This is a genomic window from Paracoccus marinus (assembly GCF_007018965.1).
GTDB lineage: Bacteria > Pseudomonadota > Alphaproteobacteria > Rhodobacterales > Rhodobacteraceae > Paracoccus > Paracoccus marinus.
Window position 1 is genome coordinate 1 of sequence record NZ_VJYZ01000033.1, and the last position, 54,224, is coordinate 54,224.

Annotated in this window: 54 protein-coding genes, 1 tRNA gene, 1 other RNA gene and 2 pseudogenes (1 of these 58 running past the window's edge); 23 read left to right on the forward strand and 35 right to left on the reverse strand. The window is 69.9% G+C overall.

The window, feature by feature from the left end:
• Window positions 1-39 precede the first annotated feature (39 nt).
• On the reverse strand, window positions 40-261 hold the full coding sequence (locus FNF32_RS15350) for a hypothetical protein (RefSeq protein WP_185961955.1): 222 nt from the start codon (window positions 259-261) through the stop codon (window positions 40-42).
• Between FNF32_RS15350 and FNF32_RS12175 the strand changes: the two genes are divergently transcribed.
• From FNF32_RS12175 to FNF32_RS12185, 3 genes and pseudogenes are all read left to right on the forward strand, one after another.
• Window positions 260-1,195 carry a TniQ family protein gene (locus FNF32_RS12175; RefSeq protein WP_131674871.1) on the forward strand — a complete coding sequence of 312 codons (936 nt, stop codon included), beginning with the start codon at window positions 260-262 and terminating at the stop codon, window positions 1,193-1,195. The genes FNF32_RS15350 and FNF32_RS12175 overlap by 2 nt on opposite strands.
• 87 nt (window positions 1,196-1,282) lie before the next feature.
• Window positions 1,283-1,792: a hypothetical protein gene (locus tag FNF32_RS12180; protein ID WP_131674872.1), complete on the forward strand. Its 510-nt coding sequence runs from the start codon at window positions 1,283-1,285 to the stop codon at window positions 1,790-1,792.
• A 130-nt stretch (window positions 1,793-1,922) separates the two neighbouring features.
• Window positions 1,923-2,120: pseudogene (locus FNF32_RS12185) on the forward strand (IS5/IS1182 family transposase); the annotation flags it as partial.
• Window positions 2,121-2,166: 46 nt separating this feature from the next.
• On the opposite strand, the gene FNF32_RS12190 reads toward FNF32_RS12185, so the two are convergent.
• The 3 genes from FNF32_RS12190 to leuB all read right to left on the reverse strand — a co-directional run bounded on the left by FNF32_RS12190 (window position 2,167) and on the right by leuB (window position 4,497).
• Window positions 2,167-2,243, reverse strand: a tRNA-Pro gene (locus FNF32_RS12190).
• A 48-nt stretch (window positions 2,244-2,291) separates the two neighbouring features.
• A complete protein-coding gene (locus FNF32_RS12195) occupies window positions 2,292-3,332 on the reverse strand; it encodes a DMT family transporter (RefSeq protein WP_246087823.1) in 1,041 nt (346 codons plus the stop codon).
• A gap of 37 nt (window positions 3,333-3,369) precedes the next feature.
• On the reverse strand, window positions 3,370-4,497 hold the full coding sequence (leuB, locus tag FNF32_RS12200) for a 3-isopropylmalate dehydrogenase (protein ID WP_131674874.1): 1,128 nt from the start codon (window positions 4,495-4,497) through the stop codon (window positions 3,370-3,372).
• Window positions 4,498-4,656: 159 nt separating this feature from the next.
• On the opposite strand from leuB, the gene FNF32_RS12205 reads away from it, so the two are divergent.
• Window positions 4,657-5,109: a hypothetical protein gene (locus FNF32_RS12205; protein WP_246087824.1), complete on the forward strand. Its 453-nt coding sequence runs from the start codon at window positions 4,657-4,659 to the stop codon at window positions 5,107-5,109.
• 40 nt (window positions 5,110-5,149) lie between these two features.
• Here the strand turns inward: FNF32_RS12205 and FNF32_RS12210 are convergent, their stop codons facing one another.
• The 3 genes from FNF32_RS12210 to leuD form a co-directional block, all read right to left on the reverse strand.
• A complete protein-coding gene (locus FNF32_RS12210) occupies window positions 5,150-7,276 on the reverse strand; it encodes a calcium-binding protein (protein WP_143796669.1) in 2,127 nt (708 codons plus the stop codon).
• Between the two features lie 140 nt (window positions 7,277-7,416).
• Window positions 7,417-8,490, reverse strand: a complete 1,074-nt coding sequence (locus FNF32_RS12215; RefSeq protein ID WP_131674895.1) for an endonuclease/exonuclease/phosphatase family protein — start codon at window positions 8,488-8,490, stop codon at window positions 7,417-7,419.
• On the reverse strand, window positions 8,490-9,095 hold the full coding sequence (leuD, locus tag FNF32_RS12220; protein WP_131674876.1) for a 3-isopropylmalate dehydratase small subunit: 606 nt from the start codon (window positions 9,093-9,095) through the stop codon (window positions 8,490-8,492). Before leuD ends, FNF32_RS12215 begins: the two co-directional genes overlap by 1 nt.
• 92 nt (window positions 9,096-9,187) lie before the next feature.
• On the opposite strand from leuD, the gene FNF32_RS12225 reads away from it, so the two are divergent.
• Entirely contained in the window at window positions 9,188-9,769 is a 582-nt protein-coding gene (locus FNF32_RS12225; RefSeq protein WP_246087825.1) for a hypothetical protein, read from the forward strand.
• Between the two features lie 44 nt (window positions 9,770-9,813).
• On the opposite strand, the gene leuC is transcribed toward FNF32_RS12225, so the two are convergent.
• Window positions 9,814-11,256, reverse strand: coding sequence for a 3-isopropylmalate dehydratase large subunit (gene leuC / locus FNF32_RS12230; protein WP_131674878.1), 1,443 nt, complete (start codon window positions 11,254-11,256; stop codon window positions 9,814-9,816).
• Window positions 11,257-11,701: 445 nt separating this feature from the next.
• Here leuC and rsfS point away from each other — a divergent pair, with 445 nt between their 5' ends.
• Window positions 11,702-12,109, forward strand: a complete 408-nt coding sequence (gene rsfS, locus FNF32_RS12235; protein WP_131674879.1) for a ribosome silencing factor — start codon at window positions 11,702-11,704, stop codon at window positions 12,107-12,109.
• A 34-nt stretch (window positions 12,110-12,143) separates the two neighbouring features.
• Window positions 12,144-12,629, forward strand: a complete 486-nt coding sequence (gene rlmH, locus FNF32_RS12240; RefSeq protein ID WP_131674896.1) for a 23S rRNA (pseudouridine(1915)-N(3))-methyltransferase RlmH — start codon at window positions 12,144-12,146, stop codon at window positions 12,627-12,629.
• An 18-nt stretch (window positions 12,630-12,647) separates the two neighbouring features.
• Here rlmH and FNF32_RS12245 read toward each other — a convergent pair whose 3' ends face one another.
• A complete protein-coding gene (locus tag FNF32_RS12245) occupies window positions 12,648-13,487 on the reverse strand; it encodes an LOG family protein (protein WP_131674897.1) in 840 nt (279 codons plus the stop codon).
• A 105-nt stretch (window positions 13,488-13,592) separates the two neighbouring features.
• Here FNF32_RS12245 and dapD point away from each other — a divergent pair, with 105 nt between their 5' ends.
• The gene (gene dapD, locus FNF32_RS12250) at window positions 13,593-14,417 is read left to right on the forward strand and encodes a 2,3,4,5-tetrahydropyridine-2,6-dicarboxylate N-succinyltransferase (protein ID WP_131674880.1); all 825 of its coding nucleotides are present in this window, start codon (window positions 13,593-13,595) and stop codon (window positions 14,415-14,417) included.
• Window positions 14,418-14,540: 123 nt separating this feature from the next.
• Entirely contained in the window at window positions 14,541-14,795 is a 255-nt protein-coding gene (locus tag FNF32_RS12255; RefSeq protein ID WP_131674881.1) for a GlsB/YeaQ/YmgE family stress response membrane protein, read from the forward strand.
• Window positions 14,796-14,917: 122 nt separating this feature from the next.
• Here the strand turns inward: FNF32_RS12255 and FNF32_RS12260 are convergent, their stop codons facing one another.
• From FNF32_RS12260 to FNF32_RS12280, 5 genes are all read right to left on the reverse strand, one after another.
• The gene (locus FNF32_RS12260; protein WP_131674882.1) at window positions 14,918-15,301 is read right to left on the reverse strand and encodes a hypothetical protein; all 384 of its coding nucleotides are present in this window, start codon (window positions 15,299-15,301) and stop codon (window positions 14,918-14,920) included.
• Window positions 15,302-15,428: 127 nt separating this feature from the next.
• A complete protein-coding gene (locus tag FNF32_RS12265; protein WP_131674883.1) occupies window positions 15,429-16,685 on the reverse strand; it encodes a lytic murein transglycosylase in 1,257 nt (418 codons plus the stop codon).
• A 128-nt stretch (window positions 16,686-16,813) separates the two neighbouring features.
• Complete coding sequence (locus FNF32_RS12270; protein ID WP_131674884.1) at window positions 16,814-17,398, reverse strand: hypothetical protein; 585 nt, start codon at window positions 17,396-17,398, stop codon at window positions 16,814-16,816.
• A gap of 27 nt (window positions 17,399-17,425) precedes the next feature.
• Window positions 17,426-18,736 carry a hypothetical protein gene (locus FNF32_RS12275; RefSeq protein WP_131674885.1) on the reverse strand — a complete coding sequence of 437 codons (1,311 nt, stop codon included), beginning with the start codon at window positions 18,734-18,736 and terminating at the stop codon, window positions 17,426-17,428.
• Window positions 18,737-18,888: 152 nt separating this feature from the next.
• A complete protein-coding gene (locus FNF32_RS12280) occupies window positions 18,889-19,203 on the reverse strand; it encodes a hypothetical protein (RefSeq protein ID WP_131674886.1) in 315 nt (104 codons plus the stop codon).
• A 44-nt stretch (window positions 19,204-19,247) separates the two neighbouring features.
• Between FNF32_RS12280 and FNF32_RS12285 the strand changes: the two genes are divergently transcribed.
• Window positions 19,248-19,715, forward strand: a complete 468-nt coding sequence (locus FNF32_RS12285) for a YbaK/EbsC family protein (protein ID WP_131674887.1) — start codon at window positions 19,248-19,250, stop codon at window positions 19,713-19,715.
• Window positions 19,716-19,757: 42 nt separating this feature from the next.
• Here the strand turns inward: FNF32_RS12285 and FNF32_RS12290 are convergent, their stop codons facing one another.
• The 5 genes and pseudogenes from FNF32_RS12290 to gpmI form a co-directional block, all read right to left on the reverse strand.
• Window positions 19,758-20,489, reverse strand: a complete 732-nt coding sequence (locus FNF32_RS12290) for a DUF421 domain-containing protein (protein WP_131674888.1) — start codon at window positions 20,487-20,489, stop codon at window positions 19,758-19,760.
• Window positions 20,490-20,582: 93 nt separating this feature from the next.
• Complete coding sequence (locus FNF32_RS12295) at window positions 20,583-21,104, reverse strand: RNA pyrophosphohydrolase (protein WP_185961978.1); 522 nt, start codon at window positions 21,102-21,104, stop codon at window positions 20,583-20,585.
• A 254-nt stretch (window positions 21,105-21,358) separates the two neighbouring features.
• Window positions 21,359-22,705: pseudogene (locus FNF32_RS12300) on the reverse strand (S41 family peptidase); the annotation flags it as partial.
• Entirely contained in the window at window positions 22,702-23,967 is a 1,266-nt protein-coding gene (locus tag FNF32_RS12305; protein WP_143796670.1) for a murein hydrolase activator EnvC family protein, read from the reverse strand. The pseudogene FNF32_RS12300 and the gene FNF32_RS12305, both read right to left, overlap by 4 nt.
• Window positions 23,964-25,487, reverse strand: coding sequence for a 2,3-bisphosphoglycerate-independent phosphoglycerate mutase (gene gpmI, locus FNF32_RS12310; RefSeq protein WP_131674891.1), 1,524 nt, complete (start codon window positions 25,485-25,487; stop codon window positions 23,964-23,966). The genes FNF32_RS12305 and gpmI overlap by 4 nt, the downstream gene beginning before the upstream one ends.
• A 165-nt stretch (window positions 25,488-25,652) precedes the next feature.
• Here gpmI and FNF32_RS12315 point away from each other — a divergent pair, with 165 nt between their 5' ends.
• The gene (locus FNF32_RS12315) at window positions 25,653-26,471 is read left to right on the forward strand and encodes a TIGR00282 family metallophosphoesterase (protein WP_131674892.1); all 819 of its coding nucleotides are present in this window, start codon (window positions 25,653-25,655) and stop codon (window positions 26,469-26,471) included.
• Between the two features lie 145 nt (window positions 26,472-26,616).
• The gene (locus FNF32_RS12320; protein ID WP_143796671.1) at window positions 26,617-28,395 is read left to right on the forward strand and encodes an SLC13 family permease; all 1,779 of its coding nucleotides are present in this window, start codon (window positions 26,617-26,619) and stop codon (window positions 28,393-28,395) included.
• A gap of 4 nt (window positions 28,396-28,399) precedes the next feature.
• Here FNF32_RS12320 and olsA read toward each other — a convergent pair whose 3' ends face one another.
• From olsA to FNF32_RS12335, 3 genes are all read right to left on the reverse strand, one after another.
• Window positions 28,400-29,311 carry a lyso-ornithine lipid O-acyltransferase gene (gene olsA / locus FNF32_RS12325; RefSeq protein WP_143796672.1) on the reverse strand — a complete coding sequence of 304 codons (912 nt, stop codon included), beginning with the start codon at window positions 29,309-29,311 and terminating at the stop codon, window positions 28,400-28,402.
• Window positions 29,308-30,090, reverse strand: coding sequence for an L-ornithine N(alpha)-acyltransferase (gene olsB / locus FNF32_RS12330; RefSeq protein ID WP_143796673.1), 783 nt, complete (start codon window positions 30,088-30,090; stop codon window positions 29,308-29,310). Before olsB ends, olsA begins: the two co-directional genes overlap by 4 nt.
• Window positions 30,091-30,265: 175 nt before the next feature.
• Window positions 30,266-30,490, reverse strand: coding sequence for a DUF3553 domain-containing protein (locus FNF32_RS12335; RefSeq protein ID WP_143796674.1), 225 nt, complete (start codon window positions 30,488-30,490; stop codon window positions 30,266-30,268).
• Window positions 30,491-30,592: 102 nt separating this feature from the next.
• Between FNF32_RS12335 and FNF32_RS12340 the strand changes: the two genes are divergently transcribed.
• Window positions 30,593-31,192: a histidine phosphotransferase family protein gene (locus FNF32_RS12340; RefSeq protein WP_246087826.1), complete on the forward strand. Its 600-nt coding sequence runs from the start codon at window positions 30,593-30,595 to the stop codon at window positions 31,190-31,192.
• 22 nt (window positions 31,193-31,214) lie between these two features.
• On the opposite strand, the gene FNF32_RS12345 is transcribed toward FNF32_RS12340, so the two are convergent.
• The gene (locus FNF32_RS12345; RefSeq protein WP_131674027.1) at window positions 31,215-32,486 is read right to left on the reverse strand and encodes a glutamate-5-semialdehyde dehydrogenase; all 1,272 of its coding nucleotides are present in this window, start codon (window positions 32,484-32,486) and stop codon (window positions 31,215-31,217) included.
• 92 nt (window positions 32,487-32,578) lie between these two features.
• Between FNF32_RS12345 and FNF32_RS12350 the strand changes: the two genes are divergently transcribed.
• Entirely contained in the window at window positions 32,579-33,040 is a 462-nt protein-coding gene (locus FNF32_RS12350) for a DUF1203 domain-containing protein (protein WP_131674026.1), read from the forward strand.
• Here FNF32_RS12350 and FNF32_RS12355 read toward each other — a convergent pair.
• Together FNF32_RS12355 and ssrA are read right to left on the reverse strand one after the other, a co-directional pair.
• Window positions 33,037-33,699, reverse strand: a complete 663-nt coding sequence (locus FNF32_RS12355) for a glutathione S-transferase (protein WP_131674025.1) — start codon at window positions 33,697-33,699, stop codon at window positions 33,037-33,039. The genes FNF32_RS12350 and FNF32_RS12355 overlap by 4 nt on opposite strands.
• An 89-nt stretch (window positions 33,700-33,788) precedes the next feature.
• Window positions 33,789-34,143: a transfer-messenger RNA gene (ssrA, locus tag FNF32_RS12360) on the reverse strand.
• Window positions 34,144-34,212: 69 nt separating this feature from the next.
• On the opposite strand from ssrA, the gene FNF32_RS12365 reads away from it, so the two are divergent.
• Window positions 34,213-34,560 carry an ethanolamine utilization protein gene (locus FNF32_RS12365; protein ID WP_131674023.1) on the forward strand — a complete coding sequence of 116 codons (348 nt, stop codon included), beginning with the start codon at window positions 34,213-34,215 and terminating at the stop codon, window positions 34,558-34,560.
• A 34-nt stretch (window positions 34,561-34,594) separates the two neighbouring features.
• Here the strand turns inward: FNF32_RS12365 and FNF32_RS12370 are convergent, their stop codons facing one another.
• The 3 genes from FNF32_RS12370 to FNF32_RS12380 all read right to left on the reverse strand — a co-directional run bounded on the left by FNF32_RS12370 (window position 34,595) and on the right by FNF32_RS12380 (window position 37,782).
• Complete coding sequence (locus FNF32_RS12370) at window positions 34,595-35,467, reverse strand: class I SAM-dependent methyltransferase (protein WP_131674022.1); 873 nt, start codon at window positions 35,465-35,467, stop codon at window positions 34,595-34,597.
• A 28-nt stretch (window positions 35,468-35,495) separates the two neighbouring features.
• A complete protein-coding gene (locus tag FNF32_RS12375; RefSeq protein WP_131674021.1) occupies window positions 35,496-36,608 on the reverse strand; it encodes a TRAP transporter substrate-binding protein in 1,113 nt (370 codons plus the stop codon).
• Between the two features lie 109 nt (window positions 36,609-36,717).
• A complete protein-coding gene (locus FNF32_RS12380; RefSeq protein ID WP_131674020.1) occupies window positions 36,718-37,782 on the reverse strand; it encodes an ABC transporter substrate-binding protein in 1,065 nt (354 codons plus the stop codon).
• Window positions 37,783-38,157: 375 nt separating this feature from the next.
• Between FNF32_RS12380 and FNF32_RS12385 the strand changes: the two genes are divergently transcribed.
• On the forward strand, window positions 38,158-38,667 hold the full coding sequence (locus tag FNF32_RS12385; protein WP_131674019.1) for a CarD family transcriptional regulator: 510 nt from the start codon (window positions 38,158-38,160) through the stop codon (window positions 38,665-38,667).
• Window positions 38,668-38,721: 54 nt separating this feature from the next.
• Here the strand turns inward: FNF32_RS12385 and FNF32_RS12390 are convergent, their stop codons facing one another.
• Window positions 38,722-39,966, reverse strand: a complete 1,245-nt coding sequence (locus FNF32_RS12390) for an MFS transporter (protein WP_246087827.1) — start codon at window positions 39,964-39,966, stop codon at window positions 38,722-38,724.
• A 90-nt stretch (window positions 39,967-40,056) separates the two neighbouring features.
• Window positions 40,057-41,442, reverse strand: a complete 1,386-nt coding sequence (locus FNF32_RS12395; RefSeq protein ID WP_131674018.1) for a dipeptidase — start codon at window positions 41,440-41,442, stop codon at window positions 40,057-40,059.
• A 161-nt stretch (window positions 41,443-41,603) separates the two neighbouring features.
• Here FNF32_RS12395 and hemA point away from each other — a divergent pair, with 161 nt between their 5' ends.
• The 3 genes from hemA to ispG all read left to right on the forward strand — a co-directional run bounded on the left by hemA (window position 41,604) and on the right by ispG (window position 45,615).
• Window positions 41,604-42,833: a 5-aminolevulinate synthase gene (gene hemA / locus FNF32_RS12400; RefSeq protein WP_131674017.1), complete on the forward strand. Its 1,230-nt coding sequence runs from the start codon at window positions 41,604-41,606 to the stop codon at window positions 42,831-42,833.
• 113 nt (window positions 42,834-42,946) lie between these two features.
• The gene (locus FNF32_RS12405; protein WP_131674033.1) at window positions 42,947-44,311 is read left to right on the forward strand and encodes a helix-turn-helix domain-containing protein; all 1,365 of its coding nucleotides are present in this window, start codon (window positions 42,947-42,949) and stop codon (window positions 44,309-44,311) included.
• 128 nt (window positions 44,312-44,439) lie between these two features.
• A complete protein-coding gene (gene ispG / locus FNF32_RS12410; RefSeq protein WP_131674016.1) occupies window positions 44,440-45,615 on the forward strand; it encodes a flavodoxin-dependent (E)-4-hydroxy-3-methylbut-2-enyl-diphosphate synthase in 1,176 nt (391 codons plus the stop codon).
• Here ispG and rarD read toward each other — a convergent pair.
• Both rarD and FNF32_RS12420 read right to left on the reverse strand, forming a co-directional pair.
• Window positions 45,556-46,476 (reverse strand): EamA family transporter RarD, encoded by a 921-nt coding sequence (gene rarD / locus FNF32_RS12415; RefSeq protein WP_131674015.1) that lies wholly within the window; start codon window positions 46,474-46,476, stop codon window positions 45,556-45,558. The genes ispG and rarD overlap by 60 nt on opposite strands.
• Before the next feature lie 143 nt (window positions 46,477-46,619).
• Window positions 46,620-47,219: a superoxide dismutase gene (locus FNF32_RS12420; protein WP_131674014.1), complete on the reverse strand. Its 600-nt coding sequence runs from the start codon at window positions 47,217-47,219 to the stop codon at window positions 46,620-46,622.
• 203 nt (window positions 47,220-47,422) lie between these two features.
• Here FNF32_RS12420 and FNF32_RS12425 point away from each other — a divergent pair, with 203 nt between their 5' ends.
• The 3 genes from FNF32_RS12425 to der all read left to right on the forward strand — a co-directional run bounded on the left by FNF32_RS12425 (window position 47,423) and on the right by der (window position 51,129).
• Window positions 47,423-48,232 (forward strand): tetratricopeptide repeat protein, encoded by an 810-nt coding sequence (locus FNF32_RS12425; protein WP_131674013.1) that lies wholly within the window; start codon window positions 47,423-47,425, stop codon window positions 48,230-48,232.
• 86 nt (window positions 48,233-48,318) lie between these two features.
• Window positions 48,319-49,641: an outer membrane protein assembly factor BamB family protein gene (locus FNF32_RS12430; RefSeq protein WP_131674012.1), complete on the forward strand. Its 1,323-nt coding sequence runs from the start codon at window positions 48,319-48,321 to the stop codon at window positions 49,639-49,641.
• Between the two features lie 6 nt (window positions 49,642-49,647).
• Window positions 49,648-51,129: a ribosome biogenesis GTPase Der gene (der, locus tag FNF32_RS12435; protein ID WP_131674011.1), complete on the forward strand. Its 1,482-nt coding sequence runs from the start codon at window positions 49,648-49,650 to the stop codon at window positions 51,127-51,129.
• Window positions 51,130-51,162: 33 nt separating this feature from the next.
• Here the strand turns inward: der and FNF32_RS12440 are convergent, their stop codons facing one another.
• From FNF32_RS12440 to FNF32_RS12450, 3 genes are all read right to left on the reverse strand, one after another.
• Window positions 51,163-51,918, reverse strand: coding sequence for a hypothetical protein (locus FNF32_RS12440; RefSeq protein WP_143796675.1), 756 nt, complete (start codon window positions 51,916-51,918; stop codon window positions 51,163-51,165).
• Window positions 51,919-51,975: 57 nt separating this feature from the next.
• Window positions 51,976-53,271: a serine--tRNA ligase gene (gene serS / locus FNF32_RS12445; protein ID WP_131674009.1), complete on the reverse strand. Its 1,296-nt coding sequence runs from the start codon at window positions 53,269-53,271 to the stop codon at window positions 51,976-51,978.
• Between the two features lie 64 nt (window positions 53,272-53,335).
• Window positions 53,336-53,686, reverse strand: a complete 351-nt coding sequence (locus FNF32_RS12450) for a thioredoxin fold domain-containing protein (RefSeq protein WP_131674008.1) — start codon at window positions 53,684-53,686, stop codon at window positions 53,336-53,338.
• Window positions 53,687-53,795: 109 nt separating this feature from the next.
• Here FNF32_RS12450 and meaB point away from each other — a divergent pair, with 109 nt between their 5' ends.
• On the forward strand, window positions 53,796-54,224 hold the start of the coding sequence (meaB, locus tag FNF32_RS12455; protein WP_131674007.1) for a methylmalonyl Co-A mutase-associated GTPase MeaB. 543 nt of this gene lie beyond the right edge of the window; the window shows 429 of its 972 coding nt (coding positions 1-429); it begins with the start codon at window positions 53,796-53,798; its stop codon lies off the right edge, out of view.

Below are 54,224 nucleotides of genomic sequence, written 5' to 3' on the forward strand. Positions count from 1 at the left end.
CGGCCTGTTCCCGTTTCCCATAGAACACCTCCTGGTTCCTCAGTTGGTGCTCTCCACATTTTCCGGGCAAGTCCAGAGATCGGAGATTTCACCGGGATGTTCCGGCGCAGATCCGGTTGCATCGATGGTCTCAACCCCTTCGTGGTCGATGATTTCGAGCGCATCGAGCCGCGACGGCTTTTGGCCGGCCTGACCGGGGGAGACGTCAGATGACCATGCCCGGAGTCGTTGCGGCAAAACAGAACGACGCAGGTGCTGCATGAAACGCCTCGCCCTCACTGTCGCGCCCACTGCCTGCGAGGCCCCCACCAGCTTTCTGTCCCGGCTCGCCGCCCGAAACCTCAGTCCCGACATCGTCACCTTCGCAAAGGATGTCGGGCTGGACATCGGCGCCATCATTTGCGGGGATGACCGGGAAATCCACTCGCTCTGCCGGGTTGCAGGCTGCTCTCCGCTCAGCTTCAAACGGACCACGGTCGTCAGGACTTCTGCGAGGCGATACAGCATTGGCAATGAGGAGATCTATTCCGAAGTCATCTCCCGCAGCACGATCCGGTACTGCCCGTCCTGCCTTCGCGAAGAACTGCAGCGGGCGAGTAATGTCTGGGAAATCGTTCAACCGCTGCACTGGCAATTTCTCCCTGTCCGATACTGCACACGACATGGGGCGAGACTGCTGAGCCACTCGTTTCCCGTTGGTGGACGATCCGCTTACGACTTCACGGAATTCGTCCGGGACCGCCGCGCCGAACTTGCGTCATTCCAGTTTCAAAGCGATGGAATGGCGGACCGTTTTGATAATTACCTGACTGACCGCGCCTATGGCCGGCAAGCAGCCAACTGGTGCGACCGTTTGTCGATCTCGCCGCTCGTCAAGGCCTGTGAGGCATTCGGGGTTCTTATGCAGTACGGTCCCAAAGTGCGCCGGTTCAACCTGTCCGCTGAACAGCGTCGCGATGCGATGGAGGTCGGCTTCACGGCACTGGAGGGTGGGTCCGAGGGGATCATCGCAACGCTGGACCGCTTCAGAATGTCACAACGGACGCCGGGCGGCCGGCAGCCACATCCCCAGCTAGGAACGGTTCAGGCCTTGCTTGGATCGGATCGAAAGAACCGGCCGGACCTCGACCCCGTCCGCAATGTTGTGCGACAGCATTTACTGGACAACTACCCCTTCAAGGCAGCTCGATGGTGATGGGCGTCGTTCTGGACAAGCTGAGAATTTATTCGCTCTCCGCCGCCACAAAAGAGTTCGGCACCCGTCTCGCTACGTTAAAAAAGGATGCTGCTCCTGCGCGGTCTGGCGCACCGGGATATGCGGAACCAGTTCTACCTGGACACCCTGATCACGGCCGACCTGCTGGAAGACCTCCGTCGTGACCTCCGGGACTTTGTCGGCAAGGGGGAGGCAGCGCAGTTGCTTGGTTGCTCGGACATCATGTTCCGTTCGCTCCTGGCCAGGGGGCTTCCGCAGGGGTGGATCCAGGGCCTGAAACGCGGAAAGCTGTTTCGGCGCAGCGACCTCACCCGTCTGCTCGAACGGATCGGCAGCCTTGGCCGCACGGTCGAAGACACCCGCCTCCACGTCACCTTGCATAAGGCGGCGATCATCCTCGGCAGTTCCAGTCCGGCCGTGCTTAGCCTGATCCTCGAGCAGGAGCTGCCGGTCGCGGTCCGGCCCGGGGAACCTCTCCGGCTGGATTCTCTTCTCGTAGACAGGCGCGACGTGGCGGCGCTGCAGCGGGCGGGGCGGAGCCAGGAATTGTCCCGCCCGTCGCCGAGTCAAACTTGATGACTCGCCAGTAGTACCGACGCTCTCAACCCGGGCTTCGCTGCCCTGCTGGTTTAATGGAGATCGTGACCCGATCGCCTCAACCTTCGGCATCCGATCGCGTGCTGCATAGGCACACAGAGGCTCACAAAACCAGATCCTCGCCGATGAGGAGATCGGCGGCGTGACCGCCGACGGCGCCTGTGACAGCCGCCGCTGCCACACCGCGATCCTCGAACGGCAGGCAACCGCGATCATCCCGATCCACAGGAACGGCCGCCCATGGAGGGGGAACTGCCCCGCTGCCTCCGCGCGGAGTATCACGCATCGACGGGGTAGAAAGGCAGGATAGTGTCCAAAAAGGACAACTATCGTGGCAATCCACAGGAAAATACTGGTCGGAGCGAGAGGATTCGAACCTCCGACCCCCTGCTCCCGAAGCAGGTGCGCTACCAGGCTGCGCTACGCTCCGACCGTAGGTGGGGCAGGTAGCGCGGGGCGGGGGGGAATGCAAGGGGGATCAGGGGTGGTCGGGTGATTTGACGGCCGCGCCCGGCTCGGCGGGAAAGACGCGGGCGCCGAAGGTCGTGCGGGGGGAGATCTGGGCGTCGCCCGCCGCCTCGGACGTGGTGACGGGGGTCGAGCGGCTGCCGCCCCGGGTCTCGCGCCACAGGATGTAGATGCCAGACGCGGCGATCACGGCAAGGCCCAGCAGGGTGGCGCGGTCAGGGACCTCTCCGAACAGGGCCCAGCCGTAAAGCGCGGCCCAGGCGATCTGGCTGTACTGCATCGGCGCCACCACCGCCGCCTCGGCCGTGCGGTAGGACCAGACGTTGAGCGCGCCGGCGGTCAGGGCCAGCAGCGCCACCGCGCCGGCAAGCGCCAGGTCGGCGCCCGCCATCGGCCGATAGACGAAGGGCAGCGCCGCCCCCGTCACCACAACGTTCAGGACGATCGGCCACAGCACCAGGACGATCGCCTTTTCGCCCGAACCGACCCTGCGGGCGATCACGGCGGCAAGCGCCCCGCCCGCCGCCCCGGCAAGCGCCGCCGCATGGCCCCAGGACAAGGCCTCGCCACCCGGGCGCAGCACGATCAGGACGCCGGCGAGGCCCGCGGCGATGGCGGTCCAGCGGTGCGGGCCCACCCGCTCGCCCAGCAGCGGGATCGCGATGACGGTGATCATCAGCGGCATGGTGAACAGCATTGCATAGACCTGCGCCAGCGGCAGGACCGCGAAGGCGGCGGTGCAGGCGACGGCGTTGAGGCACAGCGCGGCGCTGCGAAGCGCGACCCAGCCGGGGCTCGCGGGGCGCAGCGAGCCCGCGTCGCGGCGCGCGAGCAGAAGGATCGTCGCGGGCGGAAACGACATCACCGCCGCGAAGAACAGGATCTGGAACGGGGAATAGCCGCCGCCGAGCAGCTTCAGGATCGCGTCGTGCCCGGCATAGATCGCCATGCACAACAGGCCCAGACCCGCGCCGCGCAGGTTGCGGGCGCCCCGCGCGCTACCCGGCCCCGGCGCGCCGCCCGACCCCCGCGTGGCGCCTGTCCCGCGCAAGGGTCGCACCGCGCGTGGGCCGGGACGCGCCACGGCCTCAGCCCAGCTGGTCCAGCGCCGCCACGATGTGGTCGCCCATCTCGGACGTGCCGACCGGCGTTCCGCCATCGGCGGCCATCAGGTCGGCGGTGCGGACGCCGTCGGCCAGCACCTTTTCCACCGCGCGTTCCAGCAGGTCCGCGTCCTCGCCCCGGTCGAACGAATAGCGCAGCGCCATCGCGAACGACAGGATGCAGGCGATCGGGTTGGCGCGGCCCTGGCCCGCGATGTCGGGGGCCGAGCCGTGGACCGGCTCGTACAGCGCCTTGGGCCGCCCGTTCGCCATCGGCGCGCCCAGGCTGGCCGAGGGCAGCATGCCCAGGCTGCCGGTCAGCATCGCCGCCGCGTCGGACAGGATGTCGCCGAACAGGTTGTCGGTCACGATCACGTCGAACTGCGACGGCCGGCGCACCAGCTGCATCGCGCCGTTGTCGGCATACATGTGGGACAGCTCGACATCCGGGTATTCGTTGTCGTGGACCCACTGCACTTCCTCGCGCCACAGGATGCCCGATTCCATCACGTTGGCCTTTTCCATCGAGCAGACGCGGTTCTTGCGCTTCCTGGCCAGCTCGAAGGCCGAGCGCGCCACGCGCCGGATCTCTCCGCTCGTGTAGCGCTGGGTGTTGATGCCGACGCGGCCGCCTTCGTTGTCGGGGTTGTTGTCGTCGGAATGGATCCCGCGCGGCTCGCCGAAATAGATGCCCGAAGTCAGTTCGCGCACGATCAGGATGTCGAGTCCGGCCACCACCTCGCGCTTGAGGGACGAGAAATCGGCCAGCGCGTCGAAGCACTGGGCCGGTCGCAGGTTGGCGTACAGGTCCATTTCCTTGCGCAGACGCAGAAGCCCGCGTTCCGGTTTTACCGCGAAATCGAGGTTGTCGTAGGCCGGCCCGCCCACCGCGCCCAGCAGCACGGCGTCGACCGACTGCGCCCTGGCCATGGTCGCGTCCGACAGCGGCGTTCCGTGCGCGTCGTAGGCCGCGCCGCCGACCAGATCCTCGTCCACGTCGAACAGAAGCCCGCGGCGCTTGCCGAACCAGGCGATGACCTTGCGGACCTCGGCCATCACCTCGGGGCCGATGCCGTCGCCGGGCAGGATCAGAAGGGAGAAACGGTCGCTCATACTTGTCCCTTTCGTGCTGTCCCGACCCGCCTAGACGCGGGGTGGGGCAGGGTCAAGTCACGCCGATTTGGGTTGCCAGCCGGGGTGCGATGGGGCCCGATGCGGGCGCGCAGGCAGCACCGGACGCCAGCACCAGAAGACAACACGGGGGACCGTTCCATGAGGGCCAGGCTTGCAGCCGCGCGTGCGGCGGAGGGCGGGGCGGCGATGGCGGCAGCGGCGTTGCTGGCGGCCGCGGCCGTTCAGGGCACCGCCACGCCCGTCCGCGCCGACGGGGGCATGACCGTCCGCCTGCCCGATGTCTCGTCCCTGCCCGAGGGGCAGGCGCGGGCGCTGATCGCCGAACTGGCGCAGGTGAACGTCATCACCTCGAACTGTCCCGGCTACGCGGTGTCGGACGGGGAATGGACGCTCATCACCGGGACGGGCGACCGGCTGGCCGCGCGGCTGGGCCTTGGACCGCAGCGCTACGACAGCGAATTCTACGGCCCCGCGTTCAGGTTGCTGGACGATCCCGGCGCCTGCGACCGGATCGGGCCCACGGCAAAGCCGCTGATCGCGCGGCTGAAGGCGATGGGTGGGGACACCACGCCCATCGCGCAGTCGCAGTAGCCGGGGACGCCCGCGCGCGGCGCGCCCACCGAAAAGGCCGCTACAGCAGCAGGTCCGACGCGCCCAGCCCGTTCGCGCCCTGAAGCCAGATCTGGAAATCCGCCCGCGAGTCGCCGTTGACGTCGCCCGACAGCACCCACCCGCCGGTGCCCGCGACGGCCCAGACGGCATGCGCCGCCGCCCGCCCCCCGGTCCAGGCAAATGCCTGATCGCCGCCCGCGAACACGTTCGCGTCGATCCCGTTCAGCGAGATGAGGTCGGTGCCGCGATGGAAATCCGCGATGACGTCGGCATTGCCTGCAAGCCCGGTCTGGTTCGTCGCGGTAAAGACGAACACGTCCGACCGCGCGTCGGCCGCGCCGGTGAGGATGTCGCGCCCAAGTCCGCCCGCCAGGATGTCGGCGCCGTCGCCGCCCGCCAGCACGTCGTTCCCGGCCCCGCCGGTCAGCACGTCGTTGCCCGCGCCGCCTGCCAGCACGTTGGCCGCGCCGTTCCCGATCAGCACGTCGTTGCCCGCGCCCGAGGTCAGGTTCTCGATCTCGACCAGCCGGTCCAGGCCCTCGCCCGTGTTCTGCCATCCCGCCTGCGTCAGGTCGGCGCGGACTGGCGCGCCAAGCACGAACACGGCCGTGTCGATGCCGCCTCCGCCGTGGACCAGGTCGTTACCCGCCGCGCCGCTGAGCAGGTCGTTGCCGACGCCTGCCTGCATCTGGTCGTTGCTCGCGCCGCCCCAGAGCTGGTCGTTGCCGGCGAAGTCCACGATGATGTCGTCGCCCTGACCGCCATACAGCCGGTCCGCCCCGCCCCGCGTGTCGGCGATGCGGTCGTTGCCCGTGCCGCCGTCGATGACGTTGTTGCGCGTGTCGCCCGACAGGCTGTCGTTGCCCGCCAGCCCGAAGATGCTGCCGGTGGCGTCCACGACGAGCGCGTCGTTGCCCGCGGTCCCGCGCCCGAAGATCCGCGCGGCGACCCCGTCGCCGTCGGCGTCGATCGCCTCGGACGTGTAGGATATCACGAACCCGCCGCCCGCCAGCCCCGCGATCTCGACCTGGGTCTGGTCGGTGTATCTGTCGACGTCGAAGCCCACCTCGAACGCGCCCGTCAGGGGCTGGCCCGCGGCGTTGAAGATGCGGGCATAGACGTCGTGCCCGATCTCGCCCTGCGCCGGGCCGCGCTGGACCCAGGTCACCACGATCTCGCCCGAGGACAGCTGCGTGAGGTTCGCGTCGCTCACGACCTCACCGGTTTCGATCACGGGCAGGCGGGCGGTGGTGCGGTTGCCGTTGGCATCGAACATCGCCATCAGCACGAAGGTGCCAAGCTCGAGCTGGGCGCCGGGGACCGAATGGCTGTAGTCGAGCGCGCAGACCGCGAAGCCGCCGTTCGCAAGCGGCGTCACGTCGTAGCCGTAGTTCCCCTCGTACCCCGCCGAGCCGAGTTCCATCATCATGTGGACGTCCTGCCGGATCACCGCGCCGCCCGGCGCATAGATCGTGGCCCGGATGTCGCAATCGCCGCCGCCGCCGTTCGGGTAGGTGGCCTCGCTGCTCCACACCGTGACGCTGTTGCCGTTGTTGAGCGTGCAGGACCGCGGGTTCAGCTGATCGAACGCGGTGATGACGGTGTTCGTCTGCGTGTCGGCGGTGCGCGGCACGCCACCCGCGGTGAAGCTGCGGCTGTGAATGTCGTCGAAGGTCGCGCCCGCGTTCTCGTTGGCCCACGAGACGCGGAAGCCGCCGTCCCCCAGCGCCGCCACGTCGGGCATCGACGCCGCCGCCGAGGGCGCGGTATCGACCCGGATCGCGTCGGTGCGCGCGGTGCCGTTCGCGTTGTAGACGCGGGCGTAGATCATGGTGTCGACGGTCAGGATGTCGTCCTCGTCGTCGAAGGCCCAGACGACGACGTAGCCGCCGTCGCGCAGGGTGGTCACGCGGGCGTCGGCGGAACTGCAGCCGTCGATCCCGTCGATCAGCTGCTCGCCCCCCACGCGCTGGCCGGCCGCGTTGTAGCGCTGCGCCGCGACGTAGGTGGCGGACGGCGACCCCTCTTCGTAGTCGTTGAGGTAGCTTTCCCAGACGACCAGGAAGCCGCCATCCGCAAAGGTCGTGATATGAGGGTTTCGCTGCCAGTTGTCCTGGTAGCTGTTGACGCGGAACTCGGCACCCATCGCTGCTCTCCCCTGACCGGCGGTTCACGTTAGCGCGGCGCAGGCGATTCGATAGCCGCCCGCGTGGCTGTGGCCGGAAATGGCCGGTCACGACTGCGGGATCGGGGCTGGTCCCGCAGGCGGGGGCCCGTGCCGGCCGGTCAGGGCAGCGACACGTCCGCCCAGACCAGCCGGTGCCGCGACGCGGCCGCGACCGCCGCCGACAGCGGATCGCCCGGCGCGGGCCACAGGACGCCCGCACCGGTGGTGGCGACGTCCTTGCCCGGCAGGATGTGATCGACCCGCAGGTTGCCCGGCCCGTCGGCCGCCGCGAAACGCGCGGTGTCGAGCGCGGGATCGCCCTTGTGGGCGCTGTTCGCGCCGTCCTGCGGGGCGGCGCGCCCGCCCTCGCTTGCGGGGCCGAGGTCGCGGACCAGCGGCGCCAGCACGTCCCACGCCTCGCGCCGGCCGTCGCCGTCCACCGGGTCCAGGTTGAAGTCGCCCAGGATCACGAACGGCGCGTCGGGCAGGTGGCGGGCCCAGAAGGCGATCTCGTCGTGGTTGCGGCGCCCGTTGCGGTCGGTCGCCGCGTCGTCGAACACCGGCGGCGTGGCCGAGAACGCCAGCAGGTGCAGCGTGTCGTCGCCCACCCGGACGGGCACGTCCCAATGCGCGGTCGACGACAGGCGCTGGATGTCGGCAATGTCGGCCGGCGTTTCCGGCATCAGGTTGCCCGGCATGTCGCGCCACAGCGTCGCCGAATGATCCGTGACCTCGCCCAGCGGCAGGCGCGACAGCACCGCCATCCCGCCCGCGCCGCTGAAAAAGCCGAAGCCTTGCGCGTCGTCGGCGGTGCCGGTGCGGCCGTCGCCGTCAAGGTCCAGCCCGGTCGCCATGCCGCTGTTGGGGCGCGCGGCGAAGCGGTGCGGATAGGACGCGCCGCCCATGTCCAGAAGCGTGGAAAAGGCCTTCAGCGCCGCGCCGTCATGGTCCCAGTCGAAGCCGGTCAGCACCAGCACGTCGGCATCCGCCGCCGCGATCACGCGGACGGCGGCGGCGACCTGCGGGTCCTTGCCCGACATGATGTCGCGCAGCAGAAGCCCCGGCCCCTTGCGGGTCAGTTCGGGCGAAAACGTGGCGACGCGCACCGTCTCGGCGGCGGCAGGCATCGCGGCCGATCCGGCGGCGATCAGGCCAAGCGCCAGGGCCGCGCCCGCTCCGCCCGGCGGCCGCATCAGACCCACGGCTGGGACTGCGCGATCCGCTGCTCGTAGCCGCCGATCTCGGCCGACTTCGCCAGCGTCAGGCCGATGTCGTCCAGCCCTTCGAGCATGTTGTGGCGGCGGTGCGGGTCGATCTGGAACGGGTATTCGGTCCCGTCCGCCCCCGTCACGACCTGCCGCTCAAGGTCAACGGTGATCCGCGCGTTCGCGCCGTGGCCCGCGTCGCGCATCAGCGCATCCACCGCGTCCTGCGGCAGCACGACCGGCAGGATCCCGTTCTGGAAGCAGTTGTTGTAGAAGATGTCCGCGAAGCTGGTCGAGATCACCGACCTGATCCCGAAATCCTTCAGCGCCCAAGGCGCGTGCTCGCGCGACGACCCGCAGCCGAAGTTGTCGCCCGCAACGATGATCTCGGCCCCCCGCCAGGCGGGCTTGTTCAGCACGAAGTCGGGGTTTTCCGTCCCGTCGGCGTTGTAGCGCATCTCGTCGAACAGGTTCTTGCCCAGACCCGAGCGGTGGATCGTCTTCAGGAACTGCTTGGGGATGATCATGTCGGTGTCGATGTTGACCAGCGGCATCGGCGCGGCGATGCCGGTCAGCGTTGTGAACTTGTCCATGGCGTCCTTTCGGGTGACATTTTTCCTGCTCGGCCCGCGCGGGCCGAGTGTTGTGGTGTGAAGGTGGAGAACGGCTCATGTGGCCAGCAGGCTTGTGGACGTGCGTATCGCAGGATTGGACGCCGCAGATCGGCGACCCCGAGGCGACGGGATGGCTGACCGTGGCGGCCTACCTGATCTGCGCCGTGCTGGCCCTCGCGGTGTGGCGCGGCCAGCCGGATGGGCGCGGGCGCGGCTTCTGGGCGCTGGTCGCGGCGGTGACGCTGTTTCTCGCCGTGAACAAGCAGCTCGACCTTCAGACGGCGCTGACCGCCACCGCCCGTTGCCTCGCCCACGCGCAGGGCTGGTACGAACAGCGCCGCATCGTGCAGCTTGGCTTCATCGCGGCCTTCCTCGGCCTGACAGGCGCGGGGCTGTGGCTGGGGGGGCGCAGCCTGCGCGGCAACCTCCGCGAAAGCGGGGTTGCGCTCATCGGGCTGGTGGTGCTCGCCGGCTTCGTGATGGTGCGCGCGATCGGCTTTCACCACGTCGACGCCCTGATCGGCCAGCGCCAGCTGGGCGTGAGCGCGAACTTCGTGTTCGAGAACGCCGGCCTTCTGCTCATCGCGCTGAACGCGGCCGCGATCCTGCTGCGCCGGCCGGGGCGAACGGCGGAACTGCCCCGGCGCGGCTGACCGCGCCGGACGCCCTGCCGGATCGGTGAGGGACAGCATCGCCGTCAGGCCGACACGGCCTGCACGTCGCGCACGTCGACGAGGTGCCCCGCGATCCCCGCCGCCGCCGCCATGATCGGCGACATGAGGTGGGTGCGCCCGCCGCGCCCCATCCGCCCCTCGAAGTTGCGGTTCGATGTCGCGGCGCAGCGTTCGCCGGGCGCCAGCTGGTCGGGGTTCATGCCAAGGCACATCGAACAGCCCGCCAGCCGCCATTCGAAGCCGGCGTCCAGAAAGACCTGGTGCAGCCCTTCTTCCTCGGCCTGCGCGCGGACGAGGCCCGATCCGGGAACGACCATCCCGCGCACGTTGGGCGCAAGGCGCTTGCCGCGCAGCACCTGGGCCGCGGCGCGCAGATCCTCGATCCGGCCGTTGGTGCAGGACCCGATGAAGACCGCGTCGATGGCGATGTCCGTCAGCGGCGTGCCGGGGGTCAGCCCCATGTAGTCGAGCGACCGGCGCGCGGCCTCGACCTTGCCGCCGGCGAAGTCCTCGGGCGCGGGCACGCGGCCGGTGATCGGCAGCACGTCTTCGGGGCTGGTGCCCCAGGTCACCACGGGCGCGATGTCCTCGGCGCGGATCGTCACGACCTTGTCCCAGTGCGCGCCATCGTCCGACTGAAGCGTCCGCCACCAGGCCAGCGCCGATTCCCACGCCTCGCCCTTGGGCGCGTGCGCGCGGCCGTTGACATAGGCGAAGGTCGTTTCGTCCGGGGCGATCAGCCCGGCGCGGGCGCCGCCCTCGATCGCCATGTTGCAGACGGTCATGCGGCCTTCCATGGAAAGGCCGCGGATCGCCTCGCCGCAGTATTCGATGACGTGGCCGTTGCCGCCGGCGGTGCCGGTGCGGCCGATCACGGCAAGGGTGATGTCCTTGGCGGTGACGCCCGGGCGCAGGGTGCCCGTGATCTCCACCTTCATGTTCCTGGATTTCTTCTGGATCAGCGTCTGGGTGGCGAGGACGTGTTCGACCTCGGACGTGCCGATCCCGTGCGCCAGCGCGCCGAACGCGCCGTGGGTCGCGGTGTGGCTGTCGCCGCAGACGACCGTCATGCCCGGCAGGGTCCAGCCCTGTTCCGGCCCGACGATGTGGACGATGCCCTGCCGCACGTCGTTCATCGGGTAGTAGTTGACCCCGAACTCGCGCGCGTTCCTGTCCAGCTCGGCCACCTGAAGGCGGCCTTCGGGGTTTTCGATCCCCTGCGCGCGGTCGGGGGTGGTGGGCACGTTGTGGTCGGGAACGGCGATGGTGCGTTCGGGCGAATGGACCCGGCGCCCCGACATGCGAAGCCCCTCGAACGCCTGCGGGCTCGTCACCTCGTGGACGAGGTGGCGGTCGATATACAGCAGGCAGGTGCCGTCGGGCTGGCGATCGACGACATGGGCGTCGAAGATCTTGTCGTAAAGCGTGCGGGGGCCGGTGGGAGTGGCTGCGGAACTGGCTGACATGGCGTGGCTTCCGGTGAGTGGCAGGTGGACGGGCCGCCGAGGATCGGCGGCGGCGATCGGACGCGCGCCGTCAGCCCCGGGCCGTAACCCTCAGGCATTCGCCGAAGAAGCGGCCCGGCAGCCGCACCCGGTCGTGGATGTCGAAGTAGATGAAGCCCATCATGTCCCCAATCTAGCGCCCGGGCGGCCGCCGGGCAAGGTCGGCGTCGGGCGCGGGGCCAGGATGGCTGACGCGGCGCCGGAGCCGTGCGGGCAGGGCCCGAAACGCCCGGAAGCGCCCCCGCAGCGCAACCGTCGGCCATTTGCCGCGCCGTTCGCGCGCCCCTGTCGGCCGCTTCATTGAAAATCGGCGCGGGCGTGCTATGTTTCGGGTATCCCGGCGCCGGGGAATATCGGCGCGCTGTCCGGAGGAAGTCCCCTGTCCACCACCGTCCCGTCGGCCGCAATGCCGACCGCGACCGCCGCGGAAACCAGCGACCAGCTGCTGGCCCGCATCCTGTCCTCGCTCGAAGACGACAAGGCCGAGGATATCGTGACCATCGATCTTCGCGGCCGCTCGGCCATGGCGGACCACATGGTCATCGCCTCTGGCCGCAGCTCGCGCCAGGTCGGGTCCATCGCCCAGAAGCTCGCCGACCGGCTGAAGCAGGATCTGGGCCGGATCGTCCGCATCGAGGGCAAGGATACCGGCGACTGGGTGCTGATCGACACCGACGACGTCATCGTCCACGTGTTCCGCCCCGAAGTGCGTGAGTTCTATCAGCTCGAGAAGATGTGGATGCCGGTCGATGCGCTGGGCGCGCTGCGGGCCGAACATGGCATCAACCCGGCCTCGCTGCACGTGACGCAGTAAGGGCCGCGGGTTACCGCACCGGGGGACCGCGATGCTGCGGGTTCGCATCTGCGCGGTCGGGCGCCTGAACGCCCGCGCGCCCGAAGCGGCGCTGATCGACGACTATCTTTCGCGACTTGGACAGACCGGGCGGGCGCTGGGCCTTGGCCCGGCTTCCGTGACCGAGGTCGAGGACCGCAAGGCCGCCGGCGGGCCGGGCGCGATGGCGGCCGAGGCCGCGCTGCTGTCGCGCCAGATCCCCGATGGCGCCGCGGTCGTGGCGCTTGACGAACGGGGGCGGCTGCTGACGTCACCGGACCTCGCGGCGCAGCTTGGCCGCTGGCGCGACGACGCGCGCGGCGAGGCGGTGTTCCTGATCGGCGGCGCGGACGGGCTGGACCCGGCCCTGCGCGATCGCGCCGACCTTGTCCTGTCGTTCGGAAAGATGGTGTGGCCGCACATGCTGGCCCGCGTCATGCTGGCCGAACAGCTGTACCGCGCCGCCACGATCCTTGCCGGCAGCCCCTACCACCGGGCCTGACGCCCGCTTCCTTCCCGGCTAGCGCGTCTTGGGGGGCGGCGGGGCCTGCCAGGCGTCGATCGCCGCGATCGCCTCGTCCGAGGTTTCGACGAAGCGGATCAGGTCGAGGTCGCTTGCGCTGATGGTGCCCGCGTCGGCCAGCGCCTGCCAGTTGACGATCTGGTGCCAGAAGTCGCGGCCGAACAGCAGGAACGGCACCGGCTTCATCCGTTGGGTCTGGATCAGGGTCAGCGCCTCGAACAGTTCGTCCAGCGTGCCGAAGCCGCCCGGGAACACGGTGATGACCCGCGCCCGCATCAGGAAGTGCATCTTGCGGATCGCGAAGTAGTGAAAGTTGAACGACAGGTCGGGCGTCACGTATTCGTTGGGCGCCTGCTCGTGCGGCAGCACGATCCCCAGCCCGATCGACTTGCCGCCGGCGTCGTGGGCGCCCTTGTTCCCCGCCTCCATCACGCCGGGGCCACCGCCGGTGCACACGACCCATTCGCGCCCGCCGGTGTCGATGCTGCGCCGGGTCATGGCCTGCGCGAAACGCTCGGCCTCGGCGTAATAGCGCGACAGCGCCGCAAGCGCCGGCGTGCGCGCGCCCGCCGTGCGGCCCGGCGCGGGGATCCGGGCCCCGCCGAACATCACGACGGTGCTTTCCACCCCCTGCCTGTCCATGATCATCCCGGCCTTCAGCAGCTCAAGCTGCAACCGCACCGGGCGCAGTTCGTCCTGCAGCAGGAAATCGGTGTCGGTATAGGCCAGCCGATAGGACGGGGCGCGGGTCTGCGGCGTGTCGGGGTCGCGTTCCGTGATGCGCGCGTCCTGCCCGCTTTGGCGGAACACGTTGCGATGGTCGTCGTCGGCGGTCATCCAGAGCCCTTCGTTCACGCGGTCGCGGGCGCGGCGTTGCACGGGCCCCATGCCCCGCTTATAGCCCGAAGCAGTGAATTTCCACCTAATGCGACAGGAGCGACCATGACCGACGCCGCGCTGGAAACCGCCATCGAGGCGGCCTGGGACGCCCGCGACACGATCTCGCCCGCCACGGGCGGCGAGCCGCGCGAGGCGGTCGAGGCGACGCTGGCCGCGCTGGACGCGGGCCGCCTGCGGGTGGCGGAACGGCGCGGCGCGGACTGGCACGTGAACCAGTGGGCGAAAAAGGCGGTGCTGCTGAGCTTTCGCCTGAACGACATGGAAGCGATGCCGGGCGGGCCGCAGGGCAGCGCCTGGTGGGACAAGGTGGACAGCAAGTTCAAGGACTGGGGCGACAACCAGTGGCGCGCCGCGGGGTTTCGCGCGGTACCCGGCGCGATCGTCCGCCGCTCGGCCTTCATCGGCAAGGGGGCGGTCCTGATGCCCAGCTTCGTCAACCTTGGCGCGCATGTGGGCGAGGGGACGATGGTCGATACCTGGGCCAGCGTCGGCTCCTGCGCGCAGATCGGCGCGCGCGTCCACCTGTCGGGCGGCGTGGGCATCGGCGGGGTGCTGGAACCGATGCAGGCCGGCCCCACCATCATCGAGGACGACTGCTTCATCGGTGCCCGGTCCGAGGTGGTCGAGGGCGTGATCGTGCGCGAGGGGTCGGTACTGGGCATGGGGGTGTTCATCGGCCAGTCCACCAAGATCGTGGACCGCGCGACGGGCGCCGTCAGCTATGGCGAGGTGCCGGCGGGGTCGGTCGTAGTGGCCGGGTCGCTGCCCTCCGCGAACGGCGTCAACCTGTACTGCGCGGTCATCGTCAAGCGGGTGGACGCGGGGACGCGGGCCAAGACCTCGATCAACGAACTGCTGCGGGATTGATGGCAAGGCTGCAACAGTCGGGACGAAACCGAGCGCGGTGACGCAGAAAATCTCCTTTGTCTTTGAACCTAGGGCACTTTAGTGGCGTTGGCCCATCGAACATTCTTCAAAGGAGAGACTCGCATGGAAGGCTTGGGTTGGCTGTCGGCCATCATCGTCGGCGGCCTGGCTGGCTGGATCGCCAGCAGCATCATGAAGGCCGATACCGGCATCTTCCTGAACATCATCCTCGGCATCGTCGGTGCCGTCGTCGCTAACTTCCTGCTCAGCCTGTTCGGCGTGAACTTCCAGGCCGGCAGCTGGATTGCGCAGGGTGCCGCGGGCCTTATCGGTGCCGTGATCCTGATCTGGATCGTCCGCGCCGTCCGCGGCGTCTGACGCCAAAGCGCAAGGACCGCCAGCGCGGGCAACCGCACTGGTCAAACGACCCGGCAGATCCACGCTGATGCGCGGGTCTGCCGACTTCGTTTCAGGGCCAGCCGAACCGGCTTGACCCATCGCTATGACGGCCCGCGTGCCCCGTTCGGAAGGGTGGCGATACGGGCGTCCGCTCCGTCGCGCCTGGCGTGCTGATGGTGAATCCGGCGTCGCGCATCCAGCGCCGAGCCATCCAGAAAGCCCGGATCGCGGATCATGTCCAGCATCGACCAGAATCCGGCCACCCCCAGCGGCACGACCCCGACGACCCCGACGGGCAGCGTCCACAGCCCGACCAGCGTCAGCCCCAGAACCGCCATGGCGGTCGGAACCTGCCCGCGCCGGAACCGGTGAACGCCGAACATCCCCAGCACCAGCAACACGGCGTCGGCCAGCCACCGCGCATCCGCCCCGTCCTGCGGGTCGCCCGCGCGCTGCGGTGTCCGTCCTTGTGTTCCGATCCGCATCAATCCCCCGCTTTGAAACGCTTGGGAATCGATCCTAGGCGCCGCAGCTTTCGGGGCGATTAACGGGAACACATGTCGAACGAAAAAGGGGGCCAGCGGCCCCCTTTCTGCGTCGTTCAAGCCATGCCTAGCGCAGCTGGCCCAGCAGCACCGAGGTCGCGTAGCCGTCCGGCGGCTGCCCGATCGAGCGCTGGAACGCGGCGATCGATTCCATCGTGCCGGTGCCGATCTTGCCGTCGATCTCGTCGCGGTAGAAGCCGCGCCGGGTCAGCAGGCGCTGGATCTCGATCCGCTCGGCCTGCGTCAGCGGCCGGTCGCTGCGCGGCCAGGCCGCACGGATGCCGGGGCGGCCGGCGATCGCCTCGCCCAGGTACGACACGCCGAGGGCGTAGTTGTCCGAGTTGTTGTAGCGCAGGATCGACCGGAAGTTGTCGAGGATCAGGAACGCGGGCCCGCGCGCGCCGGCGGGGCGGATGATCGACCCCGTGCCGGGCGGCAGCGCGCCGCCGTTGATCGGGCGAACCCCGGCCGCCGCCCAATCGCCGGTCGAGCGGCGGGTTCCCTTGCCGACCGCGCTGAAGCCGTCGGGCAGTACAACCTCGGTCCCCCAGGCCTGACCGCCGCGCCAGCCGTTGCGCGCCAGATAGGCGGCGGTCGAGGCAAGGCTGTCGGTCGGGTCGTCCGACCAGATGTCGCGCCGCCCGTCGCCGGTGAAGTCGACCGCGTACTCCAGGAACGAGGTCGGCATGAACTGGGTGTGGCCCATCGCGCCCGCCCACGATCCCAGCAGGTGCGCCGGGTCGGTGTCGCCCGCCTGCAGGATGCGCAGCGCCGCGATCAGCTGGTTCTCGAACATCTCGGACCGGCGGCCGTCATAGGCGAGCGTGGTCAGCGACGGGATCAGCTGCATCTTGCCGCGGTTCGACCCGTAGTTCGATTCCATCCCCCAGACGGCCAGCACGATCTCGCGCGGGACGCCGTATTGCCGTTCAATCGCCGACAGCACCCCGGCATAACGCGCCGCCATCGCGCGCCCGGTGCGGACCCGTTCCTCGGACACCGCGCCGTCGAGATACAGCCACACGGGGCGCGAGAACTCGGCCTGTTTGCGGTCGAGGCGGATCACCTCGGGGTTGTAGCGGGCAAGGCGCATGGCGCGGTCAAAGGTGCCCGCGTCGATCCCGCGCGACAGGGCGCGGGGGCGGAAGTTCTGGACCCAGCGCTGCAGCCCGGCCTCGTCGCCAGGCGCGGCCGGCGGGATCGCGGCCGGTGTCACGCTGCTGCCAACCGGTCCGGCGGGGCCGTTCGCGACGCTCACGCCGCACGATCCCAGGACCGCGATCAGGGCCGCGGATGCGCCGATCCGGCTGATGGTGGATTTCATGTCACTGCCTCGCCAATTATCGTTGTTTTGCCTGAAAGCATAACCGCGCCGGGGCGAAGCTGACAAGGTAAACGACACTTGAAGGCCGCGTGAAAACGGATGGAGGGCGGACGCCCGGCTGTCTCCGCTCAGCCGCCGCCCTTCAGATCGACGACCTGCACCTGCAGCGCGCCCCCCGGCCGCCATGTGGCGGTGACGTCGGCAAGTCCCGCGGCGTCCGGCAGCAGCGCCAGGAAACGCACCACCTGCGCGCCGTTCTCGGTGACGCTGGTCGGAAGTTCGAAGGTGCGGTTCGCCTCGCGCAGTTGGCGGACCACGGTCATCAGCCTGGTGTCGAGAACCGGCGTCAGCCACGACGGCTGCGCCATGCCGCCCACCACCTGCGCGATGTCGGCGGGCTGGCTTGCGACCTCGGCGCAGGCGTTCAGCACCCGGGCTGCGGCATCCTCGCTTCCGCCGACGACCAGACCGTCGGGCGTGACCGCGACCATGCGGGCGGCGTTCGCGCCGCGCACGCGGTTGTCCAGCGCCGACAGCAGGGTGCAGTTGTGCAGGCTGGGCGCGGCGACCGGGGTCAGTTCCAGCGCCTGTTCGGGCAGGTCCAGCGCCCGCGCCACCTCCGCCGCGTCGGCAGTCGTCGCGTCAGCCATTGCGCCCCCGATCCCCACGGCCAGCCCCGCCATCACCGTCGCGGCCAGAACGCCGCGCCGCAAGTCCCGTCCGCCCCCGCCCCGCATCGCTCAGCCGTGGTTGTCGAGATTGTTCGGATCGTCGTCCTTGGCCGAACGCGGGACGGGCGCGGCGCCGTTCCAGTTGTTGAACTTGCCCGCGTCGCGCACGTCGGCGAGCGTGGCGGTCCTGGGGTCCAGCCCCATCGCCTCGGCCATCATGGCGCGGATATTGGCCGCGTCGGGCTCGCCCTCATCCTCGAGCGCCTTGCCGATGTTTCCGTAGCTGCCGCTGGTGGACGAGGTGAGATACTGCATCCGCTCATATGCCTCGCTGGCGGTCGGCGGCTTGCCGTTTTCGGCCTGATGGCCCACGTACCAGGCGCGGTATTCGTCCATGAAGTAGCCGTAGGACTTTTCGTTGCCGCCCGGCGTGCGGACGTGGTTCACCTCGTGGGCAAGCGTGTTCGCGGCGACGTGCAGGGCGTCGGTATCGGCCGGGTCGATCTTGCCTTCGCCCGCGTCGATCAGGTTGCGGTTCAGCGTGATCTCGGGGTGTTTCCACCACAGGACGCCGCGATCGCCCGCCTGCCCGTACGTGACCGAGCCGTCGTTCTTGTCGGGCGTCTTGAGATCGCCCCATTTCAGCTGCAGGTCCTTGTCGGACAGCACCATGTCCACGGTGTTCCGACGGGTCTGGTTGGCGTTCGGGGTCGTGGCCGAGCTGTTGAAGCCGATCACCTTGGCGCTGCGCTGCTGATCCTCGAACCCCTGGTCCTTGAACCAGTCGCGGCCGCCCAGGCGGTTCAGATTGTCGATGACGCCCGCCTCGGGATAGTTGCGGACCTGTTCCAAGAGCGCGACGCGCGCCTGCGTGGCCTTGCCCGGATCGTCGCTGAGGTAAGGCTGGAAGCCGGGCTTCTTGAACGTATCCGATTCCAGCAGCCGGTCGTAGGCCGCCGTCTCGGCCGGCTTGTTGGCGAGCGAGGCGCGGATCTCGCCGTCCAGCTGCTTTTCGCGGTCGGTGGACATCGGGTCCACGAAGCGGCCGAGCGTCAGCGGGTTGATGAAGTTCGTCTGCGGGCCGAACGCGGCATGGACGGTGCCGGCCTTCATCGCTCCGGCCGCCACCGGCGCGCCTTTGGGGATGCCCATCGCCATGTCCGCACGCGGCCCCATGTCCGCACTCGGCGCCGCGTCGGCCCGGGCGGCGGTGTCGTTTGCGGGCTGCGCGGCGGGGGCGGCGGGCTGCTTTTGCGCCGCTTCCGCCGCTTTGGCGGCCGCCTGCGCTGCGGCTTTTGCCGCCGCCTCGGCCGCCCGTGCCGCGGCCTGCGCGGCTGCGGCTTGCGCGCGTTGCGCGGCGTCGATCGCGGAATTGAGCATCTGGCTTTCCTTCGGCGGGCGCGGTTTGGGCGCGTGTCCAGGCTGTGCGTCGCGGCACAGCAGACACGCCGGGCGCGTCTCAGGCAAGTGTCATGAACACCGGCGGCAGCATGTCGCCGATCACGCGCGAGCCCCGCCCCTGCGCGGCGGGATCAGCCTTCGGGAAAGAACGGCTCCATCTGCGCCACCATCACCGCGTTCTCGTCGAGCGCGCGGGCCATCAGCGCCCGTTCCTCGTCGGGGATCTCGTGCCCCTCGGCCAGCCGCTCGTCCAGGGTGCCGTAGCCTTGCACTTCCAGCGGGGCGAGGTCGGCCTGCTTGAGGACCGCGACGGTCTCGCGGATCGCCTCGTCCAGGTCCACGCCCGAGGCGTAGCAGACCAGCCCCGCGCCGGTCGAGCCCTCGGGCAGGCCGTCGTCGGGCGCGCGGCCGACCTCGACCAGAAGGGTATAGACCTGTTGTGCCATGTTCCGCCCCCTGCGATGGTGCTGCGACCGGGTGGGGATGCGCGATGAGCCGCAGTTTGGCAAGGGTCGAGGAGGCGTTGGCGGCACTGGGCCTTGCCGCCAACATCGTCGAGGCGGGGGCCTGCCGCACGGCGGCCGAGGCCGCGGCGGCGGTCGGCTGCGAGGTGGACCAGATCGCGAAGTCGATCATCTTCCGGGGCGAGCGCAGCGGCCACGTCGTCCTGTTCGTGACCGCGGGCGGCAACCGGGTCGATCCGGCCCGTGCGGCGGCGGTCGCGGGCGAGCCGCTGGGCCGCGCCGACGCCGATCTGGTGCGGGCCGAGACGGGTTTCGCCATCGGCGGCGTCGCGCCCCTGGGCCACCTGCGCCCGCTGCGCGCATTCTGGGACCCGCGCCTGTCCGACTTCGCGGTGGTGTGGGCCGCCGCCGGAACGCCGCGCCACGTCTTTGCCGCCGCGCCCGCCGACCTTCTGCGGGCGAGCGGCGCCACGCCGGCGGCGTTCACGGCCTGACGCGCGTTTGCGGCCTGACGGCGACGGGCCTTTCGCCGAGCGTCAGTCGAGCAGCCCCGGCTCGCTGTCCTCGGCCAGGGCGGCCTGCGTCCAGTCGCGGTGGCCGCAGGTGCGGCAGGGCTTGTGCGGCAGCACCGCTTCGGCCCGGCGCAGTTCGCCGCAGGTGGTGCAGCAGGCGCGCCCTTCCGACGCGGTGCCGGTATCCTGCAACGGCTCGTCGGCCTGGATGTGCTGGGGCGGGACGATCCGCAGCCCCGGCAGCGGGTCGCGGCGGCGGAACACCGACAGGCCGCCGCCGGATTCGAGATATGCCGCCTCGATCTGGCCCAGGTTCGAGATGCCGGCGCGGCGCAGCATCGACTTGATCTCGGTCGGGCTGATGTCGCGCAGCGCGAGCCCGTCGGGCAGCAGCCGCCCCTGGCTCGCCACCGCGACCGCCTCGCCATCCACCACGCGGGCGGCGCTGTCCCAGCGTTCCGTGATCTGGTCGATCAGCTTGTTGATGCCGACGACCGTGGTGATGACGGTCATCGCCGCGAACAGCGGCACGTCGGGATAGAACGGCGCGTCGCCCACGGCCGACCCCAGCGCGATGACCAGGAGAAAGTCTATCATCGACAACTGCGCCACGCTGCGTCCGCCGACCCAGCGCAGCAGCACCAGCGTATACAGGTAGATGATCCCGACCCGGACGACGATCTCGAGGTAGAAAAGCGCCGGATGGTCGCCCATGAACATCCGCTGCAAGTCGAACGGGATGATCGGATCGTCCATGTCGGCCTCTTCGCGCGCCCGGCGGTCCCGCCGCCCCCCGGCGTCATGGCAAACGCGGGGCCACGCTGCAAGCGGCCCGGTAGGGGCGGGCGGTCAGCGTCGCTTCAGGCGGTCCGCGAACTCGGCGAAGACCTGCGTATAGACGTCGCGCTTGAAGGGGACGATGCGCGCGATCAGGTCCTCGGGCGTCATCCAGGCCCAGCGGTCGAACTCGGCATGTTCGGTCGCAAGGTTCACGTCGGCATCCCGCCCGGTGAAGCGCATCAGCACCCATTTCTGGCGCTGGCCGCAGTACTTTCCCTTCCACATCCGCCCCAGAAGCTCGGGCGGCAGGTCGTAGCTGATCCAGCCCGCCGTCTCGGCCTCGATCACGACCTTGTCGGGGGCAAGGCCGGTTTCCTCGCCCAGTTCGCGCAGCGCGGCCTCGCGCGGGGTCTCGCCCGGGTCGATGCCGCCCTGCGGCATTTGCCAGGCCTCGCCGGGGTTGTCGATCCGCTGGCCCCCGAACACCAGACCGGCGGAATTGACCAGCACCACGCCGGCGCAGGGGCGATAGGGCAGGCCGTTCGGACCCGTCCCATGCGCGTCGGCGCGGGCTTCCGGCGCGTCCGTCACGGGGTCCGTCACGGCCGGGCCGGCGCGGGCGCGCCTGCGGCGGGCGCGTCGGTCGGGTTCTGCACCGGGCGACCGCCGCCGGTCGCGCCCCCTGCGGGACCGCCCGCAGAACCGCCCGCAGCACCATCCGAAGCCCCGCCCGCGTCGGCGCCGGAACCCGTGCCGGTCTCGCCCTCGACCGCGTCCTCGCTGGTCGCGTCCTCGCCGGTGACGGCGGGCTTGGCCTCGGCCGGGACGTCCGACGCGCGGTAGTCCACGGCCGCCAGCCCCTTGAGGATGTCAATCGCATAGGCCAGCTGGTAATCCTCGTCGCGCAGCTTGGCGGTCGCCTCGACCTGCTTGGCCTCTTCCTCGATCTGGCGCTTCTGCTCGTCGCTGATCGAATCGTTGTTCAGCGCGCCCTGGAGATCGCTTTCCGAGGTCGAGAAGTTCGACGCGCTGCGCGGCTTGTCGGCGTCATCCTCGTCCGTGGGGGCGGGCTGGGGCTGCTGGACGATGATGTCGGGGTTGATCCCCAGCGCCTGGATCGAGCGGCCCGACGGGGTGTAGTAGCGCGCGGTGGTCAGGCGGATGGCGCTGTCGGGCGTCACGTTCATGACCGTCTGGACCGAGCCCTTGCCGAAGCTTTTCGTGCCCACGACGATCGCGCGGCGATGGTCCTGCAATGCGCCGGTGACGATTTCGGACGCGCTGGCCGAACCGCCGTTGATGAGGACGACCATCGGCTTGCCCTGGGCCAGATCGCCCGCTTCCGCGTTCCAGCGGTCGTTGTCCTGCGGATTTCGGCCGCGGGTGCTGACGATCTCGCCCGCATCCAGGAACGCGTCGCTGACATAGATCGCCTGGTCCAAAAGCCCGCCGGGGTTGTTGCGCAGGTCAAGGACGAAGCCCGTGACGTTGTCGATCCCGCCCGCGTCCGTGATCGCCTTGTTGATCTGCGTCTCGAGCGCCGAGAACGTCTCGTCGTTGAAGGTGGATACGCGCAGCACGACCGCGTCGCCTTCGGTGCGGGTCTTGACCGCCTGCAGCTTGATCGTGTCGCGGACGATCTTGACGTCGAACGGCTCGGTCTCGCCTTCGCGCAGCAGGGTGATCGTGATCTCGGACCCGACCGGGCCGCGCATCTTGTCCACCGCGTCGTCCAGCGTCAGGCCCATCAGGGATTCGCCGTTCACGTGGGTGATGAAGTCGCCCGCCTCGACGCCCGCCTGCGCGGCGGGGGTGTCGTCGATCGGCGAGATGACCTTGACGAGCCCGTCTTCCTGCCCGACCTCGATCCCCAGGCCGCCAAAGGTGCCGCGCGTCTGGGTCTGCAGGTCCTCGTAGTCGGTGGCGGCGACAAAGCCCGAATGCGGGTCGAGCGAGGTCAGCATCCCGTTGATCGCGGCCTCGATCAGGGTCTTGTCGTCCACCTCTTCGACATACTGGCGGCGGACCTGTTCAAAGACGCTGCCGAACAGGTCGAGCTCCTCGTAAAGCGAGGGGTTCTGCGCCCCGCCGCCGTCCGCCGCTTCCTGCGCGATCAGGGGTCCGGCCAGCTGCGTCGTGACGAGAAGTCCGGCCAGCGTGCCGCCGAACCCTGCAATCAGATATTTCTTCATTCGGATGTCCTGACCTGCTCTGCCTGACCCACGACCGGATTCATCACGAACCAGTTCGCAGGGTCCAGTGTTTCCTTGCCGCGACGCAATTCCAGATACAGCGTCTCGGTCTGGCCCGCGGTGTCGCCGGTTGCGGCATCGGCGACGAAGGCGGGGCCGAATTCCGTCGCGGCGCCTTCCTGGCCGCCCATCAGTCCCAGCGGCTCGCCTGCGGACAGCACGTCGCCGACCTCGCCGAAGACCGTTTCTAGTCCCGCGACCACCAGAAGATAGTCGCGCGAGGGTTCAAGGATCATCACGTTGCCGTAATCCAGCAGCGGCCCGCGATAGCGGATCGTGGCGGGCCACGGCGTCGTCACCAGCGCGGCGGGCGCGGCCGCGATCGTCAGGCCGGGGCGCGCGACGCCCGCCGGGTCGGGTTCGTCGTAGCCGCGCAGCACGGTGCCGATCACCGGCAGGGCAAGGCTGCCCTCGGCCGCCTCGAAGTCGGCCATGGGCGCGCCCACGTCCTGTTCCATCCCCACGATCCCGTCGGCGAAGGCGTCGAGCGTGTCGGCCGATTGCACCAGCACCCGCAGCTCCTCGGGGTTTTCGCCGAAGCGCACCGGCACGGACGAGCGGTCGGTCACCGCCGAAGCGAGCAGGCGGCGCGCCTCCTGCACCTGGCCCAGCCCTTGCGCGAGGGTGTTGGCGGCGCTGGTTTCCAGCGCGCGGACGGTTGCGATCTCGTCCAGCCCGGCTTTCAGCTGGTCTGCCTCGGCCTGCAGGGCGGGGACGACGGCGTTCAGGATCATGCCCGACCGCGCGGTGCTGCCCGGCCCGGCCGGGTGCAGCAGCAGCGCGGTTTCGGGCGACCGCTGCATCGTCGTCATCACCCCCAGCACGCGGCCCAGCCGATCGCGGCGGGCGTCGAACTCGGCCCGGATCTCGGCGTCGCGCAGGCTGGCGCGGCGCAGGCCGTCGCGCAGCGCGGCAAGGCCGATCTCGTAAGCGCGGATGATCTCGGTCAGGGCTATGACCTGGTCGTCCTTGGTCAGCGCCTGATCCATGCGCCCCAGCGCCGCGCGCAGCTGGTCGGCCGCAAGGGACGCGTCGCGCGCCGCCGCCTCTGCGGGGGTTTGCGCCTGCGCCGGGGCTGCGTCCTGCGCGGTGGCGGTCGTGGTGACGGCGTCGGCGGGGGTCTGGGCGTGGGTGGCCCACGGCAAGGCCACGGCCAGCGCGAGCGCGCCCGCCAGACACGTCGAAAGGGGCTTCAGCGTCATGCGCGGCGGATCAGCGACGCGCCGGTCATCTGCGGCGGCTGGTCAAGGCCCATGAGGTCCAGGACCGTCGGCGCCACGTCGGCCAGCCGCCCGGGCGCTACGGTCGCGCCCGCGGGGCCGTTCCAGACGATCACCGGCACCGGGTTCGTGGTGTGGGCGGTGTGGGGGCCGCCGGTCACGGGGTCGATCATCGTCTCGCAATTGCCGTGGTCGGCGATGATGACCGCTGCCCCGCCCGCCCGTTCCAGCGCCGCGATCATCTCGCCCACGCCCCGGTCCACCGCCTCGCAGGCGCGGGTCGCGGCGGGCAGGCTGCCGGTGTGGCCGACCATGTCGGGGTTGGCGAAGTTCACGACGATCAGGTCGTAGCCCTGGCCGATCGCCTCGACGAGCCGCGCCGCCACCTCGGGTTCCGCCATTTCGGGGGCAAGATCGTAGGTCGCGACCTTGGGGCTTGCGGGCATGAAGCGGTCCTCGCCCGGCTCGGGCTCCTCGCGACCGCCGTTCAGGAAGAAGGTGACGTGCGGGTATTTCTCGGTCTCGGCGATGTGGAACTGGCGCAGGCCCTTGGACGCGACCCAGTGGGCGAGCGTGTTTTCGACCTGTTTCTTGGGATAGGCGGATTGCATGAAGGCGTCGTGGCGCGCGGAGTAATCGACCATGCCCAAGACGCCCGACCACTGCGGGCGCCCCTCGACCGGGAAATCGGCGAAGTCGGGCTGGGCGATGGCGGCCATGATCTCGCGCGCGCGGTCGGCGCGGAAGTTGAGGCAGAAGAACCCGTCGCCGTCGCGCGCGCCTTCGTAGCCCGCGATGACGGTGGGCTGGATGAACTCGTCCGTCTCGCCGCGCGCATAGGCGTCCACGACCGCGATGTCGGCGCTGTCGGCGGGCAGGCCGTCGCCCCGGACCATCGCGTGCCATGCCCGGCCGACCCGGTCCCAGCGGTTGTCGCGGTCCATGGCGAAATAGCGCCCTATGACGGTGCCGACCCGCGCGCCATCCCCCAGCGCGCCCTGAAGCTCGGTCACGAAACCCTGCGCCGATTGTGGCGGCACGTCGCGCCCGTCGGTCACGGCGTGGATCACCACCCGCAGCCCCTGTTCGGTCATCGCGCGGGCGGCCGCCACGACATGCTGGATGTGGCCGTGGACGCCGCCGTTCGACACCACGCCCATCAGGTGCGCGACCCCGCCCGCCGCCTTGATCCGGTCCACGAAGGCGCGGATGCCCGGATGCCGGAAGAAGCTGCCATCCTCGATCGCGAGGTCGATCTGGCCGAGGTCCATCGCCACGACGCGGCCCGCGCCGATGTTCATGTGACCGACCTCGGAATTGCCCATCTGCCCGCGCGGCAGCCCCACGTCGGGGCCATAGGTCACCAGCGTCGCGTTCGGACATTCCCGGCGCAGGCGGTCCATGTTGGGGGTGGCGGCGCAATCCGGCGCGCTTTGTTCCGGCCGGTCCGAGATGCCCCAGCCATCAAGGATGCACAGAACGACGGGTTTGGGAGGGGTCATCTGGCGGCACCTATGCTGGACCCGTCCGGCGGGACCCTTCGGACGGGGTTTCTACGCGCCGGGCGGGCAGGGGGCAAGCGACGCGGCCCCGGATCGGCGGCGCGCCCCCATGGCGGTCGGCGCGGGTCGTGGACGCCGCGACCGCCGCGTTCTAAGGTCGCGGCCATGAAGATACTGTTCCTTGGCGACGTCATGGGCCGCAGCGGCCGCCGCGCAATCACCGAACGGCTGGGGGCGCTGAAATCGCGCCTCAGGGCCGACTTCGCGATCGTGAACGGCGAGAATGCGAGCGGCGGCACCGGGCTGACCGCCGGCCACGCGAAGCTTCTGCTGGATGCGGGCGCCGACTGCGTGACGCTGGGCGACCACGCCTTCGACCAGAAGGACATGCTGGCCTTCATCGACGGCGAGCCCCGCGTGCTGCGTCCCCTCAACTTCGCGCGCGAGGCGCCGGGGCGCGGCCACCGCGTCTTTCAGGACGCGCGCGGGCGCAAGATCCTCGTCCTGCAGGCGCTCGGGCAGGTGTTCATGAAGCGGCCCTTCGACGATCCGTTCAGCGCGGTGGATGCGGTTCTGCGCGCCCACCCGCCCGGCGGCATGGTGCAGGCCGCCGTCCTCGACATCCACGCCGAGGCGACGAGCGAGAAGATGGCGATGGGCCATTACTGCGACGGCCGCGCGAGCCTTGTCGTCGGCACCCACACCCACGTCCCCACCGCCGACGCGCAGGTGCTGCCGCGCGGCACCGCCTATCAAAGCGACGCGGGCATGTGCGGCGACTACGACAGCGTCATCGGCATGGACAAGGCCGAGCCGCTGCGCCGGTTCCTGACCGGCATGGGCCGCGACCGCTTCACCCCCGCCGAAGGGGAGGCGACGCTGTCGGGCGTGCTGGTCGTCACCGACGACCGCACCGGGCTTGCCACCACGATCGAGATGGTGCGCGACGGCGGCCGGCTGGCGCAGACCCATCCCGAGGGCTGACGGCGCGGCTGTGCCATCTGCGGCTGCGGGCCCAAGGCACGCCCCCGCCCATCTCCGGGGTTCACGCGAACTTGTCCCTCGCGGCATTTTCCGGCAAGGCAGCGCGGTCGCCCAAGACACACGCGGAAATTGAAACGGATCGCTGATGTTCGGAATCGCATTGCCCGGCGAATGGGGGGCGATCGCCTCGCTCGCCATCGTCGCGGTCACCTTCGTGCTGTTCGTACGCGAACGCCAGCCGCCCGAGGTGATCGCCATGGGCGCGGCCGCGCTGATGATGCTGCTGGGCCTGCTGCCCTATGACGAGGCGGTGGGGGCGCTGTCGAACTCGGCCCCGTGGACCATCGCGTTCATGTTCATCATCATGGGCGGGCTGCTGCGGACCGGCGCGCTGGACGTGCTGTCGCGCAAGGTCGCGGACCACGCGGAAGAACGGCCGATCCTCACCATCTGCGCGCTGTTCGTCGTGGTGGCGGTCGCGTCGGGGGTGATGAACAACACGCCCGTGGTGGCCGTGATGATCCCGATCGTGATCCAGGTCGCGGGCCGCGCCGGCATCTCGCCCAGCAAGCTGCTGATCCCGCTAAGCTATTTCACCATCATGGGCGGGATGCTGACGCTGATCGGGACCTCGACCAACCTTCTGGTGGACGGCGTCGTCCAGAAGCAGGGGCTGGAACCGTTCGGCATCTTCGACATCCTGCCCGTGGGGCTTGCCGTCACGGTGGCCGGGGCCGCGTTCATGGCGCTGGTCGGCCATCGGCTGCTGCCCGACCGGACGAACATGTCGGGGTTCCTGACCAACCGGGCCGAGATGAAATACTTCACCGAGGTCGCGATCCCCGAGGACAGCGGCATCGTCGGCATGAACGTAGGCGACGTGAAGATGTTCAAGCGCGACGCCGTGCGGGTCATCGACGTGCTGCGCGGCGACGCCTCGCTTCGCCGCGACATGGACCGCGTCGTGCTTGAGCCGGGCGACCGCGTGGTCCTGCGGTCGGAACTGGCCGACCTCCTGGAGATGCAGGAAAACAAGGACCTGCGCGCGCTGGACAAGCTGTCCTCGGTTGAAACGCAGCTGGTCGAGGTGCTGATCTCGCCCGGCGCGCGGATGATCGGGCGGCGGCTGGGCGACCTGCGGCTACGGCGGCGCTATGGCGTGTATCCGATCGCCGCGCATCGCCGGAACCAGAACATCGGCCGCCAGCTGGACGACCTGGAAATCCGCGTCGGCGACACGCTGCTCCTGGAAGGCGCGCCGCAGGACATCGCCCGCCTGGTGTCCGACATGGACCTCACGGGCGTGACCCACCCCTCGGCCAAGCCGTTCCGCCGCCGCCACGCGCCCATCGCGGCGGTGGCGCTGCTGGCGGTCGTGGTGCTGGCGGCGTTCGACGTGGCCCCGATTCTCGCGCGGTCGTTCATGGCCTCGGCGGTGATCCTGCTCACGGGCTGCGTCGATACCGACGAGGCGTTCGACTTTGTCGAGGCGCGGCTGCTGGCCATGATCTTCGCGATGCTGGCGATCGGGGGCGCGCTGGAACATACCGGGGCGGTCCAGCTGGTCGTGGACGTGATCGCGCCCTACCTGCAGGGCCTGTCGCCGTTCTGGACGTTGTTCTGCGTCTATTTTCTGGGCCTGTTTCTGACCGAGGTGCTGTCGAACAACGCCGTCGCGGTGATCCTGACGCCGATCGCGATCCAGCTGGCGATCCAGCTTGGCCACGATCCCCGGCCCTTCATCGTCGCGGTGATGTTCTCGGCCTCGGTCGCGTTTGCGACGCCCATCGGCTACCAGACGCACATGATGGTCTATGGCCCGGGCGGTTACCGCTTCAGCGATTTCCTGCGGGTGGGGATCCCGCTCGACATCGTGACGGGCGTGGTGGCTTGCCTCGCGATCCCGCTGTTCTGGCCGCTCTGAGCGGTCAGGCGTCCAGCGCGCCGCGCACCGCCGCTTCGGACCGGGCCGACAGCGTCTTGCGGCTTTCGCCCGCGACCGGGATCGGCGGGTGCAGCGTCACCGCGACGCGCCCCGGCCAAGGCTCGGCCAGCACCGCCAGCAGATGCGGCCCCAGCGCCATGTCGTTCCACCAGCCGTAGAAGCTTTCGTCGCGCCCGCGCGGCGCGTGGTAGCTGGCGGTCACCGGCTGGATCGCCAGCCCCTGCGGCAGGCCGGGGTCGAGGAACGCCTGAAACAGCGTCGGCTTGAACGGCAGCACGCGGCGGCCGTCGGTGCTGGTGCCTTCGGGAAAGAACAGCAGCCGGTGGCCCGCGCGGGTACGGGCGGCGAACTCGTCCGCCTGTTGCCGCGCGAGACGCGGGTCGCGGGTGACGAAGTGGGTGTTCGTGACCCGCGTCAGGATGTTGATGCCGGGCCAGCCCGCGACCTCGGCCTTGCTGACGAAGAACACGGGCATCGCGGCATTGAGGACGAGGATGTCGAGCCAGCTGGAATGGTTCGCCACCGCCGCGCCCGGCCCCGTCATCGGCGTGCCGCGGCGTCGCCAGCCGATGCCCATGCACCACAGGCTGAGCCGGCAGACTCCCTGCACCCACGGTCCCGTCACCGGGCGGCGGGGGCCGCTGAACACCCGCTCGACCGCGCGCAGCGGCAGGATCAGAAGGACGCCGATCAGCAGGACCGACACCACGGCCGCGCCGCGCGTGGCGATTAGCACCCAGCCCAGCGGCCCGATCCGCGGCAGCGGCGGCGGCACCCGGCCGCGCCAGGGGCCGCCCTGGCGGCCGGGCGCGGGGGCCGCGGCATGGGGCGCGGGTTCCGCCGCGCCCGCCCCCGTCCGGGAGGTGGCTTGCGGCCCGGTGTCGCGGACGCTCATGGCTCGGTCCCGCGCACCTCGTAGAAGCGGCGATGACGGTCCGACATCGCTTGCGTGTCCATCAGCAGCAGCACGTCGGTGGTGTTGAACGCCTGGTCAAGGAACGCGCCCTCGCCCACGACGCCCCCCAGCCGCAGATAGGCCTTGATGAGCGCGGGCATCGACCGCAGCGCCTGCCGGCGGTCCAGATCGGCGTCGGGGATCAGGTCCATCGCCCGATAGCCCTGCGGCAGCGCCGTGGGGCGGATGGCCGCCGGGGCAAGGTGGTTGTGATGCAGAAGCGACAGCGCGGGCGCCAGCGGCGCAAGGTCGGTGCCGTGGAAGCTTGCGACGCCGAACAGGATCTCGATCCGGTTCACCTGGACATAGTCGGCCAGCGCGTTCCAAAGCAGATACATCCCCGACCCGCCGCGATGGGTCGGATCGACGCAGGACCGGCCCAGTTCCAGCAGGCTGCGCCCGCATGCCTTGAGGCGCGATAGGTCGTATTCGGAATCGCAGTAGAATCGGCCGAAGGCGCGCGCCCGGTCGCCCGGCATCAGGCGATAGACGCCCACGACATGATCGAGCGTGGCCGGGTCGCGGCGCCGGTCCACGAGGACGAGGTGGTCCACCACCTCGTCGAACTCGTCGCGTTCCAGACCGGCCTGATGATCGACCATCGCCCCGTCGCCGCCCAGCTCGCTGACGAACACGCGATACCGCAGCCGCTGCGCCGACAGCAGATCCTCGGCCGTGGTCGCAAGGCGGATGTCGTACCACGAGCTGTCTGGCGTCATCAGCGCATCCCCTGGGCGTGGAACCCGGCGCGCGTGACGGGCGGCCGGACCCTCGTTCCGGCGTTCCTAGGGTCACAGCGCCGGCATTGCAACATCGCAGGGGTAGGGCGGTCGCGGCCGCTGCCTGCGCCGACAGCCCGCCCGGCGCGCAGGCTGCATAGGCCAGACAGGCGAGTCACGGATGCTTGACGCCCGCAGGGGTTGAATTAAGGTCAGGCTCCATGTCCGTTCCCCCGACCACCAGCTGCAGTTGCACCCGCGATCCTTCGACGACCTGCTTCCCCGCCTCGGCGAAGTTGACGACGACGCGGTTGCCGGTCCGCAACTGCACCTGGCCCACGCCCCAATCGGGCGCACCGGGGTGACGGACCCACATCCCAGGCTCCAGGATCTCGTTCATGACCGTCTCCGCTTCCGTGACCTTCGGCCGCTTCGGCCGGAAGGCTAGTTCGCCATGAACGCGCCGGCCAGCCCCCGTCATCCGTGCATCCCTGCGGAACGGATGGCGGCGCTTGTCGCGTCGCGCCTGTGCCACGACCTCGTCTCGCCGCTGGGCGCGATCGGCAACGGCGTCGAACTGATCGAGATGGGCGGCCAGCCGACGCCCGCGCAGTCGCCCGAAATGCAGCTGATCGCGGACAGCGTCGCCTCGGCCCGCGCGCGCATCCGGGTGTTCCGGGTGGCGTTCGGCGCGACCGCGCCGGACCAGCGGATGTCGGTGGCCGATCTGGCCGCTCTGGTCCGCGACATGGGCCAGGACAGCCGGCTGCACCTGCAGCTGGACGCCACCGGCGACCTGCCCCGGACCGAGGCGCGGATGATCCTGCTGGCGGTGATGTGCCTTGACACGGCGCTGCCCTGGGGCGGGCGGGTGCTGATCTGCCGCGGCGCGCAGGGCTGGCGGCTGGTGGCCGAGGCCGACCGAACCCGCCCCGCCCCCGACCTGTGGGCGTGGCTGACCCCCCAGTGCCAAGGCGTGGGCCCCCTGGAGGAGCCGCAGCCGTCGGCGGTGCAGTTCGCGCTGCTCAACGCCCATGCGGCGGCCGCGCGCCGCCCACTGGCGGGCGAGATGGACGAGAACGGGGCCGAAATCTCGTTCTGAACGGGTGGCCGGGCGGGCGCGGCTAGGGCCGGATCGTGCCGTCGCCGGTGACGAGATACTTGAAGCTCGTCAGCTGCTCGGCGCCGACCGGGCCGCGCGCGTGGATCTTGCCTGTGGCGATCCCGATCTCGGCCCCCATCCCGAACTCGCCGCCATCGGCGAACTGGGTCGAGGCGTTGCGGATCAGGATCGCCGAATCGAGCTGGCGGAAGAAATGATCGGCCGCCGCGTCATCCTCGGTCAGGATCGCCTCGGTGTGGCCCGAGCCGTGGCGGCGGATATGGGCGATCGCCTCGTCCACGCCGTCCACCAGCCTGACCGCGATGATCCGGTCCAGGAACTCGCGCCCGAAATCGTCGGGGGTCGCGGGCACGGTGCCTGGGATGCGGGCCAATTCGCCGTCCGCCCGCACCTCGACGCCCGCGTCCAGAAGGTCGCGCACCAGCACGTCGCCGTGCTGCGTGTAGAAGCGCCAGTCGATCAGCAGGCATTCGGCCGCGCCGCAGACGCCGGTGCGGCGGGTCTTGGCGTTGACGACGACGCGGCGGGCTTTCTCCAGGTCGGCGGTGGCGCCCGCATAGACGTGGCAGATGCCTTCGAGATGAGCGAAGACCGGCACCCGCGCCTCGGACTGGACGAGGCTCACAAGGCTTTTGCCGCCGCGCGGGATGATGACGTCGATCAGCCCCTGCGCGCGCAGCATCGCCCCCACGGCGGCGCGGTCGCCGATCGGCACCATCTGGATCGCCGCCTCGGGCAGGCCCGCCTGCCGCAGCCCCGCGACCATGCAGTCGTGGATCAGCGCCGAGGAATGGATCGAATCCGACCCGCCGCGCAGAATGACGGCGTTCCCCGACTTCACCGCCAGCGCGCCCGCATCGGCGGTCACGTTGGGACGGCTTTCGTAGATCACGCCCAGCACCCCCAGCGGCGTCGCCACGCGCTGGATGTGCAGCCCGTTCGGCCGGTCCCATTCGGCCAGCACCCGGCCCACCGGATCGGGCTGTTCGGCAACCGTCCGCAACCCCTCGGCAATGGCGCGGATGCGCGAGGGGTCCAGCGTCAGTCGGTCGATCATCGCGGCGGACAGGCCCTTCGCCCCGGCATTCACCAGATCCTCGGCGTTGGCGTCGAGGATGGCGTTCTCGCGCGCCGCGATCTCGTGCGCGGCGCCGATCAGGGCGGCGTATTTGCGTTCGGACCCGGCGGTGGCCAGCACCTGCGCCGCCTCGCGCGCGGCGGCGCCCATGCGGGCGATCAGGTCGTCGGCGGTCTCGGGCGACTTGTCGAGCATGGACGCGGCCTTTCGAATGTCACGCCCGATCGGCGTCTGCGGGGAAGGTTCCGTGGTCGCATATGGGGGACGGAAACGAAAGAGGAAGCCCGATGATCCGCTTTATCCCCTTGCAGACGGCGCTGGTCGAACGCTGGCGCGCAGGCGGGGCCGACGATTACGGCCTTGCCCCCGAACGCGCGGTGTCGGACGGCGACGGGATCCCGTGCCGGCATTGCCTCAAGGTCACGCCGGCGGGGGCGGGCTACCTGATCGTCGGGCACCGGCCTTTTGCGGGGCTGAACCCCTATACCGAAACCGGGCCGATCTTCGTCTGCGCCGCCTGTGAACGGGCCGGGGAAACCGGCGCGCTGCCCCCGATGCTCACATCGCCCGGCTACATCGTGCGCGGCTATTCGGATGCCGAGCGGATCGTCTATGGCACCGGCGGCGTCGTTCCCACGCAGGACGTGCCTGCGCGGTGCGAGGAACTGCTGGCGCGCGCCGACATCGCGTTCGTCCACGTCCGGTCCGCCAGCAACAACTGCTTCCAGGTCCGGGTGGACCGCGCCTAGCTCGCCGTCGCGCCGCTGAAATCCGCGCCGCCCGCCGTCAGGGCGCGCTGATAGGCCGGGCGGGCGTGGATGCGGGAAAGCCAGTCGGCGGTCGCCGGGCGGCTGGTGCTGCCGCGCAGGTGCGCCATCTCGACCGGATAGCTCATCATCACGTCGGCGGCGGTGAAGCGGTCGCCGGCGAACCAGCCGCCTTGCGCCAGCGTATCCTCCCAGAACGCCAGCAGGCGTTTCATGTCGGGGTCGAGCCATGCCTTGTTCAGCCCGCCCACGATCATCCGCGCGATCGGGCGGACGAACATCGGAACCTGCGACGGCACGACCGACAGCGCGAACTTGGTCACCAGCGGCGGCATCGCCGAGCCTTCGGCGAACTGCAGCCAGTAGCGGACGCGGTCGCCGGTATCCGTCCCCTCGGGCGGCAGCAGGTCGGTGCCGCGCGCCAGCTGCTCGATGATGAAGCCGGTTTCCGCCAGCACCTTGCCGTCGCGTTCCACCAGCGGCGCCTTGCCCAGCGGGTGCAGGCGCTTCAGGCTTTCGGGCGCCAGCTTGGTCCCGGGATTGCGGGCGTGATGTTCGATCCGGTAGGGCAGGCCAAGCTCCTCGGCCAGCCAGATGACCCGCTGCGAGCGGCTTTCGTTCAGGTGGTGGATGGTCAGCATCTCGGCCCTCCGCGCTGTGCAGGCGATGCGTGGCACGGCGCGCCCGCGATGGAAAGCGCGGCGTTGCGGCACATTGGCAAAGGGGAAGAAGTGCAGGCTTCTGTTGCCAGGTGCCTGCGAACCCCGCCTTACGCGGCTAAGCGCAAGGACTTAGGTTTCGATAACTCGAACTGCTTACGCAGCCAGAGCCACCGGAGCACGGTTGTCGTTGGCAACTGTACTTTTTGCACCGATAACGGTGGTAGCTCACCGAGACAAAGCAAACAGCTTTAGGCGTTCGTCGATCCTGTTTCGACCCCATTCGCCCCCAACGAGGGATGTCTGGTGGAGTCGCCGGGTACCGCCCCCGGGTCCGATCCGATTATTACCTGCGCGTTTATGTCCATAGTCGGGGCGAACCCCGACAGCGCAGATGTAGGACGCCGCGCGGGCGCTGACAAGGGCGGCGCGCGGGCCGCGAACCCGCAAGCGCGGCCGGGCGTTGATCCGGACCAGCAGCAAAGGATTCTCGGCATGGTCAAGCGGTTCACGGTCGCCGACGCGGCGTTCGAGCGATCCCCCGGGCAGGACGGCGAGGTGTTCGCGGCGAACATGGTCGATCAGCGCCACGGCGGCCCGATCACGATCGGCTATGGCCGTTACGGGCCCGATCAGGAACTGGCAGAAACGATGGCCGTGGACGACGTGATTGTGGTGCTGGAAGGGCGGCTGTCGGTCACCGGCAGCGCGGGCACGGTGACGGTCGGGCCGGGTGAGATCATCTACATGCCCAAGGGCGAGAAGGTCACGATCCGCTCGCACGAGCAGGGCGCGGTCACGGCCTATGTCACCTATCCCCACTGGCAGGAAGCGCGGGACTGACGGTGCGCGCGCGCGGGCGCGCCACCGTCTTTGGTCAGCCGGGCTTCACCGCCGAGTAGATCACGATGCCCGCCGGCACCCGGATCCCGTCGGCGGTCGCAAAAGGGGCGAGCGCGTCGCTCAGGTCTTTCGCTATCGCCTCGCGGTCCGCGTCGGTGCCGCGGTCCCGCAGCATCCGCGACACGGGCCCAATGCGGGTCATTAGGTCCGTGACCGCCCGCACCCCGCCGGGGTGATGCATGTCCACTTGCAGGGGCGTGGCCCGTTCGTCCCGGAACCCGGCGGCCGCGAACATCGGCAGGACCCGGCCCGGATCGCGAAGCGCCATCGGGCCGGGCGCGTCCGGGTCGCCCGGCGGGTCCGCGCCCAGCCGCGCCTCGGCCACGCGCTTGGGCAGCGCGAACCACGGGTTCGAGGCGACGCCCTGCCAGACCGCGAACGCGGCCCGCCCGCCCGGCCGCAGGGCCGCGTGGATGTTGCGGAAAGCGGCCACCGTGTCGTCGAAGAACATGACCCCGAAGCGCGACACCGCAAGGTCGAACCGCCCGGGCGGAAAGTCCTGCACCTGCGCGTCGCCCAGCTCGAACCTGACCTGCCCGCCCCCGCCGGCAGGGTCGGCATTGGCGCCTGCGCCTACGGCGGCGCGCGCCCGCGCGATCAGCGGCGCGGATATGTCGAGGCCCAGCACCTGTCCGCCCGGCCCGACGGCGCGCGCCAGCGCAAGGGTCGATGCGCCCGCGCCGCAGCCGATGTCCAGCACCACCTCGCCCGGCTGCGGGTCCGCCGCCTCAAGCAGGCGCTGGCCCGCTTGCGCGCCGACCTGGTCGAGATCGGGCTGGAAATCCACCCAGACCTGCCCGCCGCCGCCGTTCCAGAACTCTGCCTGTTCGCCGTTGGGTGCGGTCATCGCCCGGTTCCCTTCAGTCCGTGGCCTTTCAGCCCGCCGCAGCCTGCGCCGAGGTGAAGTAGTCGTAGGGAAGCTCGGCCACCCGCAGCCATTGCTGCTGCCGGGTCCAGTAGGCCGACCAGTGGTCGTAGATGCGGCGGAAGTTCTCGTTCGACGCGGCGTATTCGGCGTAAAGCTTGCGCGATTCCGCGAAGGCGGCCGTCAGCACCTCGTCCGGGAACGCGCGCAGCTGTGCGCCCGCGCCGATCAGCCGCAGCAGCGCGTCGGGGTTGCCGTTGTCGTACTTGGCCACCGAATGCAGCAGCGTTTCCGCGCAGGCGGCTTCCAGCGCGGCCTGAAAATGCGGCGGCAGCGCGTTCCAGCGGTCGAGGTTGATGTAAAGGCCGACGTTCGCGCACCCCTCCCACCAGCCGGGATAATAGTAGTAGGGGGCGACGCGCTGGAACCCCAGCTTCTCGTCGTCGAGCGGGCCCGAGAATTCGGCCGCGTCGATGGTGCCGCGTTCCAGCGCCGCGTAGATGTCGCCGCCCGCGATCTGCTGCGGGACGACGCTCAGCCGCGACAGGATCGTGCCGCCCAGGCCCGCGATACGCAGCTTGAGGCCGTTCAGGTCGGCGAGCGACCCGATCTCGCGCCGGTACCAGCCGCCCATCTGCGCGCCGGTGTTGCCCGACGGGATGGTGCGGACGTTGGACGAGGCGATGAAATCGTTCAGCAGGTCCAGCCCGCCGCCGTACATCAGCCAGGCGTTCTGCTGGCGCGTGTTCATCCCGAAGGGCAGGGCGGTGTCGAAGCCCCAGGTCGGGTCCTTGCCGATGTTGTAGCTGCCCAGCGTGTGCGCGCATTCGACCGTGCCGTCGCTGACCGCGTCGAGCGCCTGCAGGCCCGGCACCAGCTCTCCGGCCGCGAAGGGCTGGATGGTGAAGCCGCCGTCCGTCATCTCGGCGATGCGGCGGGAAAGCTGCTCGGAGATGCCGAACAGCGTCTCGAGGCTTTTGGGATAGCTCGACGTCAGCCGCCAGCTGACGGTCGGCTGTGCTTGCGCCAGCGCGGGCGCGGCCAACATCGTCGTGGCCACCGAGGCGGCGATCGTGGCGGCGGAACCGACCCCGGCGGTTGACAGGAAATCGCGGCGCTTCATCTGTTCGCTCCCTCGGGCCTGGGCCCGCGCGGCGGCAGATGGCCCGCGCGGGCGGCGGTCGTGGTGATGGCGCGCGGCGATGTGTCCGCCGCGCGCCGCGGGCGTCGGGTCAGAAGCCCGCCTTGATCTTTTCGAACTCGGCCAGCTGGCGTTCGCGCTGGGCCGGGTCGTTCGGGGTCTGCGCCAGCAGCGGCACGCTGACCGGGCCAAGGCCCGCGACGACGCGCGGGTCGTCCTTGACCAGCTCCATCCCCGCCTTGGTCGTGTGGCCGTAGCCCACCACGTCCAGCACGCCTTGCGCCGCCGACGGGTCGAGCCAGGCGTTGATGAAGTCATAGACCTTGTCGTCGCTGCCCGGGCCGTCCTTCAGGTTCACGAAGCCGCAGAAGAAGGTCGAGCTGCCCTCGGCCGGGGCGCGCTGGAAGCCGACCGGGAAGTTCTCGGCCGCGAGCTGGGTCGGGCTGTCGTTCCACGACCACGCCACGTCCACGCCGCCCTGCGCCATCATCTGGTTCAGCGACGCGGGATCGGTCCAGTAGGCCTGCACGTTCTGGTGCGCCTTGCGCAGCCAGTCGGCGGCGGCCTTGAACTGGTCGTCCGTGACGGTGGTCCAGTCGGTCGTCCCGGTGGCCAGATACCCCAGCGCCCACACGTCGTCGGCGGAATCGGGCAGGCTGGTGCGGCCCTGATAGGCGGGGTTCACGAAGACCTGGAGGTTGGCCACGTCCTCGGCCGGGACGTTTTCGGTGTTGTAGGCGATGGCCGTCGCGCCCCAGTCGGTCGGGATGTACCAGACGCCCGCATCGTCCTTGAAGATCTGCGAGTCCAGGAACTGCGCGTCGATGTCGGCGAAGTTGGTGATTTTCGCGGTGTCCCACGGCTCGATCAGGCCGGCGTCGCGGTATTTCGACACCATCTGGCTGCACGGGTGCGCCACGTCGGCTTTGAAGCCCGAGGCGAGCTTCTGATAGGCCTCGTCGTCGTCGCCGTAGAACGCGAAGGTCGGCGCGTCGCCGTTCTTGTCGACATAGGTCTGGAAGATGCGCGGGTCCTCGAACCCGGACCAGTCGAACACGGTCAGGCCGGCGTCGGCGGCAAGGGCCGAGGTCGCCGTGATGGCGGGTGCGGCGGTCAGCAGGGCCAGCAGCATGGCCGTCGAACGAAGATGCGTCATGAAGTTTCCCTTGGATACGGCGGAAAAGGCGGCAGGCGAACGCTAACCGCCGCGGCGGCCGAACGACAAGATCGGAATCGCCGTGAAGCTTGCTGCGGCGGCCCCTGCGGACCGGCGGGCGGGGGCGCGTCCACGGACCAGACGCTACGGGATGTCAACCGATTTTCTTTGTTTCAGGCGCCGATTCGTGTTACAAGAATCGCACACAAGCCCGGTCCGACATGGCGGCTAGCCATTTCGGATCGGTCGGACTGCCCGGTCCTGCCGTCTGCCCGGCCGGACCTTTGCGACAAGATCAACAAGACCCGGGGCGGGGTGACCCGTCCGGGGCTTTTTGCGCCCGCTCCCCACGGGTGCCACCTGGAAGGATGACTGATGACGAAGACCAAGAAGAACGAATTCCGCCCCGATGATTTCGTCGTCTACCCGGCGCATGGCGTCGGTCGTATCGTGTCGATCGAGGAACAGGAAGTGGCCGGGCTGCGGCTGGAGATGTTCGTGATCTCGTTCGAAAAGGACAAGATGACCCTTCGCGTGCCGACCGCCCGCGCGACCGAGATCGGGATGCGCAGCCTCGCCTCGCCCGACATGGTGAACCGCGCGCTGGAAACGCTGAAGGGCAAGGCCCGCGTCAAGCGGGCGATGTGGTCGCGCCGCGCGCAGGAATACGAACAGAAGATCAACTCGGGCGACCTGCTGTCGATCGCCGAGGTCGTGCGCGACCTGCACCGCAGCGACGACCAGCGCGAGCAAAGCTATTCCGAGCGCCAGCTGTACGAAGCCGCGCTGGACCGCCTGACCCGCGAGGTCGCCGTGGTTAGCGGCATGGACGAGGGCGGCGCGCAGAAGAAGGTCGAGCTGGTCCTGACGTCCCGCGCGGCCTGATCGTCCCGTTCGATGAATGACGCGAAGGGTCGCCCACGGCGGCCCTTCAGCGTTTCAGGGCGCTGGCTCGGCTTGGGTCTGCGTTGCGGGCAGCAAAGGCCGCGACAGCGCGTCGCCCAGCCGCCGCCAGCTCGCCACCGTCAGCAGCGCGACGCCCGCCGCCGCGATCCAGAACGGCGCGGTCAGGGCAGTTTCGCGCGCGACCACAACCTCGAGCGCTCGCACCACCAGACCCGACAGCAGCAGCACGACCGGCATCATGCCCAACGCGAGCAGCCGGTAGGCGCTGTTGACGCGGCCCAGAAGCCCATTCGGCACGATCCGCTGCCGGCCTGTCACCGCCACGGTGTTCCAGACCATTCCGGCCGCCTCGAAGAACGCGAGCGTCAGCCCCAGTCGCCACGCATCGGGCGAAAGCGCGACCGCGGCGCAGGCCGGCGCAGTCGCGAGCAGCGACCATTGCGCCGCCCGGGCCGGGCCGATCGCACGCACCACCCGTTCGCCCGCCAGCGCGCCTGCGATCCCCCCGACCGCGCCCGCGCCAAGCACGAGCCCGTAGACCGACGAGGGCAGGCGCAGATTGTCCTGCACGTGCAGGACCAGCGCGATCGACAGCATCTGGAACAGCAGGTTCCACAGCCCCGTCACCCAGGCCAGCAGCATCAGCAGCGGCGATCCGCGCAGGAACGCGATCCCCTCGGCCAGTTCGGCCCGCCAGTCGTTCGCCTTGCGTGCAGGCGGTGCGGCGGGCGCCATGCCGCCCACGATCACCGCCGCCAGTGCATAGGCACCCACGTTGAAGGCGAACGGCAACGGCAGCGACGCGGCGACCAGCAGTGCCCCCAACGGTGGACCGGCAAGGGAATTGCCGATCATCTCGACGCTCCAAAGCCGTCCATTCGCCGATTCGAGCCGGGCGTCGGGAACGAGCGAGGGCAGCATCGTCTGGGCGGCGTTGTCGCGAAAAACCTCGGCCATCCCGACGACCGCCGCCGCAACCAGCAGCGCTGCGTAAGCCCACGGCGCAGACACGCCGTCCCGTGGTGGCGGCGCTAGCGGCATCGCCGACCAGAGCGCCGCCGCAACGGCCGCGAACGCCAGTGCGCGCAGAACGTCCATGCGGACGATCAGCACGCGCCGGTCCATCCGGTCCGCGACGATCCCCGCAGGCAGCGAAAACAGCACCCAGGGCATGCGGAGGGCCACGGCCGTCAGCGCGATCAGCAGCGGGTCGCGGGTCAGCAGCGACGCGGTCCACGACCAGGCAAGGACCGCCACCCCGTCGCCGAGGTTGGTCATTCCGCTTGCCGTGATGAAGCGCGCGACCGGCGGCATGCCGCGCCCGACTTCGCCCGACCGCATCACCCCGCCCGCATCATGCCGGAAACGTCACGCCAGCCGGGCCATGATCCGCGCCCAGCTGCGGGCGCCCTTGGCGAAGCTTTCGACGTTGTATTTCTCGTTCGGCGAATGGATCCGGTCGTCGTCGCGGCCAAAGCCGATCAGCATCGAATCCATCCCCAGGATCTCCTGGAAGTCGCCGCCGATCGGGATCGACCCGCCCGCGCCGATATAGGCGGCCTCGCGGCCCCATTCCTCGGACAGGGCCGCGCGGGCCGCTTGGAACGCGGGGTCCGACACGTCCATCCGGCTCGCGCCCGAATTGCCGTGCCCGTGGAACTCGACCGTGCAGTCGGCGGGTACGAAGCGGCGGACGTGGTCGCGCAGCGCCTCTCGCACGCGGTCGGGGTTCTGCCCGGCGACGAGGCGGCAGCTGACCTTTGCCCGCGCCTCGGCTGGCAGCACTGTCTTGAAGCCTTCGCCCGCGTAGCCGCCCGAGATGCCGTTGATCTCGAACGTGGGGCGCGCCCACACCATCTCAAGCCCGGTGCGGCCCTTTTCGCCGACCGGGTCCTTCAGGCCGACGCGCGACAGGAACTCGCTTGCGTCGAAGCCCAGGTCGTCCCAGTCGGCGCGAAGCTGGTTCGACAGCTCCTCGACGCCGTCGTAAAAGCCCGGCAGGGTCACGCGGCCCTGATCGTCCTTCATCGCCGCAAGCGCGTTGGCGAGGATCTGGATCGGGTTCGCGGCAAGGCCCCCGAAGCTGCCCGAATGCAGGTCGCGGTCGGCGGCGCGGATCACGATCTCGTCGCCCATCAGGCCGCGCAGCTGGGTTGTGATGGCGGGGCGGCCGTCGGCGTAAAGCGAGGTGTCGCAGATCAGCGCGAGGCTGGCGCGCAGCTCGTCCGCGTTTTCCGTCAGGAACGGGCGCAGGCTGGGCGAACCCGATTCCTCCTCGCCCTCGAACAGCAGGATCAGACCGGCTGGCACGGCGCCGTGGACTTCCTTCCACGCGCGCATCGCCTCGACGAAGGTCATCAGCTGGCCCTTGTCGTCGCAGGCGCCGCGGCCGCGGATGACCTGTCCCTGCGGCGTGTCCTCGACCTGGGCATCGAAGGGATCGCGGTCCCACAGGTTCAGCGGATCGACCGGCTGCACGTCGTAGTGGCCGTAGAACAGGATCGAGCGCGCCCCGCCCGGGGCCGACCGACCCACCACCATCGGCTGCCCGGTGGTGTCGCGGACCGCCGCCTCGAACCCCAGGTCCTGCAGCTGCGCGCACAGCCATTCGGCGGCGCGGCGGGTGTCTGCGTCGTGGGCAGGATCGGTCCCGACCGAGGGGATCCGGACGAAATCCTTCAGCCGTTCCAGCGCCTCGGGCAGGTTCGCGTCGAGCCGTTGAAGGACGTGGTCCAGCGCTGCGCCATCGTTCATAGTCCCGCCTTTCCAAGTATTTTCATCAGGTTCTCGCTGCGCCCATTGGTCGCAGAAATGATCTTTAGGGGTGTCAAACGCGCGCGTCGGCGCGTATCTAATGCCACCACGTTGGCGGTCGGACGATGATCGCACCCAGCCAAAGACGCAAGGGGACGCAGATGGACTACGATGCCGCGCTGGACGACGCGCTGGGCAGGCTTCACGACGAGGGCCGCTACCGCACGTTCATCGACATCGAGCGGCGCAAGGGCCGGTTCCCGCAGGCGGTCTGGACCCGCCCCGACGGGACCGAGCAGGAAATCACCGTCTGGTGCGGCAACGACTATCTGGGCATGGGCCAGCACCCGGTCGTGCTTGCGGCCATGCACGAGGCGCTTGACGCCGCCGGCGCGGGTTCGGGCGGCACCCGCAACATCTCGGGCACCACGGTCTATCACAAGCGGCTGGAACGCGAGCTTGCGGACCTGCACGCCAAGGAAGCGGCGCTGGTGTTCTCGTCCGCCTACATCGCCAACGACGCGACGCTGTCGACGCTGCAAAAGCTGCTGCCCGGCCTCGTGATCTATTCGGACGAGCTGAACCACGCCTCGATGATCGAGGGGATCAAGCGCGGGGGCGGGGCGAAGCGCGTTTTCCGCCACAACGACGTGGCCCACCTGCGCGAGCTTCTGGCCGCCGATGACCCGGACGCGCCGAAGCTGATCGCGTTCGAATCGATCTATTCCATGGACGGCGACGAGGGCCCGATCGGGGCGATCTGCGATCTCGCGGCCGAGTTCGGGGCGCTGACCTACCTGGACGAGGTTCATGCGGTCGGGATGTACGGCCCGCGCGGCGGCGGCGTGGCGGAACGCGACGGGCTGGCCGACCGGATCGACATCGTGAACGGCACGCTCGGCAAGGCGTTCGGCGTGTTCGGCGGCTACATCGCCGCGTCGGCGCGGATGTGCGACGCGATCCGCAGCTATGCGCCCGGCTTCATCTTCACCACCTCGATCCCGCCCGCGGTGGCGGCGGGGGCGGCGGCGTCGATCGCGTTCCTCAAGACGGCCGAAGGGCAGAAGCTGCGCGACGCGCAGCAGCTGCACGCGCGGATCCTCAAGATGCGGCTGCGGGGGCTTGGCCTGCCGATCGACGACCGGGGCACGCATATCGTGCCGGTGCATGTCGGCAACCCGGTGCACTGCAAGATGCTGTCGGACATGCTGCTGGCCGAGTTCGGCGTCTATGTGCAGCCGATCAACTTCCCCACCGTCCCGCGCGGGACCGAGCGGCTGCGCTTCACGCCGTCGCCGGTTCACGATGCGGCCCAGATCGACCGGCTGGTGCGGGCGATGGATGCGCTTTGGTCACGTTGTGCGCTGAATCGCGCCCACGCGGTCGCCTGATGCAATCAGCGGGTGTTCCGCTCTCGGCTGCGTGATAAGAATCCCTTAATGAAAATGTGTCAGATTCGCCGTTGGGGCGTTACTGGCTGACAGGTGTTATGGGACAGGCGCAGATGATCGGGATGCGGACAGAACGTCCGGCGAACGACAATTCCAGTGCGGTGCCTTCGGCCCCGCGCTTCGACGACTTTGAAATGCGCCTTGGCGACATGATGCGGGGCGAACGCGCCACGCTGGGCAAGTCGCTGCTGGACGTGCAGCGGGAACTGCGGATCCGCGCCAGCTACGTCGCCGCGATCGAGAATTGCGACATCTCGGCCTTCGACGCGCCCAGCTTCATCTCCGGCTACGTTCGGTCCTATGCCCGCTATCTTGGCATGGACACGGACTGGACCTTCCGCCGCTTCTGCGAGGAATCGGGGTTCCAGCCGACCCACGGCATGGCGCCGGCCGCGTCTGGCCCGCGTCCGCAGCGCCGCCCCTCGGACCCGGTCGAGGCGCTGGCGAACCCAAAGGCGCTGTTCATCCCGCAGCCCGAAAGCTTCTGGTCCAGCATCGAGCCGCGGGCCGTCGGATCGCTGATGGTCATGATTGCGCTGGCCGCGGCGCTGGGCTTTGGCGGCTGGTCGGTGCTGCAGGAAGTGCAGAAGGTCCGCCTGACCCCGTCCGACCAGTCGCCCGGCATCGTCGCGGCGCTGGACCCGGTGCAGGAAGTGCGCTCGCCGGAACTGGCGCAGGACACCGCCGCGGTGAGCCTGTCCCAGCCCGAGGCGCTGGACCGGCTGTACCGCCCGCAGGCGCTGGAAGCGCCGGTGATGACGCCGCGCGACGGCCCGATCGCCGCGATCGACCCGGGCCTGCCCGACCCGGCCGCCCCCGTCATCCAGACGGCGCAGGCGCCGGTCGAGGCGGTGCCCGCGCCGGGCGGGACGACAGGTGCCGGACCCGCCGCCGGCCAAGTCGCGGCGCTGCCGGGCAGCGTCGCGATGGCTTACGGGCCGCAGCTGCCGGCCTCGCCCGAGCAGGGCGTGCGCACGGTCGCGCTGGATACCGCGCAGCTGGAACTGCTGGCGGTGCGCCCGGCCTGGGTCCGGGTCAGCTCGACCGACGGCACCGTGATCCTGGAAAAGACGCTGGACGCGGGCGAACGCTTCCCCCTGCCCAAGCTGGAACAGGCGCCGGTGCTGCGCACGGGCAATTCCGGCGCGATCTACTTCGCGGTGAACGGCAAGACCTACGGGCCCGCCGCGCCGGGCCCGCAGGTGGTCAAGAACGTCGAGCTGTCGCCGTCGGCGCTGACCGCGCGCTATGCCGCGGCCGACCCGGCGCAGGACCCCGAACTGGCGCAGATGTTCGCCGTCGCCTCGGCCGCGCCGATGATGGGCGCGTCCGTCGACGAGGCGGTGGACGGTGCGGCCGACGCGGCGCAGCCGGGCGACACCGCGCGGCAGGACGCCGCCGGACTCAGGGAACCCTGAACGGCGGCGCCGCGCCCGCCACGGGCGGCGCCCTTGCGATCAGTCTTGCGCACGAATGGCCCCGTCGCGGTTGCTGCGCGGCGCCCGCGCGCCTATCTCTGGCGCGACACAGCAAAGGCTTCAGGCGCATGAGTCTCAACCCGATCCGTCCCTGGCGCAACATCGAGCGGCGGAAGTCGCGCCGGATCATGGTCGGCAACGTACCGGTGGGCGGCGACGCCCCGATCAGCGTGCAGACGATGACCAACACTGATTCGTCGGACGTGCGGGCGACGCTGGCGCAGATCATCTCGGCCGCCGACGCGGGCGCCGACATCGTCCGCGTCTCGACCCCGGACGAGGCGGCGACCCGGGCGCTGCGCGAGATCACGCGCGAAAGCCCGGTGCCGATCGTGGCCGACATCCATTTCCACTACCGCCGCGCGATCGAGGCGGCCGAGGCGGGGGCCGCCTGCCTGCGGATCAACCCCGGCAACATCGGCGACGCGTCGCGGGTCCGCGAGGTGGTGCAGGCCGCGCGCGATCACGGCTGTTCGATCCGCATCGGCGTGAACGCGGGCAGCCTGGAACGGCATCTGCTGGAAAAATACGGCGAGCCGTGCCCCGACGCGATGGTGGAAAGCGGTCTCGACCACATCAAGCTTCTGCAAGACAACGATTTTCACGAGTTCAAGATCAGCGTGAAGGCGTCGGACGTGTTCCTTGCCGCCGCCGCCTACCAGATGCTGGGCGAGGCGACGGACGCGCCGATTCACCTTGGCATCACCGAGGCCGGCGGCCTTCGCGGCGGCACCGTCAAGTCCGCCGTGGGCATGGGCAACCTGCTGTGGATGGGGATCGGCGACACGATCCGGGTCAGCCTGTCGGCCGATCCGGTCGAAGAGGTGAAGGTCGGCTACGAGATCCTGAAGTCGCTCGGCCTGCGCACCCGCGGCGTCCAGATCATCAGCTGCCCCAGCTGCGCGCGGCAGGGCTTCGACGTCATCAAGACCGTCGAGGCGCTGGAACAGCGGCTGGAACACATCAAGACGCCGATGAGCCTGTCGATCATCGGCTGCGTCGTGAACGGGCCGGGCGAGGCGCTGATGACCGATCTGGGCTTCACCGGCGGCGGCGCGGGCAGCGGCATGGTCTACATGGCCGGCAAGCAAAGCCACAAGCTGTCGAACGCGCAGATGATCGACCACATCGTCGGTCTGGTGGAACAGCGGGCCGAGGCGCTGGCCGCCGGTCAGGGCGACGCGCTAGCCGCCGACGCCAGCCCGCAGGTCCCGGTTCCGGGCATGCACCGCGCGAAAGGCTGACAGCGTGTAAAGCGCGAGCGCCGACCAGATCATCGCATAGGCGATGGCGTGCCAGCGCGTGAAGGCTTCGCCGAACAGCAGCACCGCGCACAGGAACTGCAGCGTCGGGTTCAGGTAGCCGATCAGCCCCACCGTCGCCATGTCCACCGACCGCGACGCGCGCGCGAACAGCATCAGCGGGATTGCCGTGATCGGCCCGGCGAGGATCAGCAGGATCGTCGTTTTCAGGTCCGACCCGAAGGCGGCGGGCTGGCCCTGCCCCGGCAGCAGGTGCAGATGCGCCACCGCAAGCCACCCCAGCGCGAACGGGGCGAGCAGCACCACCTCGGCCGTGACCGACTGCACCGGGGCAAGCGGCAGCGCCTTTTTCACCACGCCGTAAAGCCCGAAGCTCAGCGCCAGCGCCAGGCTGATCCACGGCGCGGCGCCCAGGCCCACCGCCAGCGTCACCACCGCCGCCGCCGCCAGCAGCACCGCCGCCTGCTGCAAGGGACGCAGGCGTTCGCGGAACAGCACGACCCCGCAGGCGACCGCAACCAGCGGATAGGTGTAATACCCGATCGAGCTTTCCACGACGTGCCCGTTCTGGACCGACCAGATGAACACGCCCCAGTTCACCGAAATCATCAGCGCCGCCACTGCCACCCGGCCGACATGGGGCGGGCGCAGCGCCTCGCGCAGGGTGCCGAGCTGCCCCTGCCAGGCCAGCACGCCCGCGAACAGCGCCAGCGACCAGATCGTGCGGTGGGCCAGCACCTCGGGCGGGGGGACGTGCGCCAGAAGGCGGTAGAAGATCGCCGAGGTGCCCCAGATCGTGCAGACGCCGATCATCGACAGGATCCCCTTGGTCCGGTCCTGCATCGCGATCCCCCCTGCCGTGCGCCTCTCGCCCCGCTTGGATGGGGCGCTTCGCGGGCGGCCGCAAGGGCGATCGGCAGCGCGCATGTGGAAAGGCCCGCCCGCGGTCTGCGGACGGGCCCTTGGTCGGCCGGAAGGGCGTGGCCTCACATGCGCGAGGCGACGTTTTCCCAGTTCACCAGCTTGTCGAGGAAGTTCTCGATGTATTTCGGGCGCACGTTGCGGAAGTCGATGTAGTACGAATGCTCCCACACGTCGCAGCCCAGAAGCGCGGTCTGGCCCTTGCAAAGCGGGTTTACGCCGTTCTCGGTCTTGGTGACCTCGAGCTTGCCGTCGGCGGTCTTGACGAGCCACACCCAGCCCGACCCGAATTGGCCAACGCCCGCCTCCGAGAACTTCTTCTTGAAGTCCTCGACCGAGCCGAAGCTGTCCTTGATCGCGGATTCCAGCTGCGACGGCATCGCGCCGCCGTTGGGCGACATCATTTCCCAGAACTGGCTGTGGTTCCAGTGCTGGCTGGCGTTGTTGAAGATGCCGTTCTGCGCGACGGCGCCGTCCTGGTAGGTGCCGCGCACGATGTCCTCGAGCGAGGCGTTTTCCCACTCGGTGCCCTTGGTCAGCTCGTTCAGCTTGTCGACATAGGCCTTGTGGTGCTTGTCGTGGTGATACTCGAGCGTTTCCTTCGACATGCCGTTCGCGGCGAGCGCGTCGTGCGAATAGGGAAGATCGGGAAGCGTGAAGGCCATGTCGTGTCCTTTCGGAGGGGTGAGGGATGGTTTCGCTGGCGCAACGGTTGGCGCGGCTTCCGGTCGAACGCAACCCCCGGACGGGGGGTTCCCCGCGGCAGGGAAGGCGGGGGCCGAGGCGGGGCCGCGCCCATCCCACTGCGCGGATTGGCAAACCGGGCGGGCGGTGTGTAGAAGGGGCGAAACTGCACGCCGGGGACTGAATGGCCAACCAGAACGACCGCTTCATCGACGAGGTCACGGACGAGCTTCGCCGCGACCGGCTGTTTTCGGCGATGCGCCGCTATGGCTGGATCGCGATCGCGCTGATCGTGGCGATGGTGGGCGCGTCGGCGTGGTTCGAGTTCGCGCGCAACCGGACCGATACCAAGGCGCAGCTGTTCGGCGATGCGGTCGTGGCCGCGCAGGCGCTGCCCGATCCGGCCGAACGCGCCAAGGCCCTGGCCGCGATCGACCCGCAGGGCGCGGATCGCGCGATCCTGCGCGATCTTCTCGCCGCCGGGGCCGAGGTCGAGGCCGGCGCGGTCGCCCCTGCGGGTGAGCGGCTGGCGGCGGCCGCCAGCATGGCGGGCGAGGCGGCGGGCGACGACCGGCTGCTGCAGCACCTCGCGCTGCTGAAATCGGTGCTGGCGCAGGGCGCGGCGATGAACCCCGCCGACCGCGACGCGGCGCTGGCGACGTTGAGCGCGACGGGCGCGCCGTTCGAGCTGATGGCGCTGGAACTCAAGGCCGTGGCGCTGGTCGGCGCGGACCGGCCCGACGACGCCGTGGCGCTGATCCGGCAGGTGCAGGAAAAGGACGGTCTGACCGAGCCGATGCGCCGTCGCCTGGCCGAGATGATGATCACGCTGGGGGTCGATCCCGAGCCCCGCACCGACCTGCCGGACGCCGACCTGTCCGCCGCCGATCTGTCCCAAGCCGACCTGCCCGCCGCCGACCTGCCCGCCGCCAACCCTCCCGGCGCGGGAACGGACCCGGCGCCCGCCTCGCCTTTGCCCGCGCCTGCCGGCTGATCCTTCCTTCGTCCCGCCGGTGCCCGCGCGCCGGCTCTCCCTTGCATCGTGCCCGCGGCCGGGCCGTCGACCGAAAGGATGCCGCGATGACCAAGCTGAATGTGACCGTCGCCACGGTCTGCGCGCTTCTGGCGGTCGCGGGCTGCGTGAACCGCGACCCCAAGCTGCCCGGCACCCGCCTTGACCCACGCGAGGTTCTGTCGCCCGACGGCCCGCGCGTCGTCGGCGGCAACGCGGTCTCCTCGACCGCGCTGTCCCTGGCCGCGCCGCAGTCGTTCGAATGGCCGCAGCGCGCCGCGAACGCGAGCCACCTGATGGCGCACGCGACCCTGTCGGACGGCACACGTCGGATCTGGTCGGCGCGGATCGGCCAGCCCGCCGCGCGCCGTCACCGCATCACCGCCGATCCCGTGGTCGCGGGCGGGCGCGTCTTTACGCTCGACAGCCGCGCGCGGGTGACCGCGACGGCGCTGTCGGGCGGCACCGCCTGGACCGCGGACCTGACCCCGCCCGCGGAAACCGGCGACAGCGTGTCGGGCGGCGGCCTCGCCCATGACGCGGGCACCGTCTATGCGACCACCGGCTACGGCGAACTCGTCGCGGTCGATGCCGCGACCGGCGGCGTGCGCTGGCGCCAGCGGGTCGATGCGCCGATCGGCGGCGCGCCGACGGTCGCGAACGGCGTCGTATATGTCGTCGGCCGCGACGCGACCGGCTGGGCGGTGCGCGCCAGCGACGGGCGCGTGCTGTGGACCGTGTCGGGCATCCCCGGCCAGTCGGGCGTGACCGGCGTGTCGGCGCCTGCGGTGCGCGGCGACACGGTCGTGTTCCCCTTCGCCTCGGGGCAGTTGCTGGCCGCGAACACCGAAACCGGCGTGCAGCTGTGGACCGCGCAGGTCGCGGGCAACCGCGGCGGCCGCGCCATCGCCTTTATCCGCGACCTGACCGGCGATCCGGTCATCGCGGGCAACCGGGTGATCGCCGGGTCGTCGTCGGGCCGCATCTCGGCCTTCGACCTCGCCACCGGCCTGCCGGAATGGAGCGACGAGGACGGCGCCAACAGCCCCGTGCTGGTCGCGGGCGGGTCCGTGTTCGCGGTGAACGACCAGGCGCAGCTGGTCCGCGTTGACGCCGCGACCGGCGGGCGCATCTTTGCCGTGCAGCTGCCCTACTACACCGACAAGAGGGTGCGACGGCAGGACAGCATCGTGTCCCATTACGGCCCCGTCCTTGCCGGCGGCCGCCTGTTCGTGGCGTCGAGCGACGGGCTTTTGCGCGTCTTCGATCCCCGCACCGGCGCCCCCGTCGGGCAGGGCGCGATCCCGGGCGGGGCGGCTACCGCGCCGGTCGTGTCGGGCGGCACGCTTTACGTCACCGGCCGCGACGGCCAGCTGCACGCGTTCCGGTAAGGTCGGATGAGCTTTACCCTCGCCATCGTCGGGCGGCCGAATGTCGGCAAGTCCACGCTGTTCAACCGGCTCGTCGGCAAGCGGCTGGCGCTCGTGGACAACCAGCCCGGCGTGACCCGCGACCTGCGCGAGGGCGACGCGCGCCTGGGCGACCTGCGCTTCATCGTGATCGACAGCGCGGGCCTGGAGATGGCCGAGGATGACAGCCTGCAAGGCCGCATGCGCCGCCTGACCGAGCGCGCGGTGGACGAGGCCGACATCTGCCTCTTCGTGATCGACGCGCGCGCGGGCGTGACGGCGGCCGACGAATACTTCGCCGACATCCTGCGCCGCCGCGCGCGCCACGTGATCCTTGCCGCCAACAAGGCCGAGGGGCGGGCGGGCGAGTCCGGCGTCCTTGACGCCTATGCGCTGGGTCTGGGCGAGCCGCTGAGGATCTCGGCCGAGCATGGCGAGGGGTTCGACGACCTTTACGGCATCCTCGCCCCGCTTTCCGACGAGATCGAGGCCTCGCGGCCTGCGCCGATCGCGCCTGAAACCGACGTCGTGCTGACCGACGAGCAGGCCGAAAGCGGCGAGGGCGCCGAGGACTGGCGCCCGTCCGCCACCCGTCCGCTGCAACTGGCGGTCATCGGCCGCCCGAACGCCGGCAAGTCCACGCTCATCAACAAGATCATCGGCGAGGACCGCCTGCTGACCGGCCCCGAGGCCGGGATCACCCGCGATTCCATCAGCGTGACGACCGAGTTCTTCGACACGCCGATGCGGATCTTCGACACCGCCGGCATGCGGCGGAAGGCGAAGATCACTGACAAGCTGGAAAAGCTGTCGGTGGCCGACGGCCTGCGCGCGGTGCGCTTCGCCGAGGTTGTCGTCGTCCTTCTGGACGTGGCGATCCCGTTCGAGCAGCAGGACCTGCGGATCGCCGACTTCGCGGAAACCGAGGGCCGCGCGGTGGTCGTCGCCGCCAACAAGTGGGACCTCGAGGACGACAAGCCCCACAAGCTGAACGAGCTGCGCGAGGCGTTCGAGCGGCTGCTGCCGCAGCTAAAAGGCGCGCTGCTGGTGACCGTCAGCGCCCGGACCGGCAAGGGGCTGGACCGCCTGCACGCCGCGATCCTGAAGGCGCACGAGGTCTGGAACCGCCGCGTCTCCACCGCGCGGCTGAACCAGTGGCTGAGCGCGATGACCGAGGCGCATCCGCCGCCCGCGCCCGGCGGCCGCCGCATCCGCCTGCGCTACATGACGCAGATCAAGACCCGGCCGCCCGCTTTCGTGGTGATGGCGACGCACGTGGACCAGATCCCCGACAGCTACCAGCGTTACCTCGTGAACGGGCTCAGGGTCGATTTCGACATGCCGGGGACGCCGATCCGGCTGACGTTCCGCGACCAGGGGGCCAAGAACCCCTACAAGGACCGCTCGAACAAGCGCCAGACCGGGGCGCTGGCCAAGCACAAGGACCGGCAGAAGCCGAAGGAAGGCTGAAGCGGCGCTAGGGCCAGGGTCGGGCGGTGGTATTCAGGTCGTGACCCGCACCACCACCACGGCCATCGTCGCGATCCCCAGCACGCAGGCGGTGGATACCGTCATGCTCAGGCTCATGCTGGCGGCCGCGATCCCCAGCATCGCCCAGATGATCGCCACGGCATAGCTCACGTTCTTGCCCATCGAGAACTGCACCTGCGCCCCGATCAGCGACAACGCCAGCAACCCCACGAGCGAGGCGAGCTCGCTCGACACGTTCAGTTTCATGAACACCAGCGCGGTCGCCGCGCCGATCCCGCTGACGGTCAGCCAGCCGGCGATCAGCCCCATCGGCCAGTGCGAATGGTCAGGCGGGCGCGGCTCGTACAGCAGCGCGCCCACCACCCCCACGGGCGCCAGCGCCGCAAGCACCAAGGCCGCCTCGGGGCGAACGGTCCCGAGCCAGGGCCAGATCGCCCCGGCGAGCAGGCCCAGCATCGCCGCCAGCTGGATCGGCGGGGCGAAGCGCACGCGCGAACGAAAGAAAAGATAGGCCGCGCAGCTGGCGATCACCGTGGCCACCAGTCCCCACAGCGCGATGTTGGGCGGGTTCTGGATGATGCCGACCAGGTCGTCCTCGGCCCGAAGCGGGCTTTGCGCGGCGAGATAGGCATAGTCGTCCAGAAGCGTCGGGCGGACGGCCATGTCGGTCAGGCGCATCAGGTCCGGCCGCAGGGCGACCAGCAGGCAGCTGACCGCGAAGCCCGCGATCACGCCACATTCCAGTACTATGCGTGCTACCCGGACCATGCACGTGAACGCGGCCCGCGCGACGGCGGTTGCCTTGAAAAGCGGGGCGGCGGCGGGTTAGCGGTCCAGATGCCCGTCCGCCCGCAGCTGCGTCGCCCCGCCCAGATAGGGGTGCAGCACCGGTGGCAGCACGACCGATCCGTCGGCCTGCTGGCCGTTTTCCAGGACCGCGATCAGCGTCCGCCCGACGGCCAGGCCCGAGCCGTTCAGCGTGTGGACGAACTCGGGCTTGCCGCCGCCTTCGGGGCGGTAGCGGGCGTTCATGCGCCGGCCCTGGAAATCGCCGACATAGCTGACGCTGGAAATCTCGCGGAAGGTGTTCTGGCCGGGCAGCCAGACCTCGAGGTCGTGGGTAATGCGGGCCGAAAAGCCCATGTCGCCCGCGCACAGGACCACGGTGCGATAGGGAAGCCCCAGCGATTCCAGCACCGCCTCGGCGCAGCGGGTCATGCGGTCGTGTTCCGCCTCGCCGGTTTCAGCGTCGGTAATCGACACCATCTCGACCTTCTCGAACTGGTGCTGGCGCAGCATGCCCGCGGTGTCGCGCCCGGCGCTGCCGGCTTCCGACCGGAAACACTGCGAGTGGGCGACCATGCGGCGCGGAAGGGTGGCGTGTTCGACCAGATCGCCGTGGACGGTGTTCGTCAGCGTCACTTCCGAGGTCGGGATCAGCCACGAGCCGTCGGTCGTCTGGTAGCTGTCGTCGCCGAACTTGGGCAGCTGCCCGGTCCCCAGCATCATGTCGGTGTGGACGAGGACGGGGGTCCACGTCTCGGTCAGGTCGTGACGGTCCACGTGCAGGTCGATCATGAAATGCGCCAGCGCCCGGTGGACGCGCGCGACCGCGCCGGTCAGGACGACATAGCGCGACCCCGACAGCTTCGCCGCCGTGGCGAAGTCCATGCCGGGCCTCACGGCCGGGATCTGGTAATGCTCGAGCGCCGCGAAGTTCAGCGCGCGCGGCTCGCCCCAGCGGCGGATCTCGACGTTGCCGGTTTCGTCCACGCCGTCGGGCACGCGGTCCAGCGGCAGGTTCGGGATCGTCATCAGCAGGTCCGACAGCTGGCGGTCCAGCGCCTCGGCCTCGTCGTTCAGTGCGGCGATGCGGGCCTTGCTGTCGCCGATGAGCGCGCGCAGCCGCTCGAACTCGGCGTCGTCGCCGCGCGCCTTGGCGGCGCCGGTTTCCTTGCTGGCGCGGTTCTGTTCGGCCTTGGCCTCTTCGGCCGCGTTGATCCGGGCGCGGCGGTCGGCGTCGAGCGCAAGGATGCCCGCCGACATCGGCTCGATCCCGCGACGGGCAAGGCCCGCATCGAAGGCGTCCGGGTTGTCGCGGATGGCGCGGATGTCGTGCATGGCGGTCCCCTTGATCGGTCAGCGCCCGATTAGCCGATGGCGCGGCCCGGCAAAAGGGGGCCGCTCAGCGGTGTCCGCGCTGCTGCAGCATGTCGCCCAGCATCGGCCAGAAGCCGTCGCGGCCCGGATACCCCTCGATCCGCGCGACCTCGCGGCCGTCGTCCAGCAGGATGAAGGTCGGCGTGACCTGCGGCCTGCGGTCCAGCGCCAGCCCGTTGGGCCACGGACCGTCGATGTCCACCCGGGTCAGCGGCGCGGCGCGGCCCTGCGGGTGCCTGGCATACCCCGGCAGGATCTCGGCCCGGAACTGGCGGCAGAACGGGCAGCCCTGATCCTCGACCATCAGAAGGCGGGTATCGGCAAGGGCGCCGCCGCCTGCGGTCAGCGCAAGGACAAGGGTCAAAAGGCGCAGCATGGCGCGAAGCTAAGGCGCGGCGCACGCGGCGGCAACCTTGCCTTCACATCGGCCCGCGTCCCGACTACGACTTGCCGACCTGCCCCGACAGGCCCGATCAGGACGCGCGATGGTCAACGATCCTCAAGAGCTTGCATCCGCCCTTGTCGCCGGCGACCGCCGCGCGCTCGCCCGCGCGATCACGCTCGTCGAAAGCACCCGCGCCGATCACCGCGCGGCGGCCGTGCAGCTGCTCGGCGCGCTGCCCGGGCGCGAGGCGCTGCGGATCGGCCTCTCGGGCACGCCGGGCGTCGGCAAGTCCACCCTGATCGAGACCTTCGGCCTGATGCTGACCGGGCAGGGCCTGCGCGTCGCGGTGCTGGCGGTCGATCCCAGCTCGACACGGACCGGCGGCTCGATCCTGGGCGACAAGACCCGGATGGAACAGCTGTCGCGCGACCCCCGCGCCTTTATCCGCCCGTCGCCCAACCGGACCGAACTGGGCGGCGTCGCGCGCCGCACGCGCGAGGTCGTGCGGCTGTGCGAGGGGGCGGGGTTC

Bases quoted from the DNA above. Each gene is read 5' to 3' on its own strand.
- FNF32_RS12175 (WP_131674871.1), top strand. From the start codon at position 260: ATGAAACGCCTCGCCCTCACTGTCGCGCCCACTGCCTGCGAGGCCCCC.
- FNF32_RS15350 (WP_185961955.1), bottom strand. From the start codon at position 261: ATGCAGCACCTGCGTCGTTCTGTTTTGCCGCAACGACTCCGGGCATGG.
- FNF32_RS12180 (WP_131674872.1), top strand. From the start codon at position 1,283: ATGCTGCTCCTGCGCGGTCTGGCGCACCGGGATATGCGGAACCAGTTC.
- leuB (WP_131674874.1), bottom strand. From the start codon at position 4,497: ATGAGCGACCGTTTCTCCCTTCTGATCCTGCCCGGCGACGGCATCGGC.
- FNF32_RS12205 (WP_246087824.1), top strand. From the start codon at position 4,657: ATGAGGGCCAGGCTTGCAGCCGCGCGTGCGGCGGAGGGCGGGGCGGCG.
- FNF32_RS12210 (WP_143796669.1), bottom strand. From the start codon at position 7,276: ATGGGTGCCGAGTTCCGCGTCAACAGCTACCAGGACAACTGGCAGCGA.
- FNF32_RS12215 (WP_131674895.1), bottom strand. From the start codon at position 8,490: ATGCGGCCGCCGGGCGGAGCGGGCGCGGCCCTGGCGCTTGGCCTGATC.
- leuD (WP_131674876.1), bottom strand. From the start codon at position 9,095: ATGGACAAGTTCACAACGCTGACCGGCATCGCCGCGCCGATGCCGCTG.
- leuC (WP_131674878.1), bottom strand. From the start codon at position 11,256: ATGTCAGCCAGTTCCGCAGCCACTCCCACCGGCCCCCGCACGCTTTAC.
- rsfS (WP_131674879.1), top strand. From the start codon at position 11,702: ATGCCGACCGCGACCGCCGCGGAAACCAGCGACCAGCTGCTGGCCCGC.
- FNF32_RS12245 (WP_131674897.1), bottom strand. From the start codon at position 13,487: ATGACCGCCGACGACGACCATCGCAACGTGTTCCGCCAAAGCGGGCAG.
- dapD (WP_131674880.1), top strand. From the start codon at position 13,593: ATGACCGACGCCGCGCTGGAAACCGCCATCGAGGCGGCCTGGGACGCC.
- FNF32_RS12255 (WP_131674881.1), top strand. From the start codon at position 14,541: ATGGAAGGCTTGGGTTGGCTGTCGGCCATCATCGTCGGCGGCCTGGCT.
- FNF32_RS12260 (WP_131674882.1), bottom strand. From the start codon at position 15,301: ATGCGGATCGGAACACAAGGACGGACACCGCAGCGCGCGGGCGACCCG.
- FNF32_RS12265 (WP_131674883.1), bottom strand. From the start codon at position 16,685: ATGAAATCCACCATCAGCCGGATCGGCGCATCCGCGGCCCTGATCGCG.
- FNF32_RS12275 (WP_131674885.1), bottom strand. From the start codon at position 18,736: ATGCTCAATTCCGCGATCGACGCCGCGCAACGCGCGCAAGCCGCAGCC.
- FNF32_RS12280 (WP_131674886.1), bottom strand. From the start codon at position 19,203: ATGGCACAACAGGTCTATACCCTTCTGGTCGAGGTCGGCCGCGCGCCC.
- FNF32_RS12285 (WP_131674887.1), top strand. From the start codon at position 19,248: ATGAGCCGCAGTTTGGCAAGGGTCGAGGAGGCGTTGGCGGCACTGGGC.
- FNF32_RS12290 (WP_131674888.1), bottom strand. From the start codon at position 20,489: ATGGACGATCCGATCATCCCGTTCGACTTGCAGCGGATGTTCATGGGC.
- FNF32_RS12305 (WP_143796670.1), bottom strand. From the start codon at position 23,967: ATGACGCTGAAGCCCCTTTCGACGTGTCTGGCGGGCGCGCTCGCGCTG.
- gpmI (WP_131674891.1), bottom strand. From the start codon at position 25,487: ATGACCCCTCCCAAACCCGTCGTTCTGTGCATCCTTGATGGCTGGGGC.
- FNF32_RS12315 (WP_131674892.1), top strand. From the start codon at position 25,653: ATGAAGATACTGTTCCTTGGCGACGTCATGGGCCGCAGCGGCCGCCGC.
- FNF32_RS12320 (WP_143796671.1), top strand. From the start codon at position 26,617: ATGTTCGGAATCGCATTGCCCGGCGAATGGGGGGCGATCGCCTCGCTC.
- olsA (WP_143796672.1), bottom strand. From the start codon at position 29,311: ATGAGCGTCCGCGACACCGGGCCGCAAGCCACCTCCCGGACGGGGGCG.
- olsB (WP_143796673.1), bottom strand. From the start codon at position 30,090: ATGACGCCAGACAGCTCGTGGTACGACATCCGCCTTGCGACCACGGCC.
- FNF32_RS12335 (WP_143796674.1), bottom strand. From the start codon at position 30,490: ATGAACGAGATCCTGGAGCCTGGGATGTGGGTCCGTCACCCCGGTGCG.
- FNF32_RS12340 (WP_246087826.1), top strand. From the start codon at position 30,593: ATGGCGGCGCTTGTCGCGTCGCGCCTGTGCCACGACCTCGTCTCGCCG.
- FNF32_RS12345 (WP_131674027.1), bottom strand. From the start codon at position 32,486: ATGCTCGACAAGTCGCCCGAGACCGCCGACGACCTGATCGCCCGCATG.
- FNF32_RS12350 (WP_131674026.1), top strand. From the start codon at position 32,579: ATGATCCGCTTTATCCCCTTGCAGACGGCGCTGGTCGAACGCTGGCGC.
- FNF32_RS12355 (WP_131674025.1), bottom strand. From the start codon at position 33,699: ATGCTGACCATCCACCACCTGAACGAAAGCCGCTCGCAGCGGGTCATC.
- FNF32_RS12365 (WP_131674023.1), top strand. From the start codon at position 34,213: ATGGTCAAGCGGTTCACGGTCGCCGACGCGGCGTTCGAGCGATCCCCC.
- FNF32_RS12370 (WP_131674022.1), bottom strand. From the start codon at position 35,467: ATGACCGCACCCAACGGCGAACAGGCAGAGTTCTGGAACGGCGGCGGC.
- FNF32_RS12375 (WP_131674021.1), bottom strand. From the start codon at position 36,608: ATGAAGCGCCGCGATTTCCTGTCAACCGCCGGGGTCGGTTCCGCCGCC.
- FNF32_RS12380 (WP_131674020.1), bottom strand. From the start codon at position 37,782: ATGACGCATCTTCGTTCGACGGCCATGCTGCTGGCCCTGCTGACCGCC.
- FNF32_RS12385 (WP_131674019.1), top strand. From the start codon at position 38,158: ATGACGAAGACCAAGAAGAACGAATTCCGCCCCGATGATTTCGTCGTC.
- FNF32_RS12390 (WP_246087827.1), bottom strand. From the start codon at position 39,966: ATGACCAACCTCGGCGACGGGGTGGCGGTCCTTGCCTGGTCGTGGACC.
- FNF32_RS12395 (WP_131674018.1), bottom strand. From the start codon at position 41,442: ATGAACGATGGCGCAGCGCTGGACCACGTCCTTCAACGGCTCGACGCG.
- hemA (WP_131674017.1), top strand. From the start codon at position 41,604: ATGGACTACGATGCCGCGCTGGACGACGCGCTGGGCAGGCTTCACGAC.
- FNF32_RS12405 (WP_131674033.1), top strand. From the start codon at position 42,947: ATGATCGGGATGCGGACAGAACGTCCGGCGAACGACAATTCCAGTGCG.
- ispG (WP_131674016.1), top strand. From the start codon at position 44,440: ATGAGTCTCAACCCGATCCGTCCCTGGCGCAACATCGAGCGGCGGAAG.
- rarD (WP_131674015.1), bottom strand. From the start codon at position 46,476: ATGCAGGACCGGACCAAGGGGATCCTGTCGATGATCGGCGTCTGCACG.
- FNF32_RS12420 (WP_131674014.1), bottom strand. From the start codon at position 47,219: ATGGCCTTCACGCTTCCCGATCTTCCCTATTCGCACGACGCGCTCGCC.
- FNF32_RS12425 (WP_131674013.1), top strand. From the start codon at position 47,423: ATGGCCAACCAGAACGACCGCTTCATCGACGAGGTCACGGACGAGCTT.
- FNF32_RS12430 (WP_131674012.1), top strand. From the start codon at position 48,319: ATGACCAAGCTGAATGTGACCGTCGCCACGGTCTGCGCGCTTCTGGCG.
- der (WP_131674011.1), top strand. From the start codon at position 49,648: ATGAGCTTTACCCTCGCCATCGTCGGGCGGCCGAATGTCGGCAAGTCC.
- FNF32_RS12440 (WP_143796675.1), bottom strand. From the start codon at position 51,918: ATGGTCCGGGTAGCACGCATAGTACTGGAATGTGGCGTGATCGCGGGC.
- serS (WP_131674009.1), bottom strand. From the start codon at position 53,271: ATGCACGACATCCGCGCCATCCGCGACAACCCGGACGCCTTCGATGCG.
- FNF32_RS12450 (WP_131674008.1), bottom strand. From the start codon at position 53,686: ATGCTGCGCCTTTTGACCCTTGTCCTTGCGCTGACCGCAGGCGGCGGC.